General features: G+C 69.1%; 62 protein-coding genes and 5 tRNA genes (2 of these 67 only partly in view). 43 read left to right on the plus strand and 24 right to left on the minus strand.

Annotated features, from left to right (window positions below; all coding sequences use genetic code 11):
• On the plus strand, positions 1-840 hold the 3' portion of the coding sequence (locus VGN45_RS06910) for an ABC-F family ATP-binding cassette domain-containing protein (RefSeq protein ID WP_327460719.1). Its footprint begins 780 nt before the window's first position; 840 of the gene's 1,620 nt are visible here — the last part of the coding sequence; the start codon falls outside the window, past its left edge; the stop codon is at positions 838-840.
• Here the strand turns inward: VGN45_RS06910 and VGN45_RS06915 are convergent.
• The 3 genes from VGN45_RS06915 to VGN45_RS06925 all read right to left on the minus strand — a co-directional run bounded on the left by VGN45_RS06915 (position 824) and on the right by VGN45_RS06925 (position 2,741).
• Positions 824-1,264, minus strand: a complete 441-nt coding sequence (locus VGN45_RS06915) for a flagellar basal-body protein FlbY (protein WP_327460721.1) — start codon at positions 1,262-1,264, stop codon at positions 824-826. The two genes, VGN45_RS06910 and VGN45_RS06915, sit on opposite strands and share 17 nt — an antisense overlap.
• Positions 1,261-1,488 carry a rod-binding protein gene (locus VGN45_RS06920; protein ID WP_327460723.1) on the minus strand — a complete coding sequence of 76 codons (228 nt, stop codon included), beginning with the start codon at positions 1,486-1,488 and terminating at the stop codon, positions 1,261-1,263. Before VGN45_RS06920 ends, VGN45_RS06915 begins: the two co-directional genes overlap by 4 nt.
• A gap of 140 nt (positions 1,489-1,628) precedes the next feature.
• Positions 1,629-2,741, minus strand: a complete 1,113-nt coding sequence (locus tag VGN45_RS06925; RefSeq protein WP_327460725.1) for a flagellar basal body P-ring protein FlgI — start codon at positions 2,739-2,741, stop codon at positions 1,629-1,631.
• Positions 2,742-2,925: 184 nt separating this feature from the next.
• Between VGN45_RS06925 and VGN45_RS06930 the strand changes: the two genes are divergently transcribed.
• The 3 genes from VGN45_RS06930 (at position 2,926) to gltX (ending at position 5,378) form a co-directional block, all read left to right on the plus strand.
• Positions 2,926-3,351, plus strand: a complete 426-nt coding sequence (locus VGN45_RS06930; protein ID WP_327460727.1) for a flagellar assembly protein FliX — start codon at positions 2,926-2,928, stop codon at positions 3,349-3,351.
• A gap of 202 nt (positions 3,352-3,553) precedes the next feature.
• Positions 3,554-3,967, plus strand: coding sequence for an RNA polymerase-binding protein DksA (gene dksA / locus VGN45_RS06935; RefSeq protein ID WP_327461244.1), 414 nt, complete (start codon positions 3,554-3,556; stop codon positions 3,965-3,967).
• Positions 3,968-4,031: 64 nt separating this feature from the next.
• Positions 4,032-5,378: a glutamate--tRNA ligase gene (gene gltX / locus VGN45_RS06940; protein WP_327460729.1), complete on the plus strand. Its 1,347-nt coding sequence runs from the start codon at positions 4,032-4,034 to the stop codon at positions 5,376-5,378.
• Between the two features lie 61 nt (positions 5,379-5,439).
• Here gltX and VGN45_RS06945 read toward each other — a convergent pair whose 3' ends face one another.
• A complete protein-coding gene (locus VGN45_RS06945) occupies positions 5,440-5,730 on the minus strand; it encodes a CC_3452 family protein (protein ID WP_327460731.1) in 291 nt (96 codons plus the stop codon).
• 114 nt (positions 5,731-5,844) lie between these two features.
• Positions 5,845-6,447 carry a TIGR00730 family Rossman fold protein gene (locus VGN45_RS06950; protein WP_327460733.1) on the minus strand — a complete coding sequence of 201 codons (603 nt, stop codon included), beginning with the start codon at positions 6,445-6,447 and terminating at the stop codon, positions 5,845-5,847.
• Between the two features lie 69 nt (positions 6,448-6,516).
• On the opposite strand from VGN45_RS06950, the gene VGN45_RS06955 reads away from it, so the two are divergent.
• Positions 6,517-7,242: an Ig-like domain-containing protein gene (locus tag VGN45_RS06955; RefSeq protein ID WP_327460735.1), complete on the plus strand. Its 726-nt coding sequence runs from the start codon at positions 6,517-6,519 to the stop codon at positions 7,240-7,242.
• Positions 7,243-7,376: 134 nt separating this feature from the next.
• Here the strand turns inward: VGN45_RS06955 and VGN45_RS06960 are convergent.
• A tRNA-Asn gene (locus VGN45_RS06960) sits at positions 7,377-7,451 on the minus strand.
• Between the two features lie 72 nt (positions 7,452-7,523).
• On the opposite strand from VGN45_RS06960, the gene VGN45_RS06965 reads away from it, so the two are divergent.
• From VGN45_RS06965 to VGN45_RS06975, 3 genes are all read left to right on the plus strand, one after another.
• Entirely contained in the window at positions 7,524-8,318 is a 795-nt protein-coding gene (locus tag VGN45_RS06965) for an RNA methyltransferase (RefSeq protein WP_327460737.1), read from the plus strand.
• A 79-nt stretch (positions 8,319-8,397) separates the two neighbouring features.
• On the plus strand, positions 8,398-8,520 hold the full coding sequence (locus tag VGN45_RS06970) for a hypothetical protein (protein ID WP_327460739.1): 123 nt from the start codon (positions 8,398-8,400) through the stop codon (positions 8,518-8,520).
• 107 nt (positions 8,521-8,627) lie between these two features.
• On the plus strand, positions 8,628-10,262 hold the full coding sequence (locus tag VGN45_RS06975; protein WP_327460741.1) for an alpha-D-glucose phosphate-specific phosphoglucomutase: 1,635 nt from the start codon (positions 8,628-8,630) through the stop codon (positions 10,260-10,262).
• 29 nt (positions 10,263-10,291) lie between these two features.
• Here VGN45_RS06975 and VGN45_RS06980 read toward each other — a convergent pair whose 3' ends face one another.
• Positions 10,292-10,606 (minus strand): hypothetical protein, encoded by a 315-nt coding sequence (locus VGN45_RS06980; RefSeq protein WP_327460743.1) that lies wholly within the window; start codon positions 10,604-10,606, stop codon positions 10,292-10,294.
• 98 nt (positions 10,607-10,704) lie between these two features.
• Here VGN45_RS06980 and gatB point away from each other — a divergent pair, with 98 nt between their 5' ends.
• The 11 genes from gatB to VGN45_RS07035 all read left to right on the plus strand — a co-directional run bounded on the left by gatB (position 10,705) and on the right by VGN45_RS07035 (position 21,504).
• Positions 10,705-12,174 (plus strand): Asp-tRNA(Asn)/Glu-tRNA(Gln) amidotransferase subunit GatB, encoded by a 1,470-nt coding sequence (gene gatB, locus VGN45_RS06985; protein ID WP_327460746.1) that lies wholly within the window; start codon positions 10,705-10,707, stop codon positions 12,172-12,174.
• A 164-nt stretch (positions 12,175-12,338) separates the two neighbouring features.
• On the plus strand, positions 12,339-13,622 hold the full coding sequence (gene glyA / locus VGN45_RS06990) for a serine hydroxymethyltransferase (RefSeq protein WP_327460748.1): 1,284 nt from the start codon (positions 12,339-12,341) through the stop codon (positions 13,620-13,622).
• 7 nt (positions 13,623-13,629) lie between these two features.
• Entirely contained in the window at positions 13,630-14,088 is a 459-nt protein-coding gene (gene nrdR, locus VGN45_RS06995; RefSeq protein WP_125257260.1) for a transcriptional regulator NrdR, read from the plus strand.
• Positions 14,088-14,843 (plus strand): bifunctional diaminohydroxyphosphoribosylaminopyrimidine deaminase/5-amino-6-(5-phosphoribosylamino)uracil reductase RibD, encoded by a 756-nt coding sequence (gene ribD / locus VGN45_RS07000; protein ID WP_327460752.1) that lies wholly within the window; start codon positions 14,088-14,090, stop codon positions 14,841-14,843. The genes nrdR and ribD overlap by 1 nt, the downstream gene beginning before the upstream one ends.
• Before the next feature lie 112 nt (positions 14,844-14,955).
• Complete coding sequence (locus VGN45_RS07005) at positions 14,956-15,546, plus strand: riboflavin synthase (protein WP_327460754.1); 591 nt, start codon at positions 14,956-14,958, stop codon at positions 15,544-15,546.
• The gene (ribB, locus tag VGN45_RS07010) at positions 15,546-16,679 is read left to right on the plus strand and encodes a 3,4-dihydroxy-2-butanone-4-phosphate synthase (protein ID WP_327460757.1); all 1,134 of its coding nucleotides are present in this window, start codon (positions 15,546-15,548) and stop codon (positions 16,677-16,679) included. Before VGN45_RS07005 ends, ribB begins: the two co-directional genes overlap by 1 nt.
• Before the next feature lie 14 nt (positions 16,680-16,693).
• Positions 16,694-17,137 carry a 6,7-dimethyl-8-ribityllumazine synthase gene (ribH, locus tag VGN45_RS07015; protein ID WP_414643415.1) on the plus strand — a complete coding sequence of 148 codons (444 nt, stop codon included), beginning with the start codon at positions 16,694-16,696 and terminating at the stop codon, positions 17,135-17,137.
• A complete protein-coding gene (gene nusB, locus VGN45_RS07020) occupies positions 17,134-17,658 on the plus strand; it encodes a transcription antitermination factor NusB (RefSeq protein WP_327460759.1) in 525 nt (174 codons plus the stop codon). Before ribH ends, nusB begins: the two co-directional genes overlap by 4 nt.
• On the plus strand, positions 17,645-18,634 hold the full coding sequence (thiL, locus tag VGN45_RS07025; protein ID WP_327460761.1) for a thiamine-phosphate kinase: 990 nt from the start codon (positions 17,645-17,647) through the stop codon (positions 18,632-18,634). The genes nusB and thiL overlap by 14 nt, the downstream gene beginning before the upstream one ends.
• 121 nt (positions 18,635-18,755) lie before the next feature.
• A complete protein-coding gene (locus tag VGN45_RS07030) occupies positions 18,756-19,166 on the plus strand; it encodes a hypothetical protein (protein WP_327460763.1) in 411 nt (136 codons plus the stop codon).
• A gap of 181 nt (positions 19,167-19,347) precedes the next feature.
• Complete coding sequence (locus VGN45_RS07035; protein ID WP_327460765.1) at positions 19,348-21,504, plus strand: sodium-translocating pyrophosphatase; 2,157 nt, start codon at positions 19,348-19,350, stop codon at positions 21,502-21,504.
• A 94-nt stretch (positions 21,505-21,598) separates the two neighbouring features.
• Here the strand turns inward: VGN45_RS07035 and VGN45_RS07040 are convergent, their stop codons facing one another.
• Positions 21,599-22,072, minus strand: a complete 474-nt coding sequence (locus VGN45_RS07040; RefSeq protein WP_327460767.1) for an outer membrane protein assembly factor BamE — start codon at positions 22,070-22,072, stop codon at positions 21,599-21,601.
• 86 nt (positions 22,073-22,158) lie between these two features.
• Here VGN45_RS07040 and VGN45_RS07045 point away from each other — a divergent pair, with 86 nt between their 5' ends.
• The 7 genes from VGN45_RS07045 to VGN45_RS07075 all read left to right on the plus strand — a co-directional run bounded on the left by VGN45_RS07045 (position 22,159) and on the right by VGN45_RS07075 (position 26,236).
• Entirely contained in the window at positions 22,159-22,683 is a 525-nt protein-coding gene (locus VGN45_RS07045) for a ubiquinol-cytochrome C chaperone family protein (protein WP_327460769.1), read from the plus strand.
• Entirely contained in the window at positions 22,680-23,192 is a 513-nt protein-coding gene (locus tag VGN45_RS07050; RefSeq protein WP_327460771.1) for a DUF177 domain-containing protein, read from the plus strand. The genes VGN45_RS07045 and VGN45_RS07050 overlap by 4 nt, the downstream gene beginning before the upstream one ends.
• A 90-nt stretch (positions 23,193-23,282) precedes the next feature.
• Complete coding sequence (gene plsX, locus VGN45_RS07055; protein ID WP_327460773.1) at positions 23,283-24,344, plus strand: phosphate acyltransferase PlsX; 1,062 nt, start codon at positions 23,283-23,285, stop codon at positions 24,342-24,344.
• Positions 24,341-25,318: a beta-ketoacyl-ACP synthase III gene (locus VGN45_RS07060; protein WP_327460775.1), complete on the plus strand. Its 978-nt coding sequence runs from the start codon at positions 24,341-24,343 to the stop codon at positions 25,316-25,318. The genes plsX and VGN45_RS07060 overlap by 4 nt, the downstream gene beginning before the upstream one ends.
• 71 nt (positions 25,319-25,389) lie before the next feature.
• The gene (locus VGN45_RS07065) at positions 25,390-25,698 is read left to right on the plus strand and encodes an integration host factor subunit alpha (protein ID WP_327460777.1); all 309 of its coding nucleotides are present in this window, start codon (positions 25,390-25,392) and stop codon (positions 25,696-25,698) included.
• A 2-nt stretch (positions 25,699-25,700) separates the two neighbouring features.
• Positions 25,701-26,099, plus strand: coding sequence for a MerR family transcriptional regulator (locus VGN45_RS07070; protein WP_327460779.1), 399 nt, complete (start codon positions 25,701-25,703; stop codon positions 26,097-26,099).
• 60 nt (positions 26,100-26,159) lie between these two features.
• Positions 26,160-26,236 (plus strand) — tRNA-Pro (locus tag VGN45_RS07075).
• An 83-nt stretch (positions 26,237-26,319) separates the two neighbouring features.
• Here the strand turns inward: VGN45_RS07075 and VGN45_RS07080 are convergent.
• Positions 26,320-26,517: a DUF2842 domain-containing protein gene (locus VGN45_RS07080; RefSeq protein WP_327460781.1), complete on the minus strand. Its 198-nt coding sequence runs from the start codon at positions 26,515-26,517 to the stop codon at positions 26,320-26,322.
• Positions 26,517-26,768: a transglycosylase gene (locus VGN45_RS07085; protein WP_327460783.1), complete on the minus strand. Its 252-nt coding sequence runs from the start codon at positions 26,766-26,768 to the stop codon at positions 26,517-26,519. Before VGN45_RS07085 ends, VGN45_RS07080 begins: the two co-directional genes overlap by 1 nt.
• Positions 26,769-26,894: 126 nt before the next feature.
• Between VGN45_RS07085 and VGN45_RS07090 the strand changes: the two genes are divergently transcribed.
• The gene (locus VGN45_RS07090) at positions 26,895-27,992 is read left to right on the plus strand and encodes a COX15/CtaA family protein (RefSeq protein ID WP_327460785.1); all 1,098 of its coding nucleotides are present in this window, start codon (positions 26,895-26,897) and stop codon (positions 27,990-27,992) included.
• Here VGN45_RS07090 and VGN45_RS07095 read toward each other — a convergent pair.
• Positions 27,964-29,391, minus strand: a complete 1,428-nt coding sequence (locus tag VGN45_RS07095) for an alkaline phosphatase PhoX (protein ID WP_327460787.1) — start codon at positions 29,389-29,391, stop codon at positions 27,964-27,966. The two genes, VGN45_RS07090 and VGN45_RS07095, sit on opposite strands and share 29 nt — an antisense overlap.
• Before the next feature lie 272 nt (positions 29,392-29,663).
• Between VGN45_RS07095 and rplM the strand changes: the two genes are divergently transcribed.
• The 3 genes from rplM to argC all read left to right on the plus strand — a co-directional run bounded on the left by rplM (position 29,664) and on the right by argC (position 31,719).
• Positions 29,664-30,137 (plus strand): 50S ribosomal protein L13, encoded by a 474-nt coding sequence (gene rplM, locus VGN45_RS07100; protein ID WP_327461248.1) that lies wholly within the window; start codon positions 29,664-29,666, stop codon positions 30,135-30,137.
• A 2-nt stretch (positions 30,138-30,139) separates the two neighbouring features.
• Positions 30,140-30,634: a 30S ribosomal protein S9 gene (gene rpsI / locus VGN45_RS07105; RefSeq protein WP_414643402.1), complete on the plus strand. Its 495-nt coding sequence runs from the start codon at positions 30,140-30,142 to the stop codon at positions 30,632-30,634.
• Positions 30,635-30,789: 155 nt separating this feature from the next.
• On the plus strand, positions 30,790-31,719 hold the full coding sequence (argC, locus tag VGN45_RS07110; RefSeq protein WP_327460789.1) for an N-acetyl-gamma-glutamyl-phosphate reductase: 930 nt from the start codon (positions 30,790-30,792) through the stop codon (positions 31,717-31,719).
• On the opposite strand, the gene VGN45_RS07115 is transcribed toward argC, so the two are convergent.
• Together VGN45_RS07115 and VGN45_RS07120 are read right to left on the minus strand one after the other, a co-directional pair.
• A complete protein-coding gene (locus VGN45_RS07115; protein ID WP_327460791.1) occupies positions 31,712-32,098 on the minus strand; it encodes a type II toxin-antitoxin system VapC family toxin in 387 nt (128 codons plus the stop codon). The genes argC and VGN45_RS07115 overlap by 8 nt on opposite strands.
• Positions 32,095-32,388: an AbrB/MazE/SpoVT family DNA-binding domain-containing protein gene (locus VGN45_RS07120; RefSeq protein WP_327460793.1), complete on the minus strand. Its 294-nt coding sequence runs from the start codon at positions 32,386-32,388 to the stop codon at positions 32,095-32,097. The genes VGN45_RS07115 and VGN45_RS07120 overlap by 4 nt, the downstream gene beginning before the upstream one ends.
• Before the next feature lie 95 nt (positions 32,389-32,483).
• Here VGN45_RS07120 and msrB point away from each other — a divergent pair, with 95 nt between their 5' ends.
• Entirely contained in the window at positions 32,484-32,984 is a 501-nt protein-coding gene (gene msrB / locus VGN45_RS07125; RefSeq protein WP_327460795.1) for a peptide-methionine (R)-S-oxide reductase MsrB, read from the plus strand.
• A gap of 88 nt (positions 32,985-33,072) precedes the next feature.
• Here msrB and VGN45_RS07130 read toward each other — a convergent pair whose 3' ends face one another.
• Both VGN45_RS07130 and phaC read right to left on the minus strand, forming a co-directional pair.
• On the minus strand, positions 33,073-33,447 hold the full coding sequence (locus tag VGN45_RS07130) for a hypothetical protein (RefSeq protein WP_327460797.1): 375 nt from the start codon (positions 33,445-33,447) through the stop codon (positions 33,073-33,075).
• On the minus strand, positions 33,444-35,396 hold the full coding sequence (phaC, locus tag VGN45_RS07135) for a class I poly(R)-hydroxyalkanoic acid synthase (protein WP_327460800.1): 1,953 nt from the start codon (positions 35,394-35,396) through the stop codon (positions 33,444-33,446). The genes VGN45_RS07130 and phaC overlap by 4 nt, the downstream gene beginning before the upstream one ends.
• A gap of 75 nt (positions 35,397-35,471) precedes the next feature.
• On the opposite strand from phaC, the gene VGN45_RS07140 reads away from it, so the two are divergent.
• The 11 genes from VGN45_RS07140 (at position 35,472) to VGN45_RS07190 (ending at position 43,240) form a co-directional block, all read left to right on the plus strand.
• Positions 35,472-35,894: a hypothetical protein gene (locus VGN45_RS07140; RefSeq protein WP_327460802.1), complete on the plus strand. Its 423-nt coding sequence runs from the start codon at positions 35,472-35,474 to the stop codon at positions 35,892-35,894.
• Positions 35,895-35,947: 53 nt separating this feature from the next.
• Positions 35,948-36,901 (plus strand): class II fructose-bisphosphatase, encoded by a 954-nt coding sequence (gene glpX, locus VGN45_RS07145; protein ID WP_327460805.1) that lies wholly within the window; start codon positions 35,948-35,950, stop codon positions 36,899-36,901.
• The gene (gene recJ / locus VGN45_RS07150; protein ID WP_327460807.1) at positions 36,901-38,709 is read left to right on the plus strand and encodes a single-stranded-DNA-specific exonuclease RecJ; all 1,809 of its coding nucleotides are present in this window, start codon (positions 36,901-36,903) and stop codon (positions 38,707-38,709) included. Before glpX ends, recJ begins: the two co-directional genes overlap by 1 nt.
• A gap of 51 nt (positions 38,710-38,760) precedes the next feature.
• Positions 38,761-38,835 (plus strand) — tRNA-Glu (locus tag VGN45_RS07155).
• A 207-nt stretch (positions 38,836-39,042) separates the two neighbouring features.
• Entirely contained in the window at positions 39,043-39,594 is a 552-nt protein-coding gene (locus VGN45_RS07160; RefSeq protein WP_327461252.1) for a cold-shock protein, read from the plus strand.
• Positions 39,595-39,623: 29 nt separating this feature from the next.
• Positions 39,624-40,097 carry a DUF192 domain-containing protein gene (locus VGN45_RS07165; protein ID WP_327460809.1) on the plus strand — a complete coding sequence of 158 codons (474 nt, stop codon included), beginning with the start codon at positions 39,624-39,626 and terminating at the stop codon, positions 40,095-40,097.
• 48 nt (positions 40,098-40,145) lie between these two features.
• A tRNA-Pro gene (locus VGN45_RS07170) sits at positions 40,146-40,222 on the plus strand.
• A gap of 23 nt (positions 40,223-40,245) precedes the next feature.
• Positions 40,246-40,551: an ETC complex I subunit gene (locus VGN45_RS07175; protein ID WP_327460811.1), complete on the plus strand. Its 306-nt coding sequence runs from the start codon at positions 40,246-40,248 to the stop codon at positions 40,549-40,551.
• Between the two features lie 120 nt (positions 40,552-40,671).
• Positions 40,672-40,748: transfer RNA gene (locus tag VGN45_RS07180), tRNA-Arg, on the plus strand.
• A gap of 54 nt (positions 40,749-40,802) precedes the next feature.
• The gene (locus VGN45_RS07185; RefSeq protein ID WP_327460813.1) at positions 40,803-41,900 is read left to right on the plus strand and encodes an amino acid ABC transporter substrate-binding protein; all 1,098 of its coding nucleotides are present in this window, start codon (positions 40,803-40,805) and stop codon (positions 41,898-41,900) included.
• A 29-nt stretch (positions 41,901-41,929) separates the two neighbouring features.
• Positions 41,930-43,240: a dicarboxylate/amino acid:cation symporter gene (locus VGN45_RS07190; protein WP_327460815.1), complete on the plus strand. Its 1,311-nt coding sequence runs from the start codon at positions 41,930-41,932 to the stop codon at positions 43,238-43,240.
• Here VGN45_RS07190 and alr read toward each other — a convergent pair whose 3' ends face one another.
• The 8 genes from alr to VGN45_RS07230 all read right to left on the minus strand — a co-directional run bounded on the left by alr (position 43,241) and on the right by VGN45_RS07230 (position 51,192).
• A complete protein-coding gene (alr, locus tag VGN45_RS07195; protein WP_327460817.1) occupies positions 43,241-44,275 on the minus strand; it encodes an alanine racemase in 1,035 nt (344 codons plus the stop codon).
• A gap of 32 nt (positions 44,276-44,307) precedes the next feature.
• Entirely contained in the window at positions 44,308-45,789 is a 1,482-nt protein-coding gene (locus tag VGN45_RS07200; protein WP_327460819.1) for a replicative DNA helicase, read from the minus strand.
• Between the two features lie 91 nt (positions 45,790-45,880).
• Positions 45,881-46,249: a hypothetical protein gene (locus VGN45_RS07205; RefSeq protein ID WP_327460821.1), complete on the minus strand. Its 369-nt coding sequence runs from the start codon at positions 46,247-46,249 to the stop codon at positions 45,881-45,883.
• Between the two features lie 115 nt (positions 46,250-46,364).
• On the minus strand, positions 46,365-46,946 hold the full coding sequence (gene rplI, locus VGN45_RS07210; protein WP_327460823.1) for a 50S ribosomal protein L9: 582 nt from the start codon (positions 46,944-46,946) through the stop codon (positions 46,365-46,367).
• Position 46,947: 1 nt separating this feature from the next.
• Positions 46,948-47,223, minus strand: a complete 276-nt coding sequence (gene rpsR, locus VGN45_RS07215) for a 30S ribosomal protein S18 (RefSeq protein ID WP_327460825.1) — start codon at positions 47,221-47,223, stop codon at positions 46,948-46,950.
• An 11-nt stretch (positions 47,224-47,234) separates the two neighbouring features.
• Positions 47,235-47,627: a 30S ribosomal protein S6 gene (gene rpsF / locus VGN45_RS07220; RefSeq protein ID WP_327460827.1), complete on the minus strand. Its 393-nt coding sequence runs from the start codon at positions 47,625-47,627 to the stop codon at positions 47,235-47,237.
• Positions 47,628-47,804: 177 nt separating this feature from the next.
• Positions 47,805-49,883 carry a DNA topoisomerase IV subunit B gene (locus tag VGN45_RS07225; RefSeq protein WP_327460829.1) on the minus strand — a complete coding sequence of 693 codons (2,079 nt, stop codon included), beginning with the start codon at positions 49,881-49,883 and terminating at the stop codon, positions 47,805-47,807.
• Complete coding sequence (locus VGN45_RS07230; protein WP_327460831.1) at positions 49,795-51,192, minus strand: O-antigen ligase family protein; 1,398 nt, start codon at positions 51,190-51,192, stop codon at positions 49,795-49,797. The genes VGN45_RS07225 and VGN45_RS07230 overlap by 89 nt, the downstream gene beginning before the upstream one ends.
• A 104-nt stretch (positions 51,193-51,296) precedes the next feature.
• On the opposite strand from VGN45_RS07230, the gene VGN45_RS07235 reads away from it, so the two are divergent.
• Complete coding sequence (locus VGN45_RS07235; RefSeq protein ID WP_327460833.1) at positions 51,297-52,076, plus strand: hypothetical protein; 780 nt, start codon at positions 51,297-51,299, stop codon at positions 52,074-52,076.
• Here VGN45_RS07235 and VGN45_RS07240 read toward each other — a convergent pair whose 3' ends face one another.
• On the minus strand, positions 52,077-52,412 hold the 3' end of the coding sequence (locus VGN45_RS07240) for an ATP-dependent helicase (protein ID WP_327460835.1). Its footprint extends 1,983 nt past the window's final position; the window shows 336 of its 2,319 coding nt (coding positions 1,984-2,319); its start codon lies off the right edge, out of view; it ends in the stop codon at positions 52,077-52,079.

The raw sequence follows: 52,412 nt of genomic DNA on the forward strand, positions 1-52,412 counted from the left end.
GCCCAGCGTGAGCGCGAGAAGAAGGCGCGCCGCGACGCCGCGGGCAAGCGGGAGGGGCGGGCGGGCGGCCTGCCGCGCATCCTGGCGGGGATGCGGGCCGATCAGGCGCAGGACAGCGCCGGCCGCGGGCGGGTTCTCGCGGCGCGGCGGCAGGAGGCGGCGGACGCGGCCCTGGCCGAGGCACGGGCGCGGGTGGAGCGTGTCCGCGCCCTGGACGTGCCGATGCCGCCGACCGGCCTGCCGGAGGGGCGTCTTGTGCTGCGCTTGGCGGGCGCCGGCTGGGCGACGCCGGAGAACAGGCGCATCCTCGTCCCCGTCGATCTGACCATGACGGGGCCGGAGCGGATCGCGATCGCCGGCCCGAACGGCGCGGGCAAGACCACCCTGTTGCGCCTGATCCACGGCGATCTGGCGCCGACGTCAGGAACCGTCGAACGGCCCGTGCCGGCGGCGCTGCTGGATCAGAAAGCGGCGGCGCTGCTCCCCGGCGAGACTTTGGTCGAGGCATGGCTGCGGCTGAACCCCGGCGGAACTCCGAACGACGCTCAGGCGGCGCTGGCGCGGTTCCTGTTCCGCAACGCGGCCGCGCGGAAGCGCGTGGCGGAGCTGTCGGGCGGCGAGCGGCTGAGGGCCGCGTTGGCCTGCGTGATGACCGGAACCCGGCCTCCCCAGCTGCTGGTTCTGGACGAGCCGACGAACCATCTGGACCTGGACGCCGTCGAGGCGGTGGAAGCGGCCCTGGCGGCCTATGACGGCGCCTTGATCGTGGTCAGCCACGACCGGGAATTTCTGGACGCGGTGGGCATCGACCGGGAGATCGCGCTCAGGCAGTGCGGTTGAGGGCCACGGCCGTGGCGGCGGGCGCCGTCGCGCGGCCGGCGGCGCCGTAGGCGGACGGGCTGCCCCGCTGGGCGGCGACCTCGGCGGCGATGGTGCGGACAAGGCCCTCGGAGACCGTGCGCGCAGCTTCGACCACGCGGGCGTGGACGGCCAAGGCCTGTTCGAACAGTTCGGTGGCGCGGATCAGCTCCATGCGGTCGGCGGCGGTCGCGGCCTTCAGCACGTCGGGCCGGGCCTTCAGCTGCGCGGACTCGCGGCGATAGACGTTGGCCATCTCCTGTATCTCGGCCTGATCGGCCAGCAGATCCTTGGCGCGATGCTCGCGAAACGCCTCGGTCTCCACCTCCAGCCGGCCGGTCAGGCGGCGCGTCAGGTCGATCAGGCGGCGGACGTGAAAGGCGGCGGTCTGGGGATCGGCGCTCATGCCTGCATCTCCTGCATCTGGATCATCTGGGCCATGACGTGGTCGGCCAGGCCGATGCCGCCCGATCGAGCGACCTGCTTGCCCATCTCGTCCAGCAGGAGGCCGCGCCAGGTCGCCTCGGCCTCGCCGCCGCCGAACGGCGCCTCGGTGGACAGACCTTCGAACATCGGGCGCAGCATCTGGGCGATGAAGGAGGCTTCGAACGCCTGGGCGGTCTCGCGCATCTTGCGATCTCCCTCCCCCGAAGTGGGGAGGGAAGACGGCGAAGCCGTCGGGGTGGGGAACTGAACAGCCCCACCCTGGCTCGCCAGGGCTCGCCGTCCCTCCCCATGAAGGGGAGGGAGAGAAGACAGCGCGCTCATCATCACATCACCTCGATGTCGGCCTGGAGGGCGCCGGCGGCCTTGATGGCCTGCAGGATCGAGATCAGGTCGCGCGGCGAGACGCCGAGGGCGTTCAGGCCGGCCACGAGGCTGGACAGGGAGGCCCCGCCGTCGACGACGCGCATCTGGGTGCCGCGATCCTCCTCGACCGTGACGTCGGACTGGGGCACGACCACGGTCTCACCGTCGCTGAAGGGTTCGGGCTGGCTGACGCGCGGGTTCTCCTGGACCGAGACGGTCAGGTTGCCGTGGGCGATGGCGACGGTGGAGACGCGCACGCTCTCGCCCATGACGATGACGCCGTTGACCTCGTCGATGATGACCTTGGCCGGCGCGTCGACCGCCACCGACAGGTTCTCGACGCGGCTGAGGAAGTTGGCCGTGCCGTAGCCGGCGGGCGGGCGCAGGACCACGACGGTGCCGTTCTCGGCCCAGGCGGTGTTGGGAAACATCTGGTTGACGGCTCCCGCCACGCGCTGGGCCGTGGTGAAGTCGGGGTTGCGCAGGGTCAGGCGCACGGCGTCCTGACCGTTCAGGTCGAAGCCGGTCTCGCGTTCGACCACGGCGCCGGAGGCGATGCGGCCGGCGGTCGGCACGCCGCGCGTGACCGAGGAGCCGGACTGGCCCGAGGCGGACACCGCGCCGGTCTGGATCGACCCCTGCGCCACCGCATAGGTCTGGCCGTCCCAGCCCTGCAGCGTGGTGACCACCACCGTGCCGCCCTGCAGGCTCTTGGCGTCGCACAGGGTCGAGACCGAGACGTCGATGCGCGAGCCCGGCGCGGCGAACGGCGGCAGCTCGGCGGTGACCATGACGGCGGCGACGTTCTTGGTGTTGGCCTGGGCGCCGCGCATGTTGACGCCTTGGCGTTCCATCATGCTGTCGAGCGACTGACGGGTGAGGGGGCAGTTGCGCAGGTTGTCGCCGGTGCCGTTCAGCCCGACCACCAGGCCGTAGCCGACCAACTGGTTGGAGCGCACGCCCTCGATCGAGACGATGTCCTTGATGCGCGACTGGGCCGCGGCCGGTGCGGCGACCAGGAGGCCCGCTGCGGCGAGGGTCGCGAGGATGGGGACGGTGAGCAGTTTCTGCATCGGCGGCGAACTCCACGACGGCGGTCGTTCACGCTGTTGCGAGGATCATGCCGGGAGAAATTCTTCGGCAAAACAATGAAGCCGGCGCACCGGGAAGGCGAATGGGCGGCAAACTCTGCCGGGGCGTTAACCAAACGGTGACAGCGGCGCGCCATGGTCGCCTCATGAATCGGAGCCCCCTCGCATGAAGGTGACCGGACCGTCGGGCCCCCAGCCGGTCGGGGGGCAGCGGACGCAACGCCCCGGCGCTGGGTTCAGCCTGCCTGGAACGGCGGCGGCGTCGAGTGTCGGCGCGGCGTCGGCTCCGTCGGCCCCGGCGGGCGTGTCTGGCGTGTCCGCCCTGATGGCTCTTCAAGGCGTGGAGGACGCCACGGAGCGTAAACGCCGGGCCATCCGCCGCGGGCGTGGATTGCTGGACGAGTTGGACGCTCTGCGGATCGCCGCTCTCGAAGGCGTCGATGATGGCGGCGCACTCCAGCGTCTGTCGCGCGCAGCCGGGGAGGCTTCGGCCGCGGTGGAGGATCCGGACCTCGCCATGGTTCTGACCCAGATCGACTTGCGGGCGGCCGTCGAGGTCGCCAAACGGGACGTTCGCCGCAGCGCAGCATGAAGCGCCGGAAAACATGACGAAATGTTCATCATCGCAATCGGTGATGAAGAAATGTCACGCCATGACGAAGACGTGAAGCGTGACCGCATTGTGGCCCTCACAACACCGTTGTCGCGACTCCCTTGCCCGTCTAATGGGCGCATGCGCCGCAGGGGGGCGCGAAGAGTCGAGCGTGAGTGAAATGACCGCGTTGGCTGCCAAGATGCCTGAAGTCGAGCCGTCCTATCGGCCGTCCGACGACGAACCCTTCATGAACGACCGCCAGCTTGCCTATTTCCGCGGCAAGCTGCTGGCGTGGAAAGAGGACATCCTGCGAGAGTCCAAGGGGACCGTCGTCAACCTGAAGGCGGAAACCGAGAACCATCCGGACCTGGTCGACCGGGCCTCGTCGGAGTCCGACCGGGCTCTGGAGCTGCGGACCCGCGATCGCCAGCGCAAGCTGATCTCCAAGATCGACGAGGCCTTGCGCCGGATCGATGACGGCTCCTACGGCTATTGCGAGGAGACCGGCGAGCCGATCAGCCTGGGCCGACTGGAAGCCCGCCCGACGGCCACCCTGTCGGTCGAGGCGCAGGAGCGTCACGAGCGCCGCGAGCGCGTCCACCGCGACGACTGACCTCTTCTTGACTTCGTGGGGGCGCAGGGCGACCTAGCGCCCCTTCGCGTCTCAAGGTTCAAGAATGTCCGTCAAGGTCCGTTTCGCCCCGTCGCCGACGGGGAAGCTGCACGTCGGCAACGTCCGCACCGCCCTGGTGAATTGGCTGTTCGCCAAAGGGCAGGGCGGGCGGTTCGTCCTGCGGATCGACGACACCGACCTGGCGCGGTCCACGCCCGAGTTCGAGCAGGGGATCGAGGACGACCTGCGCTGGCTGGGGCTGGTCTGGGACGAGCGGCACAACCAGTCGAAGCGGTTCGACCGCTACGAAGCCGCGGCCAAGGCGCTGAAATCGGCCGGTCGGCTTTACGCCTGCTACGAGACCGCGGAAGAGCTGGATCGCCGCCGCAAGGTGCAGCTGTCGCGGGGCCTGCCGCCGATCTACGACCGCGCGGGGCTGGCGCTGACCGATGCCGAAAAGGCCGCTTACGAAGCTGAGGGGCGGCGTCCGCACTGGCGCTTCAGGCTGGACGGCCGGCGGGTGGCCTGGGAGGATCTGTCGCGCGGCCATGCCGAGGTCGACACGGCCTCTATGTCCGACCCGGTGCTGATCCGGGAGGACGGGCTGTTCCTCTACACCCTGCCGTCGGTCGTCGACGATCTGGACATGGCCATCAGCCACGTGATCCGGGGCGAAGACCACGTCACCAACACGGGCGCTCAGATCGAGATCTTCGAGGCGCTGATCGCGGCCGGCTGGGGCGGGGCCGTGCCGGGGTTCGCGCACATGCCCCTGCTGGTCGGCGCCGACGGTCAGGCGCTGTCGAAGCGGCTGGGCTCCCTGTCGATCAGCGAGATGCGCGAGCAGGGTTATGAGCCGATCGCCATCGTCAGCCATCTGGGCCGCATCGGCACGTCCGATCCGCTGGAAGTGGGCGAGTCGATCGAGGCGCTGGGCGCGGGCTTCGCTTTCTCCAAGATGGGCCGCTCGCCGGCGCGCTACGACACCGCCGACCTGGACCGCCTTAACGCCCAGGCCCTGCACGCCATGTCGTATGAGACGGCGCGTCCCCGACTGATCGAGAAGGACGCGGACCTGGGCGAAGACTTCTGGAACGTGGTGCGGGCCAACCTTCAGAAGTTCGACGACGTCGCTGAAATGGCGCGGCTTGTGCGGGGGCCGGTGACGCCGGTGATCGAGGACGCCGGCTTCGCCGCGACGGCGGCGCGCCTGCTGCCGGAAACGATCGACGGCGGCGCCTGGTCCGCCTGGACCGAGGCTTTGAAGGCCGAGACCGGCGCCAAGGGCGGCGCGCTGTTCAAGCCCCTGCGGCTGGCGCTGACCGGCCAGACCCATGGGCCGGAGATGGCGGCGCTGATCCCGCTGATCGGGCGCGACCGCATCCAGGCCCGGCTGCGCGGCGAGGGCTGAGGGGCAGACACGAAAAAGGCCGCCCCGGCAGGAGCGGCCTCTCGTCGGCAAGTCGCGCGGATCAGGCGTTGCAGGTCGCCAGCTGTTCGGCGGTCAGGGCCTGACCCTTCCAGGTGAAGGCGGTGACCTTGCCCACGCGGGCCACGACGCGCTTGCAGGCTCGCGCGGCGGGCTGGTTGGCGCCGCCGCTGGCGGTGCAGGTCGCGCCCTCGCAGGACCACGAGGCGCCGTCGACGATGACGCGGCCGGCGGGGGCCGAGGCGGCGTCCGCCAGGGTCAGGGAGTTGGCGGGAGACTGGGCCACGGCGGGGGCGGCGAGGGCCAGGACGGCGGCGATGACGAAGGCACGCATGGGGAGGCTCCGTGTGAGGTTCAGGCTTGAGGCCAGCTTCGAGGAACGCCTCTTGGGCGGCGACGTCAAGGTGCGTATCGTTTAGAAACGCACTCTCTTATGAACATTGATCACTTATCGCCGATCATGTTGCAAGGGCGCCGCACCTGAGCCGACGGCCACGGCTCCCACCACCGCATCGAGGTCCGCGTGGATCTCATAGGCCTGGAGGAAGGATTCGGGCGTCATCCCGCTGGCCACGTTCTGGCGCATCAGGGCGTCGAAGGCGTCCCAGAAGCCGTCGGGACTGTGGAAGACGACCGGCTTGGGATGCAGGTCCAGCCGCTTCCAAGACAGCACCTCGACCGCTTCCTCCAGCGTGCCGACGCCGCCCGGCGCGACGATGAAGGCGTCCGACGCGTCGTACATCAGGGTCTTGCGCTCATGCATGGAGGTGACGACGACGGTCTCCACCTCGTCGAACAGACGCTCGCGGCTGCGCAGGAAGGCCGGCATGATGCCGACCACACGGCCGCCCGCCTCGTGCGCCGCGCGCGCCGTCGCGCCCATCAGCCCCACGCCGCCGCCGCCGTAGACCAGCCGCCAGCCTCGCGCGGCGATCATCCGGCCGAGTTCGGCGGCGCCTGCCGTCAACGCCGGGTCGGCGCGGTCGGACGAGCCGCAGAAGACGCAGACGGAGAAGCCGTCGAACGGCTGGAGGGCTGGGGGAGATTGCATGAAGCCTCGACAAGGAAATCCGCGCCCGACATAGCGTGAGGACACGTGTACCCATAGAGCCGCTGCGAAATGTCGCTTTCCAGAGCCCTCCTGTCGTCGGTCCTGCTCGTCGCCGCGGCGGCGTGCGCCCCTCGATCCGACCGGGAGCCCGCGGAGGAGCCCACCGCTCAGGCTTGGCGCGCTGCGCCGCGCGTGGAGACCGCGGTCAGGACGCCGGGCGCGCTGGAACTGACCGGCGTGGCCGAACCCGGCGCTCGGGTCGTCATGCGCGACGCCGGCGGCACGGCGCATGCGGCGACGGCGGATTCCGGAGGGGCCTTCACCCTGCGGCTGGATCCCAGAGCGGGCGACGTGCTGTTGCGCCCCCAGGATCAGGAAGGCCAGGAGGCTCTGCCGGGGCCGGATCAGATCGTGGTCCTGGCCGACGGCCGGGCTCTGGCTTTATCGCCCGGCGCGCCGTCACGTCGGCTGGATCCGGGCACAGGACTGGCCGCGATCGATTCGGACGGGCGCATGGCGCTGGTGTCGGGCCGTCGGGCGAGGGGCGCGGAGGACGCGCGGGTGCGGATCGGCGCGGGAGTGGAGATGGCCGTCGCCGCCGATGCGCGAGGCGTGTGGGCTCTGCGCGGCGACGCCGCGTCGGCGACGCAGGGCGTGTGGGTGGACGGCGTGGAGCATCGGCCGGCGCTGTCGGGCGCCGTGCCCGGCATGGCGAGGCCGGCGGGAAGCGGCACTCTGATCGGTTGGACCGCGCCCGACGGAGCCCGGATCGCGACCTGGGTCCCGACGCGTTAACGCCTCGGCAACCAATTCAACGGAACGAGGGTCTCGGACGCCTTTCGCGAGGTCGCCCACCATCACCAGACCCTTCAGGCCCGGCCTTGCACAAGGTCGGGTCTTTTTTCGTCCGGCGTTCAGGAAATCGAGAGTGGCTCCGCGGGTAGGATTCGAACCTACGACCAGCCGATTAACAGTCGGCTGCTCTACCACTGAGCTACCGCGGAACGGAGGCCCCTCTCGAGAGGGCGGCTCCATAGCAGTGGCCGCGCGCGTCGCGCAACGATAAATCGGCCGCGATGTCGCCCATCTTGATCGAAGACCCGTCCGACCCTCGCGTCGCCGCCTTTCGCGACGTGCGGGAGCGCGACCTGATCGGCAGGCGGGGGCTGTTCGTGGCGGAGGGCGCCGTCGTGCTGAGGGCGCTCGTGGCGCCCAGAGGCCGGTGCGCGCCTGAGTCGGTGCTGGTGGATCAGCGGCGGGTCGAGAGCCTGTCCGACGTCTGGGCGGCTTTGGGCGATCGCGCGCCGGTGCATGTCGCGGCCCAGGGCGTGCTCGACCAGATCGCCGGGTTCCCCCTGCACCGGGGCATTCTGGCGCTGGGGCGCGTGCCGGCTGAAGTCGAGCTGGACGACGTCACGGGACCGGGCTCGCGAACCCTGCTGGTGGTCGCCGGGGTCGGCAACCACGACAACATGGGCGCCCTGATGCGCAATGCCGCGGCCTTCGGCGTGAGTGCCGTCGTGCTGGACGACCGTTGCTGCGACCCCTTCTACCGCAAGGCGCTGAGGGTCGCCGTCGGCGCGACGTTGAGCCTGCCGATCGTGCGCAGAGTCGCGCTGGACGAAATCTTGGGTCGTTTGGCCGCGCGGGACGTCGAATGTCTGGCGCTTAGCCCCGCCGGGGCGGAACCGCTGAGGGGCCTCAAGCCGTCGCTGCGGCGCGCTCTGGTCGTCGGGACGGAGGGGCCCGGACTGCCGCCGGACGTCATCGCTCGACTGCGGAGCGTGCGGATCGACATGCGGGACGGCTTCGATTCGCTGAACGTCGCCACGGCGGCGGCGATCGCCCTGCACGAAATCACGCAGCCGTGAACCGCGTTAACGCTTCATACACCTTGTCCACAGGCCCGGAATGTGGCGGAGATGCGGCCGTCCGGGGGAGTGGATTTCAATGTTCAGCGTCATCATCGGGGCCTTGGGGCGTCATGCGCGCCTGATCATCGGCGGGGCGATCATCGCCGCCGCGGTCGGGGCGGCGGGGGCCATCGGCTGGATCACGGCGCCGATCGCCTGAGGCCCGGGCGCGGGTTGTGACCCGCGCCGCCATCTGCCAAGCCCGGAAGGAGCCCGACGCGCCCGCGCGCGTTCGGCCCGCGTCCACGACCGCCCCGGGAGCCGCGCTTGCCCATCGCCGTCCACGCCGTCACCCCCTTCGACGACCAGAAGCCGGGGACGTCCGGCCTGCGCAAATCCACCCGACGGTTCATGGAGCCCGGCTATCTGCCGGCCTTCGTGCAGGCGATCCTGGAGTGCGATCCGCCCAAGCCCGGCGCGACCCTGATCGTCGGCGGCGACGGTCGCTTCTTCGGACGCGAGGCGGCGGAGACCGTGATCCGCATGGCCGCCGCGGCGGGCTATGCGCGGGTCAAGGTGGGGCGGGGCGCCCTGCTGTCGACGCCCGCCGCGTCGCATCTGGTGAGGCTGATCGGCGCCCAGGGGGCGGTCATCCTGTCGGCCAGCCATAATCCCGGAGGTCCCGACGGCGACTTCGGGGTCAAGTACAACACCGCCACGGGCGGCCCGGCGCCGGAGAGCCTGACCGAGGCGATCTTCGCCCGGTCCAAGGCGCTCACGGAATGGCGCATTGAGACCAAGGGGACTCTCGATCTCGACCGGCTGGGTGAGGTTCTCATCGGCGACGGCGCCGTCGAGGTCATCGATCCGGTGGCGGACTACGCCGACCTGATGGAGAGCCTGTTCGACTTCGGCGCGATCCGCGCGCTTCTGAAGTCCGACTTCCGCATGCGGTTCGACGCCATGCACGCCGTGACGGGGCCCTATGCGACCGAGCTGTTCGAGCGGCGTCTGGGCGCGCCCGCCGGGACGGTGATCAACGCGACGCCGCTGCCCGACTTCGGGGGCGGCCACCCGGACCCGCATCCCGGCCATGCGCCGGAACTGATGGCGGCCATGTCCGGCCCGGATGCGCTGGACTTCGGCGCGGCGTCCGACGGCGACGGCGACCGCAACATGATCGTCGGCCCGGGCGGCTTCGTGGTCTCGCCGGGCGACAGCCTGGCCATCCTGACGGCGCTCGCGGATCGCGTTCCGGCCTATGCCGCCGGCGTGGCGGGCGTGGCGAGGTCGATGCCGACGGCACGCGCGGCGGACCGGGTGGCCAAGACGCTGAGCGTCGACTGTTTCGAGACGCCGACGGGCTGGAAGTGGTTCGTCAGCCTGATGGACGCGGGCCGCATCACCCTGTGCGGCGAAGAGAGCTTCGGCACCGGTTCGGACCACGTGCGCGAGAAGGACGGTCTGTGGGCCGTGCTGTTCTGGCTGAATCTGCTGGCGGCCGAAGGAATCGGCGTTCGGGATTTGGTGCGGCGGCACTGGGCCCGGTTCGGACGCGACGCCTATCGCCGCGAGGACTACGAAGGACTGGAGAGCGAGCGCGCCGAGGCCTTCATGCAGACGCTGCGCGGCCGTCTGGACGAGGCGGCGGGCCTTGCCGTCGGGCCGTTCGGCGTCGTGAGCGCCGACGACTTCGCCTACGTCGACCCGATCGACGGTTCGGGCGCGCGGGCCCAGGGCGTGCGGGTGATGCTGACGCCGGACGCGCGGATCACCTATCGCCTCTCAGGCACGGGGTCATCCGGCGCGACGCTACGGGTCTATCTGGAGACCTATTTGTCGCCGGAACGCGCGGACGCGGATCCCACGGCCGAACTGAACGCCCTGTCGGCGGCGTCGCGAGATTTCGCCGACGTCGGGAGCCTGCTCGGGCGAGCGGCTCCCTCGGTCGTCACCGGCTGAACGCAGGAGTGCGGACGTCCGCGCGCCCTTCAGTCCGCCGGCAAGGCCTTAAGATCGGCGTCTATGGCGTCGATCATCTCTTGGGTCAGTTCTCCGTTGGCCAAGGGCATGACCTGGTCGAAGGTCAAGCCTTCGAACTGCGGGCGTGCGGGGTGGTCGCTGATGCCGGGGATATGCTTCTCCAGCACGGCGCGAGATTTCTCGTTGGCCAGCAGATCGCCGATGGTCCAGCCGATGTTCGGCTTGGCGTCCTGTCTGGCCGACGACGGGTCTTGCGGCACGGCTGAGTGCGCTGCGCCCGCGACGAGGGCGAGGGCGACGAAGGCGGCGACGAATTTGGTCATGGCGGTCTCTCCGATGAGGCCGCCAGATTGAGCGCGGATGTGCGACGGGCTCAAGACGATTGTTCCCCTGGGCCGCATCCGACGCTATCTCAGCGCCCATGACCGACGTCGCCGCCAAATCCAAACTGATCCAGGGCCGTACGGGCCCGTGGGAAATCGTCATGGGGCTGGAGATCCACGCCCAGGTGGCGTCGAGGTCCAAGCTGTTCTCGGGCGCCGCCGTCGGCTTCGGCGCCGGGCCGAACGAGCAGGTGTCGCTGGTCGACGCCGGCTTTCCCGGCATGCTGCCGACGCTGAACCGCTTCTGCGTCGAGCAGGCGGTGCGGACGGGGCTGGGCCTGCGGGCGAAGATCAACACCTTCAGCCAGTTCGACCGGAAGAACTATTTCTACCCCGACTTGCCGACCGGCTATCAGATCAGCCAGCTGTATTTCCCGATCGTCGGCGAGGGGGTGGTCGAGGTCGAGGCCGAGGACGGCAGCTTCTTCAATGTCGGCATCGAGCGGCTGCATCTGGAGCAGGACGCGGGCAAGCTGATCCACGACCTGTCGCCGACCGAGAGCTATGTCGACCTCAATCGCGCGGGCACGGCGCTGATGGAGATCGTGTCCAAGCCCGATCTGAGGAGCCCCGAGGAGGCCGTCGCCTACGTCAAGAAGATCCGGACCATCCTGATCTATCTGGGCACCTGCGACGGGGACATGGAGAAGGGCAATCTGCGCGCCGACGTGAACGTGTCGGTGCGGCGGCCCGGCGAGCCGTTCGGCACGCGCTGCGAGATCAAGAACGTCAACTCGTTTCGCTTCATCGCCCAGGCCATCAACTACGAAGCCCGCCGCCAGATCGAGATCCTGGAGGACGGCGGGTCGATCGTGCAGGAGACGCGCCTGTTCGACCCGACCAAGGGCGAGACGCGGTCGATGCGGTCCAAGGAGGAGGCGCACGACTATCGCTACTTCCCCGACCCCGACCTGCTGCCGCTGGAGATCGAGCAGGCGTGGATCGACGGCATCAGGGCGTCGCTGCCTGAGCTGCCCGACGACAAGCGCCGCCGCTTCATGAGCGAATACGGCCTGTCTCAGTACGACGCGGGGGTGCTGATCTCCGAACAGGCCAAGGCCGACTATTTCGAGCAGGCCGCCAAGGGCCGGGACCCCAAGCTGGTCGCCAACTGGGTGACGAACGAACTGTCGGCCCGCTTGGCCGTTGACGGCCGCGACTTCGAGCAGAACGCCCTGCCGGCCGCGCACGTGGCCGAGCTGGTCGAGCTGATCGAGACGAACGTCATCTCGTCGAAGATCGCCAAGGAGGTCTTCGACCACGTCTGGAACGGCGAGGGCTCTCCGGCCCAAGTGGTGGAGGCGCGGGGCCTGAAGCAGGTCACCGACACGGGCGCGATCGAGAAGGCGGTGGACGAGATCATCGCCGCCAACCCCGACAAGGCCGCCGCGGTCGCCGAGAAACCCCAGGCCCTCGGCTGGTTCGTCGGTCAGGTGATGAAGGCCACCGGCGGCAAGGCGAATCCCGCCGCGGTCAACGACATCCTGAAGGCGAAGCTCGGGCTCTGATCCAAAAGGAGCGCGGACCTCCAGGTCCGCGAGACCGTCGAGGGCGCGAAGTCGCGGACCTGGAGGTCCGCGCTCCTTCGTTCCGCGTCGGGCACAAGATGTTGTGGTGAACGGCGGGCGGGCCTAGAAAGTCGGGCCGTCTTCCGCTCCCAGGACATCCGCCCGTGAACGCCTTTTCCCGCGACGCCTTCTTCCGCACCGATCTGGCTTCGGCCGATCCGGAGGTCTTTCAGGCCATCCAGGGCGAGACCGCGCGCCAGCAGGAACAGATCGAACTGATCGCGTCCGAGAACATCGTCTCCCAGGCGGTGCTGGAGGCTCAGGGCTCGGTCCTGACCAATAAATACGCCGAGGGCTATCCGGGCCGTCGCTACTACGGCGGCTGCGAGTTCGTGGACGTCACCGAGGACCTGGCCCGCAATCGGGCCAAGCAGCTGTTCGGCTGCGCCTTCGCCAACGTCCAGCCGCACTCCGGCGCCCAGGCGAACCAGGCGGTGTTCATGAGCCTGCTCCAGCCCGGCGACACCTTCCTGGGCATGGACCTGGCCTGCGGCGGGCACCTGACGCACGGCTCGCCCGCCAACCAGTCGGGCAAGTGGTTCCGGCCCGTGACCTACAAGGTGCGCGAGGACGATCACCTGATCGACTACGACCACGTCGCCGAGATGGCGCGGACGGAAAAGCCGAAGCTGATCATCGCCGGCGCATCCGCCTATTCGCGCCAGATCGACTTCAAACGCTTCCGCGAGATCGCCGACGAGGTGGGCGCGTACCTGATGGTGGACATGGCCCATTACGCGGGCCTGATCGCCGGGGGCGCGTACGACAGCCCCATTCCGCACGCGCACGTCTGCACCACGACGACGCACAAGACCCTGCGCGGCCCGCGCGGCGGCATGATCCTGTCCAACGACGTGGAACTGGGCAAGAAGATCAACTCGGCGGTCTTCCCCGGACTGCAGGGCGGCCCGCTGGAGCACGTCATCGCCGCCAAGGCCGTGGCCTTCGGGGAGGCGCTGAAGCCGGAGTTCAAGCAATACGCACAGCAGGTCGTGGCCAACGCCCGCGCCCTGGCGGCCGTCCTCATCGAGCGCGGACTGGCGGTCGTGTCGGGCGGGACGGACAGCCACATCGTCCTGGTCGACCTGCGGCCCAAGGGCGTGACGGGCAAGGCGACGGAGCTGCAGCTCGAGCACGCGCTGATGACCTGCAACAAGAACGGCGTGCCGTTCGACACCGCGCCCTTCACCGTCACCTCGGGCGTCCGTCTGGGCACGCCGGCGGGCACCACGCGCGGCTTCGGCGAGGCGGAGTTCAAGCAGGTCGGCCACTGGATCGCCGACGTCGTGGACTCGATGAAGGGCGGCGACGAGGCCGACGCCGCCGTGGTCCAGCGCGTGTCGGGCGAGGTGCGCGAGCTGACGCGCCGTTTCCCGATCTACGGATAAGTCTCTGATGAAGTGTCCCTTCTGCGGCAACGCCGACACCCAGGTGAAGGACAGCCGGCCGTCCGACGACGGCGCGGCGATCCGTCGCCGTCGGTCGTGCCCGTCGTGCGAGGGGCGGTTCACCACCTTCGAGCGCGTGCAGCTGCGCGAGCTGATGATCCTGAAGCGCAACGGGCGACGCACGCCGTTCGACCGCGACAAGCTGGAACGGTCCCTGCGCATCGCTCTGCGCAAGCGGCCGGTGCAGCCGGAGCAGATCGAACAGCTGGTCAGCCGCATCACCCGTCAGCTGGAAAGCCTGGGCGAGACCGAGATCGCCTCGTCGGTCGTCGGCGACTTCATCATGAAGGCGCTGAAGGGCGTCGATGAGGTCGCCTACGTCCGTTACGCCTCGGTCTACAAGGACTTCCGCCACACGGGCGACTTCGCCCGCTTCCTCGGCGACGAGGGGCTGGACGAGGGCTGATGCGCCCTCACGTGACCTTGAAGCTGGCGACGTCGCTGGACGGCCGCATCGCCACGGCCACAGGCGAGTCGAAGTGGATCACGGGGCCTGAGGCGCGGGAGATGGGGCATCGCCTGCGCGCGGAAAGCGACGCCATTCTGGTGGGGGTGGAGACCGTTCTGACCGACGACCCGGAGCTGACCCACCGTCTTCTCCCCGTTCGCGAAGCGGAGGGGGAGGTGGATCGGGCGCACGGCGCCCGAGACGGAGGGGCTGTTTCCGCGCGTGCGGTCGAAAGCCCCTCCACCGCTTCGCGGTCCCCCTCCCCATCCGCTTCGCAGACGGGGAGGAGACAGCCGCTCCGCGTCGTCCTCGATTCCCGGCTGCGCACGCCGGCGACGGCGAAGGTCGCTTCCGGGAACACCCTGATCCTCACCACGGCCGAGCCGCATTCCATAGGCGACGCGGAGGCAGTCCGCGTCGCCGCCGACCGTGACGGCCGCCCAGCCATCCCCGCCGTGCTGGAGGCGTTGGCCGAACGCGGCGTGCGGACCCTGATTGTCGAGGGAGGAGGCCGCGTGGCCGCCGCCTTCGTCGCCGCGGGCGCGGTCGACGCCCTGTGGTGGTTCCGCGCGCCGATCCTGCTGGGCGCCGACGGGCGGCCCTGCGTCGCGGGGCTGGCGCTTGCAAAGCTGGCCGACGCCCCCAAGTTCCGACGCCTCGACGTCCAGTCCGTGGGCGAAGACCTGTGGGAACGCTACGAGGCCGTGCGATGAGAGGGATACGACCGATTCCGACGTCGCCGTCCGTCATTGTTGCGCGGTCTCCAGCCCCGGCGACGACGAAATGTGCACTATGTGCACTCACTTTTTTCAGAGTGCACATCTGATGTTCACCGGCATCGTCACAGACGTCGGTCGGGTGCGCCGCGTCCAGGCCACCGATCGCGACCGCCGCTATGAGGTCGAGACGGCCTGGGACGTGTCGGGCATCGACCTGGGCGCCTCCATCAGCCACGCGGGCTGCTGCCTTACCGTCGTCGAGAAAGGGCAGGGGTGGTTCGCCGTCGAGGTGTCCAACGAGACCCTGTCCAAGACCACCCTGGGCGCCTGGGCCGGGGGCGACCGCGTCAATCTGGAGCGCGCAGCGCGGCTGGGCGACGAGGTTGGCGGGCATGTGGTCTCGGGCCACGTCGACGGTGTGGGCACGGTCGTGTCCGTGAAGCCCGAAGGCGGATCGCACCGCGTGACCATCGAGGCGCCCGAGCCGCTGCACCGCATGATCGCGCCCAAGGGCTCGATCACGATCGACGGGGTGTCGCTGACGGTCAACGAGGTCGAGGGGCGGCGCTTCGGCGTCAACCTGATCCCGCACACCTGGGATCACACCACGCTGGGTGGGCTGAACCCAGGCTATCGGGTGAACCTGGAGATCGACATGCTGGCGCGATACCTCGCCAGGTGGCAGGAGACCGCGTGATGCACCTCGTGGCCAACAACACCGACAGCCCGATCAGCCCCATCGAGGACATTCTGGAGGACGCCCGCAACGGGCGGCCCTACATCCTGGTGGACGCCGAGGACCGGGAGAACGAGGGCGACGTCATAATCCCCGCCCAGTTCGCCACTCCGGACCAGATCAACTTCATGGCGCGGCATGCGCGCGGCCTGATCTGTTTGGCCATCACGGCGGAGCGGGCGCGCCAGCTGCGCCTGCCGCCGATGGCCGCCGAGAACCGGGAGAGCATGGCGACCGCCTTCACCGTCTCGATCGAGGCCAAGGAGGGGGTCACGACGGGCATCAGCGCGGCGGATCGTGCGCGCACCGTTCAGGTGGCGGCCGATCCGACCAAGGGCCCCGACGACATCGTCACGCCCGGCCACGTCTTCCCGCTGGTCGCCCGCGACGGCGGCGTTCTGGTCCGCACCGGCCACACCGAAGCGGCGGTGGACATCAGCCGCATGGCCGGCCTGACGCCCGCCGGCGTCATCTGCGAGATCATGAACGACGACGGCACCATGGCGCGGATGCCGGACCTGATCGCCTTCGCCCAGCTGCACGGGCTGAAGATCGGCACGATCGCCGACCTGATCGCCCATCGCCGCCGCACCGAGCGCTACGTCGAACGGGTCATGGACACGTCGTTCGACAGCGTCCACGGCGGGCCGTTTCGACTGATGCTGTACCGGAACACGATCGAGGGCGTCGAACACGTGGCCTTGGTGAAGGGCAAGATCGACCCGGCCAGGCCGACCCTGGTCCGCATGCACCAGGTGGACTTCGCGGCCGACCTGCTGGGCCACGTCGAGGCGCGCCAGAACTACGTGCCCGCGGCAATGCGTGAGATTTCGGAGCAGGCCGGGGCCGGCGTGATCGTGTTCCTGCGCGATCCCGACCTGAACGGCCTGGCCGAGCGCCTGACGGCGGAAGCCAAGCCGGCGGCCGCGGACCGGTCGCTGCGGAACTATGGCGTCGGGGCCCAGATCCTGCTGGACCTCGGTGTCCGCGACATGGTGGTGATGAGCTCCACCCGGCCCAATCCCGCCGCGCTGGACGGCTATGGCCTGCGCATCGTCGGCTGGCGCGACATGGACGGAGCAGAACAATCGTAAGCGAACCCCCGCGCATCCTCGTCGTCGAGGCGCGCTTCTATGACGATCTGGCCGACGCCCTGCTGGACGGGGCGACGGATGCCCTGCGCGCGCGGGGCGTGGCCCATGACGTGATCACCGTGCCGGGCGCCCTGGAGATCCCGCCCGCCATCGCCCTGGCCGAAGAGGCCGGTCGCTATCCGACGGCGCCGCGCTACGACGGCTACGTCGCGCTGGGAACCGTGATCCGGGGCGAGACCTACCACTTCGAGATCGTGGCCGATCAGTCGGCGGCGGGGATCATGCAGCTGGGCCTCAAGGGTCTGGCGATCGGCAACGGCGTGCTGACGACCGAGGACGAGGATCAGGCCTGGGCCCGCGCCCGGCGCAGCGAGGGCGACAAGGGCGGCTTCGCGGCCCGCGCCTGTCTGGACCTGATCGACCTGAGGAAGCGGCTGCGCGTGGGACTGAACGGATGAGCGAAGCGAACAGCCTGTCGGCCGTCATGGCCCAGCTGGAAGAGGCGGAGAAGGCCAAGGTCGAGCAGGGCCTGACCGGCCGCCAGCGCCGCGCGCGCACCGTCGCCCGGCTGGCCGCCGTGCAGGCGCTGTACCAGATGGAACTGGCCGGCGAGGGGGTCGAGACCGTCATCGACGAGTTCGCCCGCCACCGCTTCGACCGCGACATCGAGGGCCTGACCCTGGCCGAGGCGGACGAGGAATGGTTCGCCGGCCTGCTGCGCGGCGTGGTGTCGGGCCAGGCGGCGATCGACAAGGCCGTGACCGCGCGGCTGGCCAGCGGCTGGAAGCTGGAGCGGCTGGACGCCACCGTCCGAGCCCTGCTGCGCGCCGGCGCGTGGGAGCTGCGCGAGAAGCGCGACGTGCCGCGCGAGATCGTCATCGACGAATACGTCGAACTGGCCAAGGCCTTCTTCGACGAGGCGGAGGCCAAGTTCGTCAACGCCGCCCTGGACGGCGTGGCCCGCGATGCCCGCGATTGACGTCGCCGGGGAATTCGAGACCATCGAGCGGCTGCTGAAGCCGCTGGCCCATCCCGAGTACGCGCGCGGCCTGACCGACGACGTGGCGGTGCTGCCGTCGCGGTCGGGCTTCGACCTGGTTCTGACCCAGGACGCCATCGTCGAGGGCGTGCACTTCCTGCCGGATGACCCCTTGGGCACGGTCGCGCAGAAGCTGCTTCGGGTGAATCTGTCGGACCTGGCGGCGAAGGGGGCGGAACCCTTCGGATACCTGCTGACCTGCGCCTGGTCGCCGCGTTGCGGCTGGCCCGAGCGCATGGCCTTCGCCGACGGCCTGAGGGCGGATCAGAAGACGTTCGGCGTCGCCCTGATGGGCGGGGACACCGTCTCGACGCCCGGTCCGCTGACCTTTTCCGCCACCCTGCTGGGATGGGCGCCGAAAGGTCGGGCAGTCGGTCGAGCGGGAGCCCGGTCCGGGGATCTGCTTTTCGTCACGGGCACGATCGGAGACGGAAAGTTGGGACTGCAGGCCGTACAGAACCGTCTGTCGCTGGAGTCCGAGCGCGTCGCGGCGCTTGCCGAGCGGTACAGGCTCCCTTCGCCGAGGGTCGAATTCATCGAAGCGATCCGCGCGCACGCCACGGCGTCGGTGGACGTGTCCGACGGCCTGATCGCCGACGTCGGCCGTGTCGCCTTGGCCTGTGGGTTGGCCGTCGATCTGGATCTCGAGCCCCTGCCGCTGTCGGCCGCCGCCGACGCCTGGTTTCAGGGCCGCGTCGATCCGGAAGGCGCCCTGATCGACCTGGCGACGGGCGGCGACGACTACGAGATCGCCTTCGCGGCGCCGCCTGCGGCGGAAGCGGCCCTGAGGCGTGAGGCCGAACGGCTGCACCTGCGGCTGACGAAGCTGGGGCGGTTCGTGACGGGTGACGGCGTGACGGCGCGCTGGGGCGGCAGGCCGGTGGCGATCGCCAAGCCGGGCTTCACCCACGGCTGACTTGGAGCGCGGCCCTCCAAGGTCCGCGAAGCCGTCGAGAGTCCGAGTCGCGGACCTGGAGGTCCGCGCTCCTGAGGAGTGGGGCAACGGATTTCTAACTTCGTTCGGGCAGGGTGCGCTCATGATCCGTCGCAGCCTCCTGACCGCCGCCGCCGTCCTCGGCCTCGCCCCGCGCGCCCACGCGGGCGGCGAGGAGGAAACCGCGAGCGTCAACATCGCCGGGGTGGGCCTGCCGGTCATCGCCGGCGGGCGGGTGCGGAACTACGTCTTCGTCAGCCTGAGGCTGCACCTGGCGCGTGGGGCGGACGCCACGGCGATCCGCAACAAGGACGCCTTCTTCCGCGACGCCCTGGTCCGCGCGGCGCACCGGACGCCGTTCACCGTCGCCGACGACTGGACCCGGCTGGACGCGCGCGCCATGTCGACCTCCCTGGTGCAGTCTTCCGTCCGCATCGTCGGCGCGCGGCAGGTGACGCGCGTCGAGATCGTGGCGCAGTCGCCGCGCCGTCGCACGGGCGTCCGCGCGTCCTGAATTCCGTTCATCCTGCCCATTGCGCCGCGCCGCCGGGGGTGGCACGGTTTCGCCGCAATTCCCCATGGACGCACCGCTCGCGTCCGACGCGCACGGGGGGACCGGAAGGCGGAAGAAGGCCAATCAGGCCCGCCGCGCCAAGGGTCCGGGCGCCCGAAACGCAACAGGATTTGGAAACGTCATGACGAACTATCTGTGGCTGGTCATAGCCGCAGGCGCTCTGGGGGTGCTCTACGGCGCCGTCCAGACCGCCAGTCTGCTGAAAGCTTCGACCGGCACCGACAAGATGCGCGAGATCGCGGCCGCGATTCAGGAAGGGGCCTCGGCCTATCTCAAGCGCCAGTACACCACCATCGGCCTCGTGGGCGTGGTCATCCTGATCGCCGCCTGGCTTCTGATCGGGCAATGGGCCGCGATCGGCTTTCTGATCGGCGCCGTGCTTTCCGGAGCAGCGGGATACGCCGGCATGCTGATCTCCGTGCGCGCCAACGTCCGCACCGCCCAGGCCGCGTCCGAGAGCCTGTCCAAGGGCCTGGATCTGGCCTTCCGGTCGGGCGCCATCACCGGCCTGTTCGTGGCCGGCGGCGCGCTGCTGGGCGTGGCGGGCTATTACGCCCTGCTGACCGAGGGCCTGGGCCTGGAACGGACGGGGCGTGAGGTCATCGACGGCCTGGTCGCCCTCGGCTTCGGCGCCTCGCTGATCTCCATCTTCGCGCGTCTGGGCGGCGGCATCTTCACCAAGGGCGCCGACGTCGGCGGCGACATGGTCGGCAAGGTCGAGGCCGGCATCCCCGAGGACGATCCCCGCAACGCCGCCACCATCGCCGACAACGTGGGCGACAACGTCGGCGACTGCGCCGGCATGGCGGCGGACCTGTTCGAGACCTACGCGGTGACCACGGTCGCCACCATGGTGCTGGCGGCCATCTTCTTCCGCGGCCAGCCCTATGTGGACGTGATGATGCTGCTGCCGCTGGCCATCTGCGGCGTCTGCATCGTGACCTCGATCGTGGGTTCGTTCTTCGTACGCCTGGGCAAGTCGAACAACATCATGGGCGCCCTGTATCAGGGCCTGATCGTCACCGGCGTGCTGTCGGTGGGCGCGGTGTGGCTGGTGATCAACCAGCTGTTGCCGGGCAACGCGGTCGTCCAGCCCGTCGACGGTGAGGCGATCACGGCCATGAACCTGTTCTGGTCGGGCATGATCGGCCTGGCCGTCACCGCCGCCATCGTGGTGATCACCGAATACTACACCGGCTCGAACTTCCGTCCGGTGCGCTCGGTGGCCAACGCCTCGGTCTCGGGGCACGGCACCAACGTCATCCAAGGCCTGGCCGTCTCTCTGGAATCCACGGCCCTGCCGGCGCTGACGATCATCGTGGGCATCGTCGCCAGCTATCAGTTGGCCGGCCTGTTCGGCATCGCCATCGCCACCACGACCATGCTGGGCGTGGCCGGGATGATCGTGGCCCTGGACGCCTTCGGCCCCGTCACGGACAACGCCGGCGGCATCGCCGAGATGGCCGGCCTGCCGTCCGACGTCCGTCACTCGACGGACGCCCTGGACGCTGTCGGCAACACCACCAAAGCGGTGACCAAGGGCTATGCGATCGGTTCGGCCGGTCTCGGCGCCCTGGTGCTGTTCGCGGCCTACACGTCGGACCTGCAGTACTTCGCCTCGAACCCGGCGGACTATCCCTTCTTCGCCGACATGGGCGCGGTCACCTTCGACCTGACCAATCCCTATGTCGTCGTCGGCCTGCTGTTCGGGGGGCTCTTGCCCTTCCTCTTCGGCGGCATGTCGATGATGGCCGTGGGTCGGGCGGCCGAATCGGTCGTGGCCGAGGTGCGTCGCCAGTTCCGCGAGAACCCCGGCATCATGACCTATGAGGTCAAGCCGGAGTACGGCCGGGCCGTCGACATCCTGACCCGGGCGGCGATCAAGGAGATGATCGTGCCGTCGCTGTTGCCGGTGCTGTCGCCGATCGTCCTGTTCGTCGCCGTGCTGTTCCTGGCGGACAAGGCCGACGCCTTCGCCGCCCTGGGCGCCATGCTGATGGGCGTGATCGTGACCGGCCTGTTCGTGGCCATTTCGATGACCTCGGGCGGCGGCGCCTGGGACAACGCCAAGAAGGTGATCGAGGAAGGCTTCACCGACTCCAACGGCGTGCTTCACGGCAAGGGATCCGAGGCCCACAAGGCCGCCGTCACCGGCGACACGGTCGGCGATCCCTACAAGGACACGTCCGGTCCGGCGGTGAACCCGATGATCAAGATCACCAACATCGTGGCCCTGCTGCTTCTGGCGGTGCTGGCCGGCGGCAAGCTGGGCGGCTGATCCGACCCCAGGACCGAAAAGCCCCGGAGAGCGATCTCCGGGGCTTTTCTCATTTGGCCGTGCCTCTGACGTCCGTGACGACGTCCGCACGTGATCAGTCCGGGCGACGCTGGCCGGGGGCGTCTTCGTCGGTGCGGGGCAGCTGACCGCGGCCCACGTTGCCGAGCAACTGCTCCAGGATCGTCAGCTCACGGCCGCGCGTTGGGGTTTCGTTGCGGTTCATGGCCACCTGGCGACCGTCGTCGAGCCCCAGAACGCGAACCGAAGCCACTTGCTCGCCCTCGAACACGATTTCCGTCACGGCGCGCTGCGAGACCTGCGGCAGGTTGAAGGTGTATTTCTCGGTCGTCTGGCTGATGTAGTACCAGATGTCGTCGCCCTCGAAGAGCGAGGTGGCCGACGGCGTGCCCAGCCGGTCGCGCACGGTCGTCTTGGTGTCGGTTCCCACCGCGACGTCGGCCGGGGCCGCCTCGATCACCTGATAGCCGTGGCTGCCGATCACGGGGGCGCAGGCCGCGCCCGTCAGAGCCAGAGCCCCGAGGGCCGAAACGGTCAGAAAGCGGATCATGGACCACTCGTCGTGAAACTGGAGGCTTTGACCTAGCCCGTGCGTCGTCCTAGTTCAACGCCGCGGCGGAAAAGGGGCCGCTGATCATGCTGCAGAGACTCTTCGGGCTGAAGCGACGGCCGGACGCCGCGGACGGACTGTACGCGCAGGCGGTCGATCAGGCCCGCGATCCGGCCTTCTACGGCCGGCTGGGGGTGGCCGACCGCATCGACTCGCGCTTCGACCTCTATGTGCTGCACGTCCAACTGCTCATCCTGCGGCTGCAGGCCGAGGGCGAGGCGGGACGCGATCTGGCCCAGCGGCTGTTCGACGTCTTCGTCTCGGCCCTGGACAACGACCTGCGGGAGCTTGGCGTCGGCGACCTGTCCATAGCCAAGAAGATGCGGAAGCTGAGCGAGCACGTGTACGGGCGGATGAGCGCCTATGAGGCGGGCCTGATCGACGCGGACGAAAGCGCGCTGTCGGAGGCGATCGCGCGCAACGTCGCCCCCACCGGGCCGGAAGCGGCCGCGATTCTGGCGCGATATGCGATGGTCACGCGAGAGCGCCTCGCCGCCCAGTCCGTGGATCAGATGATCACGTCGGCGAACTGGGCCAAGATCGAAGGATGAGCGACGCGCCCCCGCTGAGTGAGCCGATCCGCCTGAACCAGATCGGGGCCGGCCTGACCCGTCGGCTCGAACCCGACGAGGCCCAACGGCGCGCCGTTGCCCGTTGGCTGGACCTCCAGTCGCTTGACGCCTTCGTGGCGGAGATGACGGTGGCGCCGGCCCCCGTCGGCTGGACCCTGAGCGGCCGCATCACCGCCGAGGCGGTGCAGAGTTGCGGCCTGACGCTGGCGCCGGTTCCCGCCCGCATCGACCAGATGTTCCGGATCGCACTGGTCGAGGCCGGTGAGAACGAGGCGTCGGAGGTGGAGGTTTTCCTAGAGGACGACGCGCCCGACCTGATCGAGGACGGCCGCATCGACCTGGGCCACCATTCGGTGGAACAGCTCTCGCTGGCGCTGGATCCGTTTCCGCGTGCGCCGGGCGCGGAGTTCACCCCGCCGGAGGAGTCCGCCGAAATCTCGCCCTTCGCCGTCCTGAAGGCGTTGAAGCGCGACGGGGACGGCGCCTGAACTTGACCTTGCGTCGCCATATTGCATCCGGCGGGCGCGCCGCTATCGTCCGCCGCCCGCGCCGGACCCGGGCCGAAGGAGGCTCCAGGCTTGCCTGATCTCGTCACCATCTCCGTCGACGCCATGGGCGGGGACCACGGCCCCGCCGTGACCGTGCCCGCCGTAGCGGCCTATTTGCGTCGGGCGGGCGGCGCCGGCGTGCGCTTCCAGCTGCACGGGGACGAGGCCGCCATCCGGGCCGAGCTGGCCAAGCTGGCCCTGGCCGGCGACGTCGTCGAGGTGCGGCACACCGACAAGGTCGTGGCCATGGACGAGAAGCCCGCCCAGGCCATGCGGCGCGGCAAGGGTTCCAGCCTGTGGAACGCGATCGAGGCGGTCAAGTCGGGCGAGGCCCAGGCCGTCGTCTCCGCCGGCAACACCGGCGCCCTGATGGCCATCTCCAAGCTGATCCTGCGCATGTCGGCGCATGGACTGGAGCGCCCGGCGATCGTCGCCAGCTGGCCCAACATGAAGGGTGGGATCACGGCGGTGCTGGACGTCGGCGCAAACGTCGAAAGCGACGCCGAGCAGCTGGTCGAGTTCGCCATCATGGGCGAGGCCTTCGTCGAGGCCGTGCACGGCGTGAAGCGGCCGAAGATCGGCATCCTGAACGTCGGCTCCGAGGACATGAAGGGCCACGAATCGGTGCGCGAGGCGGCGCGGTTGCTGCGCGAGGGCGGCTTCGGCCTGGCCTATGAGGGCTTCGTCGAGGGCGACGACATCGCCAAGGGAACGGTCGACGTGGTCGTGACGGACGGCTTCACCGGCAACATCGCCCTGAAGACGGCCGAGGGGGTGGCCCGATACATCTTCGCCCAGTTCAAGGGCGCGCTGACGTCCGGCGTGATGGCCCGCACGGGCGCGCTTCTGGCCTTGCCGGCACTGAAGCGGATGCGTCAGCGCATCGATCCCAGCGCGATCAACGGCGGGCCGTTGCTGGGCCTGAACGGCATCGTGGTGAAGAGCCACGGCGGCGCCGACGCCCGCGGCTTCTCGAACGCCGTGCGCATCGCCGTCGAGCTGGCGCGCAGCGACTATCTGACCAAGGTCGGGGCCAATCTGAACCGACTGACCGCCGTGCTGGCCGAACCGGCTCAGGAGACCCCCAAGTGAGCGTGATCCGCAGCGCGGTGACCGGCGTCGGCGCGTTTCTGCCCGAACAGGTCGTGACCAACGCCGATCTGAGCCAGATCGTCGACACTTCCGACGAATGGATCGTCGAACGGACGGGCATCCGCCAGCGCCACCGCGCCCGCGACGACCAGCCGACCAGCGATCTGGCCGTCGAGGCCGCGAAGAAGGCCTTGGCGGCGGCCGGCAAGACGGCGGCGGACGTCGATCTGATCGTCGTCGCGACGACGACCCCGGACATGACGTTCCCGGCCACGGCCTCGATCGTGCAGCGCAAACTGGGGGCGCCGACCTGCATCGCCTTCGACGTCCAGGCGGTCTGCACGGGCTTCGTCTATGCCATCAGCGTGGCCGACGGCTTCGTGGCGCGGGGACACGCGAAGTGCGCGCTCGTGATAGGGGCGGAAGAGATGTCGCGTCTGATGGACTGGACCGATCGGTCGACCTGCGTCCTGTTCGGCGACGGCGCGGGCGCCGTGGTTCTGGAGCCCGTCGAGGGGCAGGGAACGCCCGCGGATCGGGGCATCCTGGGCTTCTCGCTGCGCAGCGACGGGACGAAGACCGATCTGCTTTACGTCGACGGCGGCCCCTCGACCACGGGGACCGTCGGCCACCTGCGGATGGCCGGAAACCAGGTGTTCCGCCACGCCGTGGTCAACATCGCCGAGGCCGTGACTTCGGCGGCTGCGGCGGCGGGGATCGAGGTCTCCGACGTCGACTGGTTCGTGCCGCACCAGGCGAACCAACGCATCATCAAGGGGGTGGGCGATCGCCTGGGCCTGGACGAGGCCAAGGTGGTCTCCACCGTCGCTCAACACGCCAACACTTCAGCGGCCTCCATCCCGCTGGCGCTCGACGCGGCGATCCAGGACGGGCGGATCAAGCGGGGCGACCTGGTGCTGCTGGAGGCCATGGGCGGCGGCCTGACCTGGGGCGCCTGCGCGTTTCGCTTCTGAAACGAAAAATGCTCTTTGAAAATCAGTCCACATGGCCCTTTATGGCGGGACAGAAGGGGGCTGGAGGGAACATGTCCGGACAACAGACCGTGACCCGCGCCGACCTGTGCGACGCGGTGCATGACGCCGTCGGCCTGTCGCGGGCCGAGTGCGCCCAGCTGGTGGAGCGTACCCTGGACCTGATCGTCGAGGCGCTGGAGCGCGGAGAAACGGTCAAGCTGTCCGGCTTCGGCGTGTTCCAGGTGCGCGACAAGCGCGCCCGCATGGGCCGCAATCCGAAGACGGGCGTGCCGGCCGCGATCAATCCGCGCCGCGTGATCAGCTTCCGTGCGTCGCAGATCATGAAAAGCCGGGTCCACGACGCCCATCTGGCGGTCTGATCATGCCCAAGGCGCCCGACGCCTTCCGAACCATCTCCGAAGCGTCGGAAGACGTCGGTGTGCCGCAGCATGTGCTGCGGTTCTGGGAGACGAAGTTCGCGTTTCTGACGCCCTTGAAACGGGCGGGCGGACGGCGCTTTTACCGGCCTCAGGATCTGGCGGTGCTGCGGGGACTGAAGCGCCTGCTGCACGACGAGGGCGTGACCATCCGCGGCGTGCAGAAGCTGCACAAGACGCGGGGCCTGAGGGCGGTCGTCGGCGGTGAAATCCTTGAGATCGAAGGCGAGGCGGAGGTCTCCGCGACGGCGCCCGTCGCCTCGGCCAGTCCGGCTATTCTGCGCGTCGCCCTGGCGCGGGTGCTGGCGGCGCGGGCCCGCCTGGACCGGGCCTTGGCGGGCTGAGGATTTTTCCTGAGATCGGGGTTTGCGCTTGGCGCGGCCCCGTCTATAGGGAGCGCCTCTCGGAGCGTGGCGCAGCCTGGTAGCGCACTTGACTGGGGGTCAAGGGGTCGCAGGTTCGAATCCTGTCGCTCCGACCATCTCTCTTGACCCTATGTTCGCGACGCGGCCGCTCACGACTTGAGGGTCGTCGATTCAGAAAACCTGACGCCTTTCCCGGCGATCAGTCCTTGTGCTCCGCCCACTTGATCAGCGGGAACAGCGGCAGGCCCCAGGCGGTGCCGGCGATCACGAAGTAGAGCGCGTCGATCAGGGCCGATTCGGGCAGCAGGTCGGCCACGGCGATGGCGGCCCAGACGTAGACGCCCAGAAAGACCACCATCCCCAGCGAGGCCACGGCGCGGCGGGCGCGGGGCGGCATCAGCGCTTACCCCGGAACAGGAAATGGGCGAACAGGCACAGGACCGCGCCGATCACGCTCCAGCCGACCCACCCCCAGCCGTCCATGGTCCCGGCGGCGAAGACGCGCAGGTGCAGGAAGGCGCCCGAGATCGCGCCGACGCCGCCGACCAGCAGCGCCTGGTCCAGGCTGCGCCGACCCGTCAGTTGGTCCGCGACCACGGCCAGGCCGAGCACGGCGACCAAGGCCACGACGACGTCCAGATGCTCCACTGCGTTTCTCCCGGGTGCGACGCATCGCCCGACGACTCGATCTCGACCCAAAGGGCGGGCATACCGCTTCGCGTCGGACCGCCCGAGGGCGGACCGTCTCTTACAGTGACGGACGTCGAGCGTCGAATGAACCGTATTTTCACGCCGGACCGCGCTCCGGCGGTCGCGATCTGGCTGTTCGGCGTGGCGGCCCTTGTGTTCGCCATGGTCGTGGTCGGGGGAATCACCCGGCTGACCGGCTCGGGCCTGTCGATCACCGAGTGGAAGCCGATCATGGGCGCCCTGCCGCCCCTGAACGAGGCCGACTGGCAGGAGGCGTTCCGCAAATATCAGGAAATCCCGCAGTATCAGACGGTCAACGCGGGCATGAGCCTGGCGGAGTTCCAGGGCATCTTCTGGTGGGAGTGGATGCACCGCCAGCTGGGTCGGTTCATCGGCGTGGTGATGGCCCTGCCCCTAGCTTTCTTCCTCGTGGCGCGCGTGATGCCGCCGCAATGGGGATTTCGCGACTGGGCAATGCCGGATCGTTTAGTCTGGCGCTGCCTCGTCTTGCTGGGTCTCGGCGGGCTGCAGGGGCTGATCGGCTGGTGGATGGTCTCCTCGGGCCTGTCGGAGCGCGTGGACGTCGCGCCGGAACGGCTGGCGACGCACCTGGGGCTGGCTTTTCTGATCTTCGCCGGCCTGATCTGGACGGGTCTGGAGGCCTGGTTCGGCGAGGAGCATTCGCGCTCACCGGTCGGATGGAGCCGGGGGGCGGCGGTCCTGCTGGGCCTGGTCTTCGCCCAATGCCTGCTGGGCGGGCTGGTGGCGGGGGCCAAGGCGGGCTTCATCTACACCGACTGGCCGCTGATGAACGGATCGGTGCTGCCGCCGGTGGACTGGGGGCAGGGCGGGCTGGCCTTCCTGCACGATCCGGCGCTGGTGCAGTTCAATCACCGCCTCATGGCCTACGCCCTGTTCGTCGGGGCCGCCGTCTATGCCGTCCAGGCGTGGCGTTGGCGGCTGGCCGAGGGGCTGGGCGCGGCCGCCTTCGCCCTGTTCGGCGTGGTGGCGGTTCAGGCGGTTCTGGGCGTGATCACCCTGATCCACGTCGTGCCGATCGGCCTGGGCGTGCTGCACCAGGCCGGGGCGGCGGTCGTGCTGGGCGTGGCGACGTGGAACCTGTGGCTGGTGCGGCGGTCCCAGCCCCGGCTGTTCAGCAGCGGGCCGGCGCGATTGCTTTAGCCCTGACCGTCTCCCACGGACCGCGGATGGCCAGCGTCAGGCCGGGGTACATGATGTTGACGAACAGGGTCTGGTCCGGCGCGAAACAGGCGCCGGCGAACTCGGAGTTTCCACGGAAGACGTTGCGGGCGATCGTGTAGACCTTGCCCTCCGGCGTCACGCCCTTGAGGTGGTTGCGGGTCGTCTCGGAGTAGTTGTCCTCGCAGAGGATCAGGTGTCCCCATGGCGCGATCGTGATGTTGTCCGCCATGTTCATCGTCTTCTCGTCCGCGCTCTCGACGAACAGCTGCAGGCGTCCCGGACGGCGGCGCTCGCCGCGCTTGCCTTCGTCCGGAGAGGGCACGTAGCGCAGCACCTGGCCGCGCTTCAGCGGGCCGCCCGTCGTCGCGGTCATGTAGAGCTCGTCCTTGCCCCACCAGATGCCTTCGCCGCGCGCCACCAAAACGGCGCCGGCGGCGTGGCCGCGCTTGCGCAGGTCGCCGTTGGGCGACTCCACGTCCTCCATGTCGATCCAGTCGACCTGGACCCAGTCGCCGACGGCCCAGGTGCGGGCGTCGTGATTGCGGGTGTCGGTCGCGCCGCGCACGACCATGGCCTGCAGCTTGCCGCCCTCGGCCAGCTTGCCCGGCACGTTCGGGATGAAGCGGTAGAACAGGCCGTCGGTCTGATCTTCCGTCAGATAGACGATGCCCGAGCGCGGATCGACGCAGACCGCCTCATGATCGAAGCGGCCCATCGCCTTCAGCGGGACGGGATCGACGAGACCGGGAGCCGTGGCCGGCACTTCAAAGACGAAGCCGTGGGGTTTGGCGACGTCGGCGTCGGCGGGCGTCTCGACCGTTTCCTCGCAGGTCAGCCAGCTGCCCCAGGGCGTCATGCCGCCGCAGCAGTTGGTCGAGGTGCCGGCCAGCGACAGGTGGCGGCGGATCACCTTGCGGGTCTTCAGGTCATAGACCGTCGTGGTCGTGCCGCCAGGCAGGACGCGGCCGTCCTTGTAGGTGTCGTAGGCGCGGTCGGCCGTCAGCAGGTGCAGGCGCTCCTGATGGAAGCCGCCGGGGCCCAGGTTGCGATGCAGGGCGCCGGAGCCCTTCAGTTCGTGATTGCAGACCAGGGCCACTTCGCGATCCGACAGGGGAAAGCAGCCCATGCCGTCCGGCTGGCCGGGCATGAAGAGCCCGTCGTCCATGGTGTCGCCCGCCTGGGACACGACCTCGTAGGTGAAGCCGGCCGGCAGATCGAGCACGCCGTTCGGGTCCTTCACCAGCGGACCATAGCCTTCGACCTCGTTGACGTAGGTCTCGGCCTCCTGCGCCCGCGCGTGGGCAGCGAGGCCGGAGAAGGCGACGCCGGCGGCGCCGGTGGCCATCAGCTGGCGACGGTCGATCAGGTCGAAGGGCATGGAGGACTCCGCGTGTGGCGCGCCTTATGCCGCGCGGAGGGGCAGGGATCATCACGTTTCCATGAAAGCTAAGGTCCGAATGGCGACCAGAATGCCGTACTGTGCGCGGTAATTTAATACCGTACTCAAAATTCTGTTATTTTTCCGTATGATGATGCTGCATCGCCGACCGTGGCGTCGTTGACGCCGCCCGGGGGTTCGTCTATCAGCGCGCCTTCCGTCGGCGGGCCCTTCCGGTCCGGCGCAATCCGTTCACTGGACCCTCCGTCATGCTGAAGAGCACCACGGCTTCGCTGAAGCCGGCCGAGGTCGAGAAGAAGTGGATCCACATCGACGCCGAAGGCGTCGTGGTGGGCCGCCTCGCGACCTTCATCGCCAACCGCCTGCGCGGCAAGCACCGCCCGGACTACACCCCGCACGTCGATTGCGGCGACTACGTCGTCGTGACCAACGTCGACAAGGTTGTGTTCACCGGCAAGAAGACCACCGACAAGGTCTACTATCGCCACACCGGTCATCCGGGCGGGGTCAAGGAGACGACGCCGGCCAAGGTGCTGGGCGGACGCTTCCCCGAGCGCGTGCTGGAGAAGGCCGTCGAGCGGATGCTGCCGAAGGAAAGCCCGCTGGCCCGCAAGCAGATGACGCACCTGCGCCTGTTCTCGGGCAGCCAGCACGATCACGAGGCCCAGAAGCCCGAAACCATCGACTTCAAGGCGAAGTCCACCAAGAACGTCCGGAGCGCCTGAGCATGACCGACGCCACCACCGAAGCGCCGGCCGCGACCGGCTTCGACGCCCTGAAGGGCATGGGAACGGCCGAGGCCGAGACCGTCGTCCACGTCCAGAAGCTGGACGCCCAGGGTCGCGCCTATTCGACCGGCAAGCGCAAGAACGCCGTCGCCCGCGTGTGGGTGAAGCGGGGTTCGGGCAAGATCACCGTCAACGGCAAGGACGTGGCCGCCTATTTCGCGCGCCCCGTGCTGCAGATGATGGTCGCCCAGCCGCTGACCGTCTCGGATCGCACGACGCAGTACGACGTGGTCTGCACCGTCGAGGGCTCGGGTCTGTCGGGCCAGGCCGGCGCCATCCGCCACGGCCTGTCGCACGCCCTGACGCACTATGAGCCGGAACTGCGCAAGGTCCTGAAGCCGCACGGCTTCCTGACCCGCGACAGCCGCGTCGTCGAGCGCAAGAAGTACGGCCGCGCCAAGGCCCGCCGCAGCTTCCAGTTCTCGAAGCGCTAAGCCGTCCACGCGGTTTGGATTTCAGGGGCGCTTCGGGAAACCGAAGCGCCCTTTTTTCTGCCCAGGAACCGGGACATCGGCGTGCACAAAAGCAGGACATCGCGCATGACTCGGGCAGGACGGAGCGTACAAGCCGGACATCCGGGAGCACGGCATTGACCCACACCATCTTCATCGACGGCGAGGCCGGGACCACGGGGCTGGAGATCCGGGAGCGGCTGGAGGCGCGCGCCGATCTGGAGCTGATCCTGCTGGGCGACCGGCGGCGCGACGTGGAGGCGCGGCGTGAGGCGCTCAATACGGCCGACCTCGTCATCCTGTGCCTGCCGGACGAGGCGGCGAAGGAAGCCGTGGCCATGGTCGGGAACCCCGAGGTGCGGGTGATCGACGCCTCGACCGCCTTCCGGGTCGATCCGATGTGGGCCTATGGCTTCCCCGAGCTGTCGCCCGAGCGGCGGGAGCGGATCATGGCGGCGAAGCGGGTGTCCAACCCCGGCTGCTATCCGACCGGCTTCCTGGCCCTGATCGCGCCGCTGGTGCGGGCGGGGATCGTGCCGGCCGACCAGCCGGTCACCGTCAACGCCGTCAGCGGCTATTCCGGCGGGGGAAAGGCCATGATCGCGGAGTTCGAGGCCGGTGGAGATCCCTTCCGCGCCTATGGCCTGACGCTGACGCACAAGCACGTGCCGGAGATGACGAAGCATGCGGGCCTGTCGCGCCCCGTGCTGTTCGCGCCCGCGGTGGCAAACTACCGGCAGGGGATGCTGGTCGAGGTTCCGCTGCATCTGGCGGCCCTGCCGGGCTCGCCGTCGATCGAGGTGGTGCACGGCCGTCTGACCGAAGCCTATGCCGGCGCGCGCTTCGTCGAGGTGGCGGCGCTGGAGGAGACCGAGGCCATGACCGGTCTGACGCCCGAGGGGCTGAACGGCACCAACCGGCTGCGGCTCCACGTGTTCGGCGACCGGGCGGGCGGGCAGGCACGGCTGGTCGCCCTGCTGGACAATCTGGGCAAGGGCGCTTCGGGCGCGGCGGTGCAGAACCTGAACCTGATGCTGGGTCTGGACGAGGGCGCGGGGCTCAGCTGAGAAGGGTCGCCATCGGGCCGCCGAACTTGGCCAGATCTCGATCGAAGGTCATCAGGTCGCGAGCTCCGGCCCGTCGCGCCTCATACAGGATGACGCCGTCCGAGAATCCGGCGCCCGCCTTCAACATGCCGAGACCGGCCAGGGCTGCGTCGCGATCCATCACGACCTGGTCGCTGTCGATCAATCGTCCCATAGCTTCTGCGATCGCCGCTCTGGGCTGACGGTACCGGCTCTTCAACACCCAGACCAGTTCGCACATGACGATGTTCGAGACATAGATCGGCTCGCCCGCCGAAAGCGTGGTCGTGACCGCCGCCGTCTCGGCCGTCTCCTCGCCCAAGATCAGCCGGACGAGCACATTGGTGTCGGCCGCCCTCAATCTTTGCTCTTTTCGTCAGGGTCCGTTCCTATGCTGCGAAGATACTCATCCACGGCGCCTTGAGCGATCCCGTCGTTGATTTCCTCTATCGTGAGCGGGCGCTCCAACGGCGACTTCAGCATGCCGAACAGATCGCTGATGGGCCGCTTGGGCCGAGTCGGAATCAGTTCGAGACCGCCGCGAGGCGTCGGAACGACGTCGATTTGCTCTCCCGGGCCCACGCCCAAGACGTGCAGCAGTTCCTTGCGGAGCGTGATTTGCCCCTTGGACGTGATGGTCAAAGTCGTCATGTCGATCTCCGTGCCGGTAAGGTAGTTCGCGCCTTACCAAATCGCAACGGGGCCCACCCTTGAAACCCTCATCGGTCTCGTCACGTATGTGGAGCATGCGCCAGATCCTGACCGACCGCCGCCGCCTGTTGGCCGGCGCCTCCGCCCTGACCGTCGCAGCCTGCGCGCCCGAAGGCGCGGACGCCCAGGACAGCCGGTATGCGAACTCTCCGTGGCGCGACATCTCTGAGGCGGAATGGCGTCGCCGTCTGCCGGGCCTGAGCTACGACGTCCTGCGGCGCGAGGCGACGGAGCGGCCCTTCACCAGCCCGCTGAACGACGAGAAGCGCGCCGGGACCTATGTCTGCAAGGGCTGCGAGCTGCCGCTGTTCCGGTCGGAGTGGAAGTACGATTCCGGCACAGGCTGGCCCAGCTTCTTCCGCGCGATCGAGACCAACGTCGGCAAGAAGACCGACTACGCCATCGGCATCCCGCGCACCGAATACCACTGCGCCCGTTGCCTGGGGCATCAGGGGCACGTGTTCGACGACGGCCCTCGGCCCACGGGCAAGCGCTGGTGCAACAACGGCGTGGCGCTGAACTTCCGGCCCACCTAGCCACCAAAGGAGCGCGGACCTCCAGGTCCGCGTCGCGCGGCGCAAATTTCGCGGACCTGGAGGTCCGCGCTCCTGAAAGACGATGACGTCAGCGTCGCGCCTTGATCGCGCTTTCCGCCGTCGCGCCGAACAGGACGGCGGCGACGATGACCAGAAGGCCGTAGTCGCGGCCCTGCCAAAACACCGGCACAGCGGCGCAGATCAGGATCATCATCGGGAACAGCGCGGCCCACACCGCCGTGCCGGGCGCCCGTTCGGAGATCAGCGGCGGCCGCTCCGGCCGCTTCATCGCCCGCTCCAGCCGGGGGTTCAGCAGCACGAACCCGCCCGCGCAGATGATCGCCAGCAGCGGATTGCGGATCAGGCCGATCTGCGGGCCGTAGACCGCCGTGGTCAGAACGACCAGCAGCAGGGCGAAGGCGGCGGACAAGGCGAGAAGGGCGTTCGGCTCCAGACGGTTCAAGACTTCACTTTCACATACGATCCCGGGGCCGATTCAAGCGGGGGGAAAGCGCCCTTTTCGGGGTCGCGGGCCGCGACCCAGCCGCCCGACCGGTCGTGCAGCCAGCCGGCCCAGTGCTCCCACCAGCTGCCCGGACGCTCCTCGGCCCCCGCCTGCCATTCCGCCAGGGTCGCGGGCAGGGCGGGGTTCAGCCAGTGCTGGTACTTCCTGGCGGAGGGCGGATTGACCACGCCCGCGATATGGCCCGACCCCGCCAGCGTCAGGGTCACGTCGGCGTTCGAGAAGGCCCGGGCCGAGCGATAGACCGAATTCATCGGCGCGATGTGATCCTCGCGGCTGGCCTGAAAGTACAGCGGGATGGTCACTTTCGACAGATCGGCCTTGATCCCGCCGATCTCAAATTCGCCTTTTGTCAGAAGGTTCTGGCCGTACATGCTGCGGAGATAGTTCAGGTGCAGGGCCTTGGGCATGCGCGTCTGGTCGGCGTTCCAGAACAGCAGGTCGAAGGCCGGCGGATCCTTGCCCATCAGATAGTTGCTGACGAAGAAGGACCAGATCAGGTCGTTGGCCCGCAGCGCGTTGAAGGTGTCCGCCATGGCCGCGCCGGGCAGGACGCCGCCGGCGGCGTCCATCTGTTTCTCGATCTCGGCCAGCCAGTGCTCGTCGGTGAACAGCAGCAGGTCGCCCGCCTCGGCGAAGTCGTGCTGGGCGGCGAAGAAGGTCGCGGCGTTGATCCGGCCGTCGTCGCTTGCGGCCGCATGCGCCAGGGCGGCGCCCAGCAGGGTGCCCCCGATGCAGTAGCCGACGGTGTTCAGCCTTTCTGCGCCCGTCTGTTCCAGCGCCTTTTCGACGGCGCGATGGATGCCCTTCTCCAGATACTGGTCGAAATTCCAGTCGGCCTTGTCGCGGTCCGGATTGACCCAGGAGCAGACGAAGACGGTGAACCCCTGGGCCGACAGCCAGCGGATCATCGAGTTCTCGGGCTGCAGGTCCAGGATGTAGAACTTGTTGATCCACGGCGGAAAGATCAGCAGAGGGATCGCCCGCTGTCCGTCGGTGGCCGGATCGTACTGGATCAGCTCGAACAGCTCGTCGCGCCACACGACCTTGCCGGGCGCCGTGGCCACGTTCACCCCGACCTCGAACCGGCCATAGTCGGCCTGGCTGATCTTCAGCTTGCCCATGCCGCGTTCCAGATCGGCGGCGAAGTTCTGCATGCCCTTGACCAGGCTCTCCCCGTTCGTCTCGGCCATTGCCTTCAACGCCACGGGGTTTGAGGCGAGGAAGTTCGACGGCGAGAAGGCGTCGGTCAGCAGCTTGGTGAAGAACTCCGCCCGCCGCTTGGTGCGGGGATCGACGTCCTCGACCGACGAGACCAGGCCGTTCATCCAGTCGGCGGTGATCAGATAGGACCGCCGCATGACGTCGAACATGGGGTTCTCGGACCAGGCCGGGTCCTTGAACCGCTTGTCGGCGGGCGCCGGGGGCGGGGTCTCGCCGGCCGCCTGACGCGTCGCGCCGGCCCACAGGTCCAGATAGCGGTTGAACAGGTCGGCCTGGGCCGCGAACAGCTTGTCGGGACGCGACGCCAGCCCGGTCATCACCTGGGTCATGGCCGGGCCGACGTTGAACGGGTCGGGAGACAAGGCGGCGGGGCGGTCCGCCTGACTGAGCGCGGCCTCGGCGATCGCGGCCTGGGCCGTCATCGCCGCCTTCGCCAGGTTCATCGACAGCGTCTCGATCATCTCGCGCGAGACCTCGCCCGACGGCGGGGGAGGCGGCGAGAAGCGGAGCTTTTCCGGCTGCGGGGCGGACTTCGGCTCCGGCCGTGGAGGAGGTGAGGCCTGCGGCGCGGCCGCCGTCTTCTTCGGGCGAGGCTTGGCCGAGGTGGGGCGCCCCGGCTTGCGCGGCGCGGCGGGCGGCTGGGTCGTGGTCGGTCGCTTGGCCATGGTCGCTTCCCCGTCTTGATCTTCCGCCGGCCCCGATCATGGCATATGACCGGGCCCGAAATGAACGCGTCGGCAGTGAAAAAGACGGGCCTTCTGATGGCCGGCGCGGCCCTTCTGGCCGTCGGCGGCTGCCGCACGGCGCTGGACACAGCCGAAAGCGCCGATCCGGCCGAGAGCGCACGCATCGCCGAGATCGTCAACGCCAACCGCGTCTATCCCCGGTGGGAGGACTTTCCGAAACGCGGAACGGATGTGCCCACCGTCGATCAGGTCCGATCCGAGGTGGCGGGCCTGCGCGCCGACGCCGCGGCCCTGCAAGGCCAAGTCGCGGGCATGCCCGCGATCGACGACGTCGCGGGCCTGGAGACCGATGTGCGCGCGCGGGTAGAGGCCCTGCCGATCTCGCCTGACACCCAGCGGACCCGCGAACAGCTGGACGCCTTCGCCCGCGATCTGCGCGAGCGCGCCCGCGCGCCGGCGCCCATTCCGCGGCGCTGAGGTCGTCTCGGCCGTCTGAATCTGCGAGCCTGCCCTCGCCAAGGAGAATCACCATGGCCGACACGGCCCACGCCTCGAACCTCGCCGCCGACGCCGCGCGCGTCACCGAACTGGCGGCCATCGCCTCGTACGGCCAGATCGGGCGCGGCGACGAGAAGCACGCCGACCAGCTGGCCGTGGACGCCATGCGCACGGCGCTGAACACGCTGGACATCGACGGCAAGATCGTGATCGGCGAGGGCGAACGCGACGAGGCGCCGATGCTCTACATCGGCGAGAAGGTGGGCACCGGCAGAGGTCCGGCGATCGACATCGCGCTGGACCCGCTGGAGGGCACGACCCTGACGGCCAAGGCCATGGCCAACGCCCTGACGGTGCTGGCCATGTCGCCGGGCGGCGGCATGCTGCACGCGCCGGACACCTACATGGACAAGATCGCCATCGGGCCGGGTCATCCCGCAGGAACCGTCGATCTGGACACTGCCCCGCAGGACAACGTCCGGGCGCTGGCCAAGGCCAAGGGCGTCGCGCCCGACCAGATCACGGTCTGCGTCATGGACCGTCCGCGCCACGCCGAGCTGATCGCGGCCCTGCGCGAGGTGGGCGCCAAGGTGGTGCTGATCACCGACGGCGACGTGGCCGGCGTGATCCACACGACCCAGCCGGAAACGGGGATCGACATGTATCTGGGCTCCGGCGGGGCGCCGGAGGGCGTGCTGGCCGCGGCGGCGCTGAAGTGCGTCGGCGGGCATTTCCAGGGCCGGCTGATCTTCCGCAACGACGAGGAGCGGGCCCGGGCGGCGCGCACCGGCGTGACCGACTTCGACCGCAAGTACGACCTGCACGAACTGGTGTCGAAGGACGCCGTCTTCGCCGCCACGGGCGTGACCAAGGGCGCCCTGCTGGACGGCGTGCAGATGGGCAAGGGCTGGGTGTCCACCCACACCCTGGTCATGGACTCTTCCGACGGCACGGTGCGGCGCATCCGCACGACGCGGCGCGTCTGATGGCCGACGGGGCCCCGCACGGAGCCCTGAGCGCCTTTCTGGGCGTGGAGCGGTCGCTGTCGGGCCGAGCCTGGCGCCAGCGGGCGGCCGAGCCCGAGGTCGTGCGAGGGCTGATGCAGGGCCACGGCCTGATCGAGCCCCTGGCCCGCGCCCTGGCCGCGCGGGGTCAGAACGCGGCGGGCGTGGCCGATTTTCTTGAGCCGACCCTGCGGGCCTGGTTCCCGGACCCGTCCAGCTTCCTGGACATGGACGTGGCGGCCGAGGCGATCGTGGATGCGGTCGCAGGCGGCGCGTCGGTCCACGTGTTCGCCGACTACGACGTCGACGGGGCGTCCAGCGCGGCCCTGCTGGTGCGCTGGTTCCGGGCCATGGGCGCGGATCTGCCGATCTATGTGCCCGATCGCCTGACGGAGGGGTATGGGCCCAGCCCCAGGGCCTTCGACGCCCTGAAGGCGCGCGGGGCCGATCTGGTCGTCACGGTCGACTGCGGCGCGGCGGCGGTGACGGCGCTGGAGCACGCGGCCGAGATCGGACTGAAGGTGGTGGTGGTCGATCACCATCTGATGCGCGCCACGCCGCCGGCTCTGGCCGTGGTCAATCCGAACCGGCCGGGCTGCGGCTCGGGCCAGGGGAATCTGGCGGCGGCGGGCGTGGTCTTCGTGCTGCTGGCCGCGCTGAACCGGGAGGCGCGGCGGCGCGGGCTGTTCGCGGCGCGCCCGGAGCCCGATCTGCGGCAGTGGCTGGACCTGGCCGCGCTGGGGGCGATCTGCGACGTGACCGGCCTGACGGGCTTCAACCGGGCGCTGGCGGCGCAGGGTCTGAGGGTCATGTCGGGGTGGGCCAATCCGGGGCTGAAGGCCCTGCTGGCGGCCGCGGGGGCCGAGCCGGGCCCGGCCGGATCGAACCACGCGGGCTTCATTCTGGGGCCGAGGATCAATGCGGGCGGTCGGATAGGTCGCGCCGACCTGGGGGCCCGGCTGCTGTCGACCGACGATCCGGTCGAGGCGGGCGAGCTTGCCGCCGAACTGCACGCGCTGAACCTCGAACGCCGCGAAGTCGAGAAACAGGTGACCGACGCCGCGGTGCGGAAGGTCGAGGCGGCGGGACATCACGCCGACGACCGATCCGTGGTCGTCGTCGCCGGCGACGACTGGCACCCCGGCGTCATCGGCATCGTGGCCGGGCGTCTTCGCGAGCGCTGGCGCAAGCCGGTGATCGTCGTCGGCGTGGATGCGGTCAACGGCGTCGGCAAAGGATCGGGACGCTCCCAGCCCGGCATGGACCTGGGCCGCGCGGTGCAGGCGGCGTGGGACGAGGGCGTGCTGCTGTCCGGCGGAGGGCACCCCATGGCGGCCGGACTGACCGTGGCGGTGGACCGGATCGAGGAACTCTCCGACTTCCTGCATGCGCGACTGAAGGACCGTCGCGTCGAGGCCGCGGTCCTGGACGCGCTGGAGATCGACGCCCTGGTCGAGCCCCGGGCCGTGGATCGCGCGCTGTTCGACGGATTTCAGAAGCTGACCCCGCATGGTCCGGGCAATCCCGAGCCCGTGTTCGCCATGGAGGGCGTGGTCGCGCGCGAGCCGGCGCCGATGGGGCAGGGGCACGTGCGCTGTCGCTTGACCGGGCCGGACGGCGCCTCGGTTCGGGCCGTCGCCTGGCGCTGCGCCGACCTGCCTCACGGACGCGCGCTGCTGATGGGGCAGGGCGGGCTGGCGGTGGCCGGACGGCTGAAGGCCGACGACTGGAACGGCCGGCGCGGCGTGCAATTCGAGATCGAGGACGTCGCCGATCCGAGAGCCGTCTGAGGGGTTGCACCCTTCGGAATCGGCGGCTATATCGCCGGCTCCCCGCGCAGCGGTCCCTTCGTCTATCGGTTAGGACGTCAGGTTTTCAACCTGAAAAGAGGGGTTCGATTCCCCTAGGGACTGCCAACGCGGGCCTTCTCGCATCGACGGTCAAGACGGCGCGGCATGGCGCGCTTTGGCCGGACGTTGAGAACGACCTCACAGGATCCGCTTGCGGCATAAGTTGACGCAGCGTCCCCCAGTGTTCTGAAACCCAAGTTTTTTCGCTTCCACACCGTTCACGGAACGGTGATAAATGACGTGCCCCGCGTGTTGCGGAGGGGGGGCGTGGACGTGTCGGATTTGGAGGGGGCGAACGCGACCGAAGCGGTCCGCATCGCCGGCAAGATCAAGTGGTTCGATCCCGGCAAGGGATACGGGTTCATCGTCCCGGACGATCCTTCCCTGACCGACCTCAGGGACGTGTTGCTTCACATCTCCAGTCTGAGACAGAGCGGGCTTGAAGCGGCGGCCGAGGGCGCGGCCATACGCTGCGACTGCGTCCGGCGGCCCAAGGGCTGGCAGGTGATCGAAGTCCTGGAGATCGACCAGTCCGTGACGCCGGAGGCGCCGCGTCGCACGGGTTATGACGGACTGCGCGCCAGCGGTCTGATGCCTGAGGCCGCCTCCGACGCCCCCATGGAGCGCGCCGTGGTGAAATGGTTCAACCGCACGAAGGGCTATGGTTTCGTCGTCCGCGACGGAGCCGCGGGCGACATCTTCGTGCACGTCGAGACCTTGCGCCGATGCGGGCTTGACGACCTCGTGCCCGGTGAGGCCGTATCCGTGCGGTTCGCCGAGGGGCCCAAGGGCCTGGTGGTGGCGGAGATCAGGCCGGGCGGCTGAGGCGTCGCCCCGCGAAAGGCGAGGCGAGCATGTTCGATCGACGACTGGTTCTGGCGGCGGCCCTGGTGACGGCGTTGGGGGCGTGCGCGGGCGATGCGGCCGGACCCAAGGACCAGGACGGCAACCCGCTGGAGAAGCTGACCGTGGTCACGTCCTCGGGCGAGCACGAATTCTGGGTCGAGATCGCCGACGACGACGAGGAGCGCCAGCGCGGCCTGATGTTCCGCCAGCCGCTGGCCGACGACCGGGGCATGCTGTTCCAGTTCCCGAACGCACAGGAGCGCGGGTTCTGGATGCGCAACACGCCCAGTTCGCTGGACATCGTCTACGTCGCCGCCGACGGCCGCATCGTGTCGATCGCCAAGCACACGACGCCCTATTCCGAAAGCACCTATCCGTCGAACGGCCCCGCCAAGGGCGTGCTGGAGACCCGCGCCGGCCGCATGGACGAGATCGGGGCCAAACCCGGCGACGTGATCCGACATCCGTTCTTCGGCAACTGACGTCGTTGCCCCATCGGGCCGGTCATGGCAGAAGGCGCACCCTTCCGTCGGGGTGTGGCGCAGCCTGGTAGCGCATCTGCTTTGGGAGCAGAGGGTCGCAGGTTCGAATCCTGCCGCCCCGACCAAGGGTCAGTGATCGGAGACCGACATGTTCGCGCGCATCTATCGTCCCGCCCGCACCGCCATGCAGTCCGGCAAGGCCAAGACGCGCGAGTGGCGGCTGGAGTTCGAGCCCGCCACGGCGCGGTTCCTGGATCCGCTGACCGGCTGGACCGGGTCGACGGACATGAACGGGCAGGTCCGCCTGACCTTCGACAGCCAGGAAGAGGCCGTCGAATACGCCCAGCGTCACGGCATTCCTTTCCGCGTGCAGACGCCTCAGGAGCCCGCGCCGATCCTGAAGGCCTATTCCGACAACTTCGCCACCGGCCGCAAGCAGCCCTGGACGCACTGATCATTCTTGTCTGCGCCCATCGTTCGTGACGCGGTCACTCGCTGCTTGAGGCACGACATGGGTCGGATGGGGTGGCTCGCTGCTTGAGCCGCGGGGCACGCGCAGGTATCGCCGGTGAAGGCGCCCGTAGCTCAACCGGATAGAGCATCCGCCTTCTAAGCGGACGGTTGCAGGTTCGAGTCCTGCCGGGCGCGCCATCTCGATCTCAGCGGGTTGCGGTGCGGGCGAGGGGGGCTATGGTCGCCGCCGCGATGTTGCGCCTTCCGCTTTCCGTTCCGATCCTGGCCGCCCTGGCGCTCGGCGCGTGCGGCGACCGCGCTCAGGACGCCGATCCCGCGCGACGGGAGGATGCGGCGGCGCCGGCGGCGACCGCCCGGGTCGAGGCTCAGGAGAGCGCCACCCTGCGGGCCGTCAAACGACGCGGGCGCCTGAACTGCGGCGTTCACGAAGGCCTCGTCGGCTTCGCCTACACCGACAATCGCGGCCAGTGGCGCGGCTTCGACGTCGATTTCTGTCGCGCCCTGGCCGCCGCCGTCCTGGGCGATCCGGACGCCGTGCGATTCGTGCCCCTGAGCAACCGCGACCGGCTGGCGGCGGTGCGGGACGGACGCGTGGACGTCCTGTGGCGCAACACCAGCTGGACCATGACGCGCGACGTCAGCGACGGCGTCGCCTTCGCCGGCGTCAACTATTTCGACGGCCAGGGCTTCCTGGTGCGCCGCTCGCTGAACCTGACCAGCGCGACGGAGCTGAACGGGGCGCGGGTCTGCGTGCAGGGCTCATCGACGTCTCAGCTGAACTTGGCCGACTGGTTTCGACAGCGCGGCATCGCCTACGAGCCCGTCGTCTTTCCGGGCGAGGAGGAGGCACGGCAGGCCTATGCCCGCGAGGAATGCGACGCCTTCACCGCGGACGTCTCGGCCCTGGCGGCGGCCCGGACGACCTTGGCGAACCCGGAGCAGCACGCCATCCTGCCCGACGTCATCTCCAAGGAGCCGCTGGGGCCCATAACGCGCCGCGGCGACGAGGGCTGGACGGCCGTCGTGCGTTGGACCTTGAACGGGCTGATCCTGGGCGAGGAGCTGGGCGTGACCCAGGCCGTCGCGCGGGGACGCGCCGAACCCCGCGACCCCCGTGCGCGCCGGCTTCTGGGGCTGGACGGGGACTTCGGCCCGATGCTGGGGTTGAAGCGCAGCTGGGCGCGAGACGCCCTGGCCTCCGGCGGACACTACGGCGAGATCTTCGAACGGAACGTGGGCACGGATTCTCCGCTCGACCTGGCGCGGGGTCTCAACGCACAATGGAACGCTGAGCCGGGCGGGCTGATGTACGCCCTGCCGATTCGATAGCGCGGGCCCGCGGGCCGGCAGGGGGACGCATGGACACGGTCAAGCGCGGCGGAATTCCGCTCTACGTCTGGATGTTGCTGGGCTTCGTCGGGGGTCTGGCGGGCGGATTGTACGTCAACCAGAACGGCCTGGAGGTGCTGCCCTGGGTGATGGACATCATCCAGGCGGTCGGTCAGATCTTCCTGCGCCTGCTGTTCATGCTGGTCCTGCCGCTGCTGTTCGCGGCCCTGGCCGTCGGCGTGGCCGAGATGGGCGACTTGAAGTCGCTGGGCCGGGTCGGTCTGAAGACGCTGCTGTTCACCATCCTGGTCTCGGCCATCGCGGTGGGCATCGGCCTGGGCATGGTCAACTATTTCCAGCCGGGCGTGGGCGTGGACCCCGCCCTGGCGCAGCAGCTTCTGGCCGACGGGGCCGAAGGGGCCGCCGGCATCGTCGACAAGGCGCCCAAGTCGATCGAGGCGGGCCAGTTCTTTCTGGACATGATCCCGTCCAACGTCGTGACGGCGGCAGCCGAGAACCAGATCCTGCCGGTCATGGTCTTCGCCCTGATCTTCGGCATCGGCATGGTCATGGCCAAGTCGCCCGCGACCGACCGCCTGCAGGAGACGCTGCAGGGGCTGTTCGAGGTCATGATGAAGCTCATCAACCTCGTGATCCGGCTGGCGCCCATCGCCATCGCGGCGCTGATGTTCAATCTGGCGGCGGTGTTCGGCTGGGACGTGCTGGTGCGGCTGGGCGCCTATGCCGGCGTGGCCATCGGCGCGATGGCGATCCACATGTTCGTCGTCTATCCGCTGCTGGTCCTGATCTTCGGCGGCATGAATCCATTGAAGTTCGCCAACGGGGTCAAGGAACCGTTCGTCGTCGCCTTCTCCACCGCCTCGTCCAACGCCACCCTGCCGATCGCCCTGAAAGCGGCGGAAGAGAAGCTGAAGTTGCCCAAGCGCATCTCGCGCTTCGTGCTGACGGTGGGCGCCACGGCGAACCAGAACGGCACCGCCCTGTTCGAGGGCGTGACGGTGCTGTTCCTGGCCCAGTTCTTCGGCGTCGATCTGAGCCTGCAGCAACAGCTGGTGGTGATGCTGGTGTGCATCCTGGGCGGCATCGGCACGGCCGGCGTTCCGGCCGGATCGCTGCCGGTCATCGCTCTGATCCTGGTCATGGTGGGCGTGCCGGCGGAGGGCATCGGCCTGATCCTGGGCGTCGATCGTTTCCTCGACATGTGCCGGACGACCCTGAACGTGACTGGCGATCTGGTCGCGGCGACGGTCGTGTCGCGCGGCGAGAGCGACGCCGTCGTGCCGGCCGACGCCAAGCCGCCGACGGCCCCGGCCGTCTGATCAGCCGACGTGGCGGCGCTCGACCCGGCCGCCGACCGAGGTCAGCAGTTCCCACGCCACCGTTCCGGCGGCGCACGCCGCGTCGTCCAGCATCCGGTTGGGCCCGAACAGCTCGACCGCGTCGCCCGGCGCGACGTCGAGGCCGGTGACGTCGACGGCCAGCACGTCCATCGAGACGCGTCCGAGGATCGGCCTCAACTGACCGGCCACCGCCACCCGTCCAGTGGGGCTGTTGGAGCGCAGGACGCCGTCGGCATAGCCGGCGCCGATCGTCGCGACGCGCATCGACCGCTCGGCCACGAAGCCGCGTGAGTAGCCGACGCTTTCGCCGGCTTGGACGTCGCGGACCTGAAGCACCTCGGCGGCGAAGGTCGCCACCGGCCGGATGCGGGGATCGGGACGTCCCTCCGGCCCGCCGCCGTAGAGGCAGATCCCCGGCCGCACGGCGTCGAAGGCGTGGTCGGGGCCCAGGAAGCAGCCGCCGGAGTTGGCGAAGGAGCGGACCGCGCCGGGGTATCGGGTCGCCGCGGCGGCGAAGGCGTCGCGCTGAACGCGGTTCATCGGATGATCGGGTTCGTCCGCGCAGGCCAGGTGGCTGAGGACCAGATCCAGGCCCTCGAAGGGCTCCGGCACTTCCTCGGGGCGGAAGCCGAGACGGTTCATGCCCGTGTCGATCTGAAGACCGCAGGCCTTCCCGCCGGCCGCGCGCCACTCGGCGGCTTGCTCCGGGGCGTTCAGGACGGGCTTCAGACCGGCCGTCATCAGGCGTGCCGCGCGTCCGGGAGCGCACCCGTCGAGAACATAGACGTCGGGGGCGTCGCCGAGGAATCTGCGCAGAACCTCGCCCTCTGAAACACGGGCCACGAAGAAGGTGCGGGCGCCTTCGTCCATCAGGCGGCGGGCCACCTCCACCGCGCCCAGGCCGTAGGCGTCGGCCTTCACGACGGGATGCGCCGGGACGCCGGACACGGCCTCCAGCGTGCGGAAGTTGGCGGCGAGGGCGTCCAGGTCGACGGTCAGGCGGGCGAGGCTCATCACCCCCTTATGCCGCACCTGCGAAGGCGTCGCTATTCGTAGCGGGAATTGTCCCACCGGGCGTCACGCGCCAGGTTGCCGAAGCGGGTGGTGTCGGCGTCGAAGCTGAGGCGGACGGTGCCGATCGGGCCGTGACGCTGCTTGCCGATGATGACCTCGGCCATGTTGCGCAGGCGGTCCATGTCCTCCTGCCACTGGAGGTGTTCGGGGCTGCCTTCCTGGGGCTCGGTCCGTTCCTTGTAGTAGCTCTCGCGGTACACGAACATGACGCAGTCGGCGTCCTGCTCGATCGAGCCCGACTCACGCAGGTCGGACAGCTGAGGCCGCTTGTCGTCCCGGCTTTCGACCTGACGCGACAGCTGGGACAGGGCGATGACCGGGACGTTCAGCTCCTTGGCCAGCGCCTTGAGGCCGCCGGTGATCTCCGACACTTCCTGCACGCGGTTCTTCTGGCCGCCGGCGTCGCCCGTGGTGATCAGCTGGAGGTAGTCGACGATGATGACGTCGAGCCCATGCTCCATGCGCTTCAGACGGCGGGCGCGGGCGGCCAACTTGGACATGGCCAGGCCGCCGGTGGCGTCGATGAACAGGGGCGCCTCGCCGATCTCGACGGCGGCGTCGCGCAGACGTCCATAGTCGACGGCGTCGATCTCGCCCTTGCGCAGCTTGTCGGACGGCACGCCGGACGCATCGGCCAGAATGCGCATGGCCAGCTGTTCGGCGCTCATTTCCAGCGAGAAAAAGGCGACGACGCCGCCGTCGACCGTCTTGCGCCCTTCCGGCGTGGGCTCGTAGCGATAGTTGCGCGCGATGTTGAAGGCGATGTTGGTGGCCAGCGACGTCTTCCCCATCGAGGGCCGGCCGGCGAGGATCAGCAGGTCGGACTTGTGCAGGCCGCCCAGCTTCTGGTCGAGGTCGTCCAGATGGGTGGCCAGTCCCGCCAGCTTGCCGTCGCGCTGATAGGCTTCGGCCGCCATCTGCACGGCGCCGGCGAGCGCGGTCGAGAAGCCGACGAATCCGGACGAAGGCTTGCCCGTTTCGGCCAGACTGTAGAGCGACTGTTCGGCCTGCTCGATCTGGTCCATCGCCGCGGTCTGCGGATCCGGCGCCTCGCGCATGATGTCGCCGCCGATGCGGATCAGCTCGCGGCGCAGGGCCAGGTCGTAGACGATGCGGGCATAGTCCGGCGCATTGGCCGCAGGCGGCGCGCGGTCGACGAGGTCGGCCAGATAGCGGACGCCGCCCAGCTGCTGGAAGGCCGGATCCTGCTTGAAGCGTTCCATCAGCACGGTGGGGTCGGCCAGCAGGCCCTGACGGACGTGGTCCTCGATCGCCTCATAGAGCCGCTGATGGAAAGGCTCGTGGAAATGCGAGCCCTTCAATCGGTCGGACAGGCGCTCGAACACGCCGTTGTCGAACATCAGCGCGCCCAGCAGCGCCTGCTCCGCCTCCAGATTGTGGGGCGGCGCAGCGATGGCCGGAAGCTCGGGCGTGATGGGCGATATGGCGTCCATGGGGGACCGAGGTTTACCCGTGCCATGGCGTCACGTCAGGATCGGTCGCCCGATCCCTTGGGGGCGGACCGGCCGCGCCTGTGGATGCGCGTCAGCGGCAGGGGTGCCGCGAAACCAGCCAAGCGCGAACGCCGTCGGTCACCGTCATGCGGCGGCGGCGCTCGGCCGGGATGCCGTTGAAATAGTCCAGCAGCTGGCGCGGGTTCAGGCTGAGGCGGGCGGGCGGACAGGCGGCCGGCGTCCGGCCTGCCGCCCGGGCGTCGCGGATCTCCTGTCCCACGGTGCGGAAGGCGCGTTCCGCCTCGCCCTTCAGGCGGTGGGCGTCCGGGTTGAGCATGGCGGTGGCGTTCAGCGGGATGCGGTTGGCCCGCACGGTGAAGTCTTCGAGGGTCATGGCCGACTGGGCGGCGGCGGAACCGGCAAGCGCCAGCGCGGCGGCGAAGGCGGCGAAACGGATCATGACGAGCTCCCCTGACGCCGCGAGCTCAGCCGTTCGCGGCGGCGGAAATGAGGCGCATGAAAAAGGCGCGCCGGACGGATCCGACGCGCCTTCCTGATGCGGACTGAACGGGCGATCAGGCCGGTTCGTAGGTTTCCTGCTGACCGGCGCCGCCGGCGAGCATGTCCGCGGCCGCTTCTTCGGCGGCGGCGCGTTCGTCGGAGAACTGCGAGGCGATGACGTCCTCGCCGCGCGCCTGACGCTCGGCCTCGTCTTCCGACCGGGCGATGTTGATCTTGACCACGGCGGAGACCTCGGCGTGCAGGCGGACCGGCACTTCGTGGACGCCCAGGGTCTTGATCGCCGTGTTCAGCACGACCTGCGAACGCTCGACCTTGGTCCCCGAGGCCTGGACGGCTTCGGCGACGTCGCGGCCGGCGACCGATCCGTAGAGCTGGCCGGTTTCGCCGGCCTGGCGGATCATGACGTAGGTCTGGCCGTCGATCTTGTCGGCGATCTTCCGGGCCTCGGCCTTGTTCTTCTCGTTGCGGGCCTCGATGGCGGCGCGCTCGACTTCGAAGGCCTTGAGGTTGGCGCTGGTGGCGCGACGAGCCTTGTCGCGCGGCAGCAGGAAGTTGCGGGCGAAGCCGTCCTTGACGGACACGACGTCGCCGATGGCGCCGAGGTTCTCGACGCGTTCGAGCAGAACGACCTTCATCTTACTTCACCACATACGGCAGGAGGGCGAGGAAGCGGGCGCGCTTGATGGCCTTGGCCAGCTCGCGCTGCTTCTTCTGGGACACCGCGGTGATCCGCGACGGGACGATCTTGCCGCGCTCGCTGATGTAGCGCTGCAGCAGCTTCACGTCCTTGTAGTCGATCTTCGGGGCGCCGGCGCCGGAGAACGGGCAGACCTTGCGGCGGCGCTGGAAGGCGCGGCGGGCGGGGCCGGCGCTGACGGGCGCGCCGGGGACGGGACGGGTGGTGTCGGTCATGATCGGGATCCTTATTCCGAGACGTCGGCGTCGACGGCGTCTTCGCGCGGCGTGCGTTCACGCTCGCGTTCGCGCTCGCGCTCGCGGCGGGCCAGCAGGGGCGACAGCTCCAGGTCGAGCTCGTCGACCTTGACCGTCAGCCAGCGCAGGACGTCTTCGTTGATGGACAGCTGACGCTCGACCTCGGCCATGGCGGCCGGAGGGGCGTCGACGGCGAGCAGGGAGTAGTGCGCCTTGCGGTTCTTCTTGACCCGATAGGTCAGGTTGCGCAGGCCCCAGTACTCGATTTTGGCGACGGAACCGCCGCCTTGCTCGATCAGGTCCTTGATGGTGTCGTTGAGGGCTTCGGCCTGTTGCGCGCTGATGTCCTGGCGCGACATGACCGTGTGCTCGTAAAGAGCCATGGCAGTCTCCCATGGGGGGCGTCGGCGCGACCGGACCGGGCAAGTCCGTCCACGATGGTTCCCGAAGCGGCGATCAGGACGACTTCCTGATCCTTTGGTGGTCCGCGCCCGGGACCGAAGCCCTGGAAAGCAGCGGCCTATAGGGGAAAAGGGCAGGGTGAGCAAGGCCGCCGGTCGTCAGACGTCCAGCTCTTCCTTCACGAAGCGGGCGTTGTCCTGGATGAAGCGGAAGCGGGCGTCGGCCTTCTTGCCCATCAGGCGCTCGACCAGATCCTCGACGTCCGCCAGGTCCGTGACGTCGTCGGGCACCGTGACCCGCGCCAGGGTGCGGGTCTTCGGGTTCATGGTGGTGTCCTTCAGCTGGGACGCCATCATCTCGCCCAGGCCCTTGAAGCGGCCGATCTCGACCTTCTTGCCCTTGAACGTCGTGGCCAGCAGCTCGTCGCGGTGGGCGTCGTCGCGCGCGTATTCCGACAGGGCGCCGGCCTGGATGCGGTAGAGCGGCGGCAGGGCCATGAACAGTCGCCCCTGACGGATCACGTCGGGCATGACCCGGTGGAAATAGGTGATCAGCAGCGCGGCGATGTGGGCGCCGTCGACGTCGGCGTCGGTCATGATGACCACGCGTTCGTAGCGCAGGTCGTCGATGTTGAACCGCGCGCCCGGATGGACGCCCAGGGCCAGCGTCAGGTCGGACAGCTCGACGTTGGCGCGCAGCTTGTCCGCCGTGGCCGAGGCCACGTTCAGTATCTTGCCGCGCAGGGGCAGGATCGCCTGGGTGGCGCGGTCGCGGGCCTGTTTGGCCGAGCCGCCGGCGGAGTCGCCTTCGACGATGAACAGCTCCGTGCCGTCAGCGCCCTGACGGGTGCAGTCGGCCAGCTTGCCCGGCAGGCGCAGCTTGCGGGTGGCCGAGGCGCGCTGGACCTCCTTGTCCTTGCGGCGACGCAGGCGGTCCTCGGCGCGCTCGATGACGAAGCCGAGCAGGGTGTTGGCCTGTTTCGGGCTTTCGGTCAGCCAGTGGTCCAGCGGGTCGCGGATCAGCTGTTCGACCAGCCGCGCGCCCTCGGGCGAGGACAGCCGGTCCTTGGTCTGGCCCTGGAATTCGGGATTGCGGATGAAGACGCTGATCAGTGCGCCGGCGTTGGCGATGACGTCCTCGGCCGTGACGATCTCGGCCCGCTTCTCCTTGATCAGCTCGCCATAGGCCTTCAGCCCCTTGACCAGCGCGGCGCGGAAGCCCGCCTCGTGCGTGCCGCCGTCCGGCGTGGCGACGGTGTTGCAGTAGGACGAGACGAAGCCGTCGGCCTCGCCGAAGCCCGCCGGGGTCCAGGTCACGGCCCATTCCACGGCGCCGGCCTCGCCCTTGCGTTCGACGCGGCCGGCGAAGGCGGGGGTGACGGTCTCGACGTCGCCGATGCGGTCGGCCAGGGCGTCGGCCAGGCCGCCGGGGAAGTGCAGGACAGCCTCGGCCGGGGTGGCGTCGGTGATGCGTTCGGGCGCGCAGGTCCAGCGGATTTCGACGCCGCGGAACAGATAGGCCTTGGACCGCGTCATGCGGAACAGACGGGCGGGCTTGAACGCCGCGCCGTGGCCGAAGATCTCCTCGTCCGGGCGGAAGCGGATGCGGGTGCCGCGCTTCTTGGACGGGGCCACTTGCTGGATCGGGCCCAGCGAATGGCCGCGGCTGAAGGACTGGGTCCATTCGAAGCCGTCGCGCCAGACGGTCACGTCCAGCCGGTCGGACAGGGCGTTGACGACCGACACGCCCACACCGTGCAAACCGCCAGAGGTTTCATAGGCTTTTCCGGAGAACTTGCCGCCGGAGTGGAGCACGGTCATGACCACCTCCAGCGCCGACTTGCCGGGGTGTTTCGGGTGCGGGTCGACCGGAATGCCGCGGCCGTCGTCGCGCACGGTCAGGAAGCCGTCGGCGTCCAGATCGACCGTGATCAGCTTCGCATGGCGGGCCACCGCCTCGTCCATGGCGTTGTCCAGCACCTCGGCGAACAGGTGGTGCAGGGCGCGCTCGTCGGTGCCGCCGATGTACATGCCGGGGCGCTTGCGGACGGGCTCCAGCCCCTCCAGCACCTCGATGGAGCTCGCGGAATAGCCGGCGTCCACGATCGCGGGCGCCGGCTTCGACAGAGCCTGCGGCGCGGGCACAGGTTCAGGCGCGGCGGGCTTGACCGCCGGCGCGGGCTCCGGCCGGGGCTCTGGCTCGGGCAGATCGAACAGGGACGGCAGGGCGGACGACATGGACCGATGATGGGACGATTCGGGGACGGCTCCGGTAGACCCCGCGCGGGTCGTCGGCAAGCGAGACGGGGACGGAATCGGGCAGGACGGCGCGGGTCACGACGGCCAGGAACAGCACCCAGGGCAGGCCCTGGTGCGCCATGAGGATGCTCTCGGACAGGCTGAGCATCAGGAAGGCGGCGAGGAAGCCCAGCGCCCACCAGCCCTCCTGCACCCCTGCGCGGCCGGAGCGCAGGACGGAGGCGGCGACGGCGAAGACCGCCATGCCGCCGACCATCAGGGCGCCGGGCCAGCCCAGCTGGACGAGGACGTCGATCCAGCCGTGGTGGGCATTGGGCACCAGCCAGCCGGTCTCGACGCGGATCCAGTCGGCCGGGACGCTGTCGCGCTCCCAGAAGGCGCCGTAGCCCCAGCCGGTCCAGGGGCGTTCGGCCACGCGGGTCATCAGCGCCTGCCAGATCTCGGTGCGGCCGGTCAGGGACGGGTCCTTGCCCAAGACTTCGAGGATTTCGACCGAGTGGCTGTCCCAGATCAGGAAGCCTGCGCCGGCGGCGGCGACGCCGGCCCAGACGGCGAAGACGGCGAAGGCGGCGCCGCCCTGACGCATGGTCCAGCAGCCGGCGATCACGCCGACGCCCAGCACGAGGCACAGCAGCGACGTCTTGGACTGCGTCGCCAGCACCAGCGCCGAGGCCAGCACCAGCGCGAGGGCGGGGATCAGGCGCCGGCGATCGGGTGAGGCCAGGCAGGCGGCCGAGGCTGTGGCGACGATCACCATCACCGCGCCCATCTGGTTCTTCTCATACCAGAGCCCGCGCCACAGGCCGGCGTTGTCGGCCTGGTGCACGCCATAGGCGGGGAAGGCGAAGACCATGATCAGGCTGCCGACCGCCATGATCAGGCCGGTCCGCATCAGCAGGCGCGGCAGGTGCGGGCCGCGGAAGGCCGCGCCGAGGTAGAGGGCGAAACCGCAGGAGATGGCCAGGGCGACGGCGCGGCGGGAGGTCACCTCGGGGAACAACGACCAGTATTTCGAGGCCCAGGCCCACAGCACCAGCAGGCCGATGGCCACCATGGCCGGCCAGGCGCGCCACAGGCGGTCGATCCGGTACAGCAGCAGGCCCGCCGTCATCGCATACACCGGCAGCCAGGCCAGCCGCAGGATCGGCGTCTCCTCCTGCGTCGGGGCGAAGATCGGCCCGATCAGGGCGCCGGTCAGCATGAACAGGATGAAGACGCACGCCGCCGTCTCCCACCACGCGGGGGCGGGCTCGGGAGCGCCGTTGATGTCTAGACGCAGGGTCGCCACGGTCCCAAAATCGACCCATCCCGTTAACGTATCGTGGTCCGATGGCAGATCGTCGGCGAATGCCTCGCCCTAGCATCCCAAGCCTATTGCGGGTCGAGGAACGCTTGCGTGAGGCTGACTACTTCATCGATCGAATGCGGGAAGCAGATTCCACAAACTTCCAGTACGAAATGAACGCCTTTTTGGCGGCTTGTCGGGCCGTTCCAGAACTTATTGGAGCGGAACTGAAGCCGACTGGTCCGACGTTTCGGAGATGGTGGAAGGAGCGCTTTTCGGCGTTTCAAAGCGTGCCGACTGTGGAGTTTTTCTTTAGTCTGAGGAACTTCTCGCTTCACCGAGGAGCCGTCTCAATGACAGGTGGGGCACTGTTTAAAGAAGGGCAGGTTCAGTGGACCTATCGGTTTGCTGGCCATATCGACCCTGTCCCCGAAGCGCTAGTCAACCGTGACGCATGCGCATGCTGCACGGAGCACCTAGCTTTGACGGCAGCATTGGTAATCGAAGTTGAGCAGACATTCCCGCTGTTAGTCTGCCCGACCCGGAGCTTAGCCTCTCCACAAGGGTTAGACGCCATCGGCATCTCTTTAGACGAGGCCGAGGAGTCACTGGGGCTTCCGCGAGGGTGGACAGACGTGCCGTCCCTGTCGCGTGAAGACCGACACCGGCTGCTCCGCCAGAAGTTCGCCCACGACGCGGTCGATTTTCAATACATCAGGCATTTAGCAACCCGAGAAATCGATGAGTTGGCCGGGGGCGACCTGTTGATCAATAGGGTTGCTGCTCGGATCGAGGAGCGGGTTCATGGTGATGGAGGCGAGTCGGGCGATCCGTTTCTCACTGCCCTCTTCGAAAGGATCGCCGAGGTGAACAAAGAGTCCGACTAATCACGCCCGCTCCACAAACGTGTCGATGACCTTCTTCTCTCCCGCCTTGTCGAAGGCCACCACCAGCTTGTTGCCCTCCACCGCCTTCACGAGACCGTAGCCGAACTTCTGGTGGAACACGCGTGTGCCGCGGGTCCAGCCGGAGGCGGCCTTGGGGTCGGCGGTCGCGATCAGGCGGCCGTCGCCCTCGATCAGGGCCTGGCGGGCGGGGCGGTCGGTGGGCTGGCGGGCGGCGGCGAAGGCCTGGCCGCGCTTCCAGCCGGGGCTGGAATAGCCGCTGCCGAAGCTGGGCGCTTCGTCCCAGCGGCTCTTGGCCTCTTTCAGGCCGGCGGAGGC

The organism is Brevundimonas sp. (assembly GCF_035999125.1).
Classification (GTDB): domain Bacteria; phylum Pseudomonadota; class Alphaproteobacteria; order Caulobacterales; family Caulobacteraceae; genus Brevundimonas.

Excerpts from the sequence above, each read along its gene's own strand:
- VGN45_RS06915 (WP_327460721.1), bottom strand. The coding sequence starts at position 1,264 with ATGAGCGCCGATCCCCAGACCGCCGCCTTTCACGTCCGCCGCCTGATC.
- VGN45_RS06920 (WP_327460723.1), bottom strand. The coding sequence starts at position 1,488 with ATGCGCGAGACCGCCCAGGCGTTCGAAGCCTCCTTCATCGCCCAGATG.
- VGN45_RS06925 (WP_327460725.1), bottom strand. The coding sequence starts at position 2,741 with ATGCAGAAACTGCTCACCGTCCCCATCCTCGCGACCCTCGCCGCAGCG.
- VGN45_RS06930 (WP_327460727.1), top strand. The coding sequence starts at position 2,926 with ATGAAGGTGACCGGACCGTCGGGCCCCCAGCCGGTCGGGGGGCAGCGG.
- dksA (WP_327461244.1), top strand. The coding sequence starts at position 3,554 with ATGCCTGAAGTCGAGCCGTCCTATCGGCCGTCCGACGACGAACCCTTC.
- gltX (WP_327460729.1), top strand. The coding sequence starts at position 4,032 with ATGTCCGTCAAGGTCCGTTTCGCCCCGTCGCCGACGGGGAAGCTGCAC.
- VGN45_RS06945 (WP_327460731.1), bottom strand. The coding sequence starts at position 5,730 with ATGCGTGCCTTCGTCATCGCCGCCGTCCTGGCCCTCGCCGCCCCCGCC.
- VGN45_RS06950 (WP_327460733.1), bottom strand. The coding sequence starts at position 6,447 with ATGCAATCTCCCCCAGCCCTCCAGCCGTTCGACGGCTTCTCCGTCTGC.
- VGN45_RS06955 (WP_327460735.1), top strand. The coding sequence starts at position 6,517 with ATGTCGCTTTCCAGAGCCCTCCTGTCGTCGGTCCTGCTCGTCGCCGCG.
- VGN45_RS06965 (WP_327460737.1), top strand. The coding sequence starts at position 7,524 with ATGTCGCCCATCTTGATCGAAGACCCGTCCGACCCTCGCGTCGCCGCC.
- VGN45_RS06970 (WP_327460739.1), top strand. The coding sequence starts at position 8,398 with ATGTTCAGCGTCATCATCGGGGCCTTGGGGCGTCATGCGCGCCTGATC.
- VGN45_RS06980 (WP_327460743.1), bottom strand. The coding sequence starts at position 10,606 with ATGACCAAATTCGTCGCCGCCTTCGTCGCCCTCGCCCTCGTCGCGGGC.
- gatB (WP_327460746.1), top strand. The coding sequence starts at position 10,705 with ATGACCGACGTCGCCGCCAAATCCAAACTGATCCAGGGCCGTACGGGC.
- nrdR (WP_125257260.1), top strand. The coding sequence starts at position 13,630 with ATGAAGTGTCCCTTCTGCGGCAACGCCGACACCCAGGTGAAGGACAGC.
- ribD (WP_327460752.1), top strand. The coding sequence starts at position 14,088 with ATGCGCCCTCACGTGACCTTGAAGCTGGCGACGTCGCTGGACGGCCGC.
- VGN45_RS07005 (WP_327460754.1), top strand. The coding sequence starts at position 14,956 with ATGTTCACCGGCATCGTCACAGACGTCGGTCGGGTGCGCCGCGTCCAG.
- ribB (WP_327460757.1), top strand. The coding sequence starts at position 15,546 with ATGCACCTCGTGGCCAACAACACCGACAGCCCGATCAGCCCCATCGAG.
- nusB (WP_327460759.1), top strand. The coding sequence starts at position 17,134 with ATGAGCGAAGCGAACAGCCTGTCGGCCGTCATGGCCCAGCTGGAAGAG.
- thiL (WP_327460761.1), top strand. The coding sequence starts at position 17,645 with ATGCCCGCGATTGACGTCGCCGGGGAATTCGAGACCATCGAGCGGCTG.
- VGN45_RS07030 (WP_327460763.1), top strand. The coding sequence starts at position 18,756 with ATGATCCGTCGCAGCCTCCTGACCGCCGCCGCCGTCCTCGGCCTCGCC.
- VGN45_RS07035 (WP_327460765.1), top strand. The coding sequence starts at position 19,348 with ATGACGAACTATCTGTGGCTGGTCATAGCCGCAGGCGCTCTGGGGGTG.
- VGN45_RS07040 (WP_327460767.1), bottom strand. The coding sequence starts at position 22,072 with ATGATCCGCTTTCTGACCGTTTCGGCCCTCGGGGCTCTGGCTCTGACG.
- VGN45_RS07045 (WP_327460769.1), top strand. The coding sequence starts at position 22,159 with ATGCTGCAGAGACTCTTCGGGCTGAAGCGACGGCCGGACGCCGCGGAC.
- VGN45_RS07050 (WP_327460771.1), top strand. The coding sequence starts at position 22,680 with ATGAGCGACGCGCCCCCGCTGAGTGAGCCGATCCGCCTGAACCAGATC.
- VGN45_RS07065 (WP_327460777.1), top strand. The coding sequence starts at position 25,390 with ATGTCCGGACAACAGACCGTGACCCGCGCCGACCTGTGCGACGCGGTG.
- VGN45_RS07070 (WP_327460779.1), top strand. The coding sequence starts at position 25,701 with ATGCCCAAGGCGCCCGACGCCTTCCGAACCATCTCCGAAGCGTCGGAA.
- VGN45_RS07080 (WP_327460781.1), bottom strand. The coding sequence starts at position 26,517 with ATGCCGCCCCGCGCCCGCCGCGCCGTGGCCTCGCTGGGGATGGTGGTC.
- VGN45_RS07090 (WP_327460785.1), top strand. The coding sequence starts at position 26,895 with ATGAACCGTATTTTCACGCCGGACCGCGCTCCGGCGGTCGCGATCTGG.
- VGN45_RS07095 (WP_327460787.1), bottom strand. The coding sequence starts at position 29,391 with ATGCCCTTCGACCTGATCGACCGTCGCCAGCTGATGGCCACCGGCGCC.
- rpsI (WP_414643402.1), top strand. The coding sequence starts at position 30,140 with ATGACCGACGCCACCACCGAAGCGCCGGCCGCGACCGGCTTCGACGCC.
- VGN45_RS07120 (WP_327460793.1), bottom strand. The coding sequence starts at position 32,388 with ATGACGACTTTGACCATCACGTCCAAGGGGCAAATCACGCTCCGCAAG.
- msrB (WP_327460795.1), top strand. The coding sequence starts at position 32,484 with ATGCGCCAGATCCTGACCGACCGCCGCCGCCTGTTGGCCGGCGCCTCC.
- phaC (WP_327460800.1), bottom strand. The coding sequence starts at position 35,396 with ATGGCCAAGCGACCGACCACGACCCAGCCGCCCGCCGCGCCGCGCAAG.
- glpX (WP_327460805.1), top strand. The coding sequence starts at position 35,948 with ATGGCCGACACGGCCCACGCCTCGAACCTCGCCGCCGACGCCGCGCGC.
- recJ (WP_327460807.1), top strand. The coding sequence starts at position 36,901 with ATGGCCGACGGGGCCCCGCACGGAGCCCTGAGCGCCTTTCTGGGCGTG.
- VGN45_RS07165 (WP_327460809.1), top strand. The coding sequence starts at position 39,624 with ATGTTCGATCGACGACTGGTTCTGGCGGCGGCCCTGGTGACGGCGTTG.
- VGN45_RS07175 (WP_327460811.1), top strand. The coding sequence starts at position 40,246 with ATGTTCGCGCGCATCTATCGTCCCGCCCGCACCGCCATGCAGTCCGGC.
- VGN45_RS07185 (WP_327460813.1), top strand. The coding sequence starts at position 40,803 with ATGTTGCGCCTTCCGCTTTCCGTTCCGATCCTGGCCGCCCTGGCGCTC.
- VGN45_RS07190 (WP_327460815.1), top strand. The coding sequence starts at position 41,930 with ATGGACACGGTCAAGCGCGGCGGAATTCCGCTCTACGTCTGGATGTTG.
- alr (WP_327460817.1), bottom strand. The coding sequence starts at position 44,275 with ATGAGCCTCGCCCGCCTGACCGTCGACCTGGACGCCCTCGCCGCCAAC.
- VGN45_RS07200 (WP_327460819.1), bottom strand. The coding sequence starts at position 45,789 with ATGGACGCCATATCGCCCATCACGCCCGAGCTTCCGGCCATCGCTGCG.
- VGN45_RS07205 (WP_327460821.1), bottom strand. The coding sequence starts at position 46,249 with ATGATCCGTTTCGCCGCCTTCGCCGCCGCGCTGGCGCTTGCCGGTTCC.
- rplI (WP_327460823.1), bottom strand. The coding sequence starts at position 46,946 with ATGAAGGTCGTTCTGCTCGAACGCGTCGAGAACCTCGGCGCCATCGGC.
- rpsR (WP_327460825.1), bottom strand. The coding sequence starts at position 47,223 with ATGACCGACACCACCCGTCCCGTCCCCGGCGCGCCCGTCAGCGCCGGC.
- rpsF (WP_327460827.1), bottom strand. The coding sequence starts at position 47,627 with ATGGCTCTTTACGAGCACACGGTCATGTCGCGCCAGGACATCAGCGCG.
- VGN45_RS07225 (WP_327460829.1), bottom strand. The coding sequence starts at position 49,883 with ATGTCGTCCGCCCTGCCGTCCCTGTTCGATCTGCCCGAGCCAGAGCCC.